At 43.2% G+C, this 49,696-nt stretch carries 52 protein-coding genes; 13 read left to right on the plus strand and 39 right to left on the minus strand.

Annotation, left to right across the window (positions count from 1 at the left end; translation table 11 throughout):
* Positions 1–266: 266 nt before the first annotated feature.
* From pyrF to ANME2D_RS15175, 28 genes are all read right to left on the minus strand, one after another.
* Entirely contained in the window at positions 267–917 is a 651-nt protein-coding gene (gene pyrF / locus ANME2D_RS15040) for an orotidine-5'-phosphate decarboxylase (protein ID WP_048093787.1), read from the minus strand.
* Positions 883–1,530 (minus strand): M48 family metalloprotease, encoded by a 648-nt coding sequence (locus tag ANME2D_RS15045; protein WP_048093322.1) that lies wholly within the window; start codon positions 1,528–1,530, stop codon positions 883–885. The genes pyrF and ANME2D_RS15045 overlap by 35 nt, the downstream gene beginning before the upstream one ends.
* Positions 1,531–1,532: 2 nt before the next feature.
* Positions 1,533–2,462 (minus strand): deoxyhypusine synthase, encoded by a 930-nt coding sequence (locus tag ANME2D_RS15050; protein ID WP_048093324.1) that lies wholly within the window; start codon positions 2,460–2,462, stop codon positions 1,533–1,535.
* 6 nt (positions 2,463–2,468) lie between these two features.
* Positions 2,469–3,863: a coenzyme F430 synthase gene (cfbE, locus tag ANME2D_RS15055; protein WP_048093326.1), complete on the minus strand. Its 1,395-nt coding sequence runs from the start codon at positions 3,861–3,863 to the stop codon at positions 2,469–2,471.
* Positions 3,863–4,267: a sirohydrochlorin nickelochelatase gene (cfbA, locus tag ANME2D_RS15060; protein ID WP_048093789.1), complete on the minus strand. Its 405-nt coding sequence runs from the start codon at positions 4,265–4,267 to the stop codon at positions 3,863–3,865. The genes cfbE and cfbA overlap by 1 nt, the downstream gene beginning before the upstream one ends.
* A 92-nt stretch (positions 4,268–4,359) precedes the next feature.
* On the minus strand, positions 4,360–4,833 hold the full coding sequence (locus ANME2D_RS15065; protein ID WP_048093328.1) for a chemotaxis protein CheD: 474 nt from the start codon (positions 4,831–4,833) through the stop codon (positions 4,360–4,362).
* A 12-nt stretch (positions 4,834–4,845) separates the two neighbouring features.
* The gene (locus tag ANME2D_RS15070; protein WP_048093330.1) at positions 4,846–5,463 is read right to left on the minus strand and encodes a chemotaxis protein CheC; all 618 of its coding nucleotides are present in this window, start codon (positions 5,461–5,463) and stop codon (positions 4,846–4,848) included.
* A gap of 4 nt (positions 5,464–5,467) precedes the next feature.
* Entirely contained in the window at positions 5,468–6,307 is an 840-nt protein-coding gene (locus ANME2D_RS15075) for a CheR family methyltransferase (RefSeq protein ID WP_048093332.1), read from the minus strand.
* Positions 6,304–8,235, minus strand: a complete 1,932-nt coding sequence (locus tag ANME2D_RS15080) for a chemotaxis protein CheA (RefSeq protein WP_048093334.1) — start codon at positions 8,233–8,235, stop codon at positions 6,304–6,306. The genes ANME2D_RS15075 and ANME2D_RS15080 overlap by 4 nt, the downstream gene beginning before the upstream one ends.
* A gap of 9 nt (positions 8,236–8,244) precedes the next feature.
* Positions 8,245–9,309, minus strand: a complete 1,065-nt coding sequence (locus tag ANME2D_RS15085) for a protein-glutamate methylesterase/protein-glutamine glutaminase (protein WP_048093336.1) — start codon at positions 9,307–9,309, stop codon at positions 8,245–8,247.
* 13 nt (positions 9,310–9,322) lie between these two features.
* Positions 9,323–9,679 (minus strand): response regulator, encoded by a 357-nt coding sequence (locus tag ANME2D_RS15090; protein WP_048093338.1) that lies wholly within the window; start codon positions 9,677–9,679, stop codon positions 9,323–9,325.
* Positions 9,680–9,782: 103 nt separating this feature from the next.
* The gene (gene flaJ, locus ANME2D_RS15095) at positions 9,783–11,441 is read right to left on the minus strand and encodes an archaellar assembly protein FlaJ (RefSeq protein ID WP_048093340.1); all 1,659 of its coding nucleotides are present in this window, start codon (positions 11,439–11,441) and stop codon (positions 9,783–9,785) included.
* Positions 11,441–13,072, minus strand: a complete 1,632-nt coding sequence (locus ANME2D_RS15100) for a type II/IV secretion system ATPase subunit (RefSeq protein ID WP_048093342.1) — start codon at positions 13,070–13,072, stop codon at positions 11,441–11,443. Before ANME2D_RS15100 ends, flaJ begins: the two co-directional genes overlap by 1 nt.
* An 11-nt stretch (positions 13,073–13,083) precedes the next feature.
* The gene (locus tag ANME2D_RS15105) at positions 13,084–13,776 is read right to left on the minus strand and encodes an ATPase domain-containing protein (RefSeq protein ID WP_048093343.1); all 693 of its coding nucleotides are present in this window, start codon (positions 13,774–13,776) and stop codon (positions 13,084–13,086) included.
* Positions 13,777–13,779: 3 nt separating this feature from the next.
* Positions 13,780–14,226 (minus strand): hypothetical protein, encoded by a 447-nt coding sequence (locus ANME2D_RS15110; protein ID WP_048093345.1) that lies wholly within the window; start codon positions 14,224–14,226, stop codon positions 13,780–13,782.
* 10 nt (positions 14,227–14,236) lie between these two features.
* Positions 14,237–14,641: a hypothetical protein gene (locus ANME2D_RS15115; RefSeq protein ID WP_048093353.1), complete on the minus strand. Its 405-nt coding sequence runs from the start codon at positions 14,639–14,641 to the stop codon at positions 14,237–14,239.
* Positions 14,642–14,655: 14 nt separating this feature from the next.
* Positions 14,656–15,285 (minus strand): hypothetical protein, encoded by a 630-nt coding sequence (locus ANME2D_RS15120; RefSeq protein ID WP_052368971.1) that lies wholly within the window; start codon positions 15,283–15,285, stop codon positions 14,656–14,658.
* Between the two features lie 42 nt (positions 15,286–15,327).
* Entirely contained in the window at positions 15,328–15,912 is a 585-nt protein-coding gene (locus tag ANME2D_RS17140) for an archaellin/type IV pilin N-terminal domain-containing protein (RefSeq protein ID WP_052368972.1), read from the minus strand.
* Positions 15,913–16,050: 138 nt separating this feature from the next.
* Positions 16,051–16,683 (minus strand): response regulator, encoded by a 633-nt coding sequence (locus ANME2D_RS15130; protein WP_048093355.1) that lies wholly within the window; start codon positions 16,681–16,683, stop codon positions 16,051–16,053.
* A gap of 155 nt (positions 16,684–16,838) precedes the next feature.
* A complete protein-coding gene (locus ANME2D_RS15135; RefSeq protein WP_048093357.1) occupies positions 16,839–17,507 on the minus strand; it encodes a hypothetical protein in 669 nt (222 codons plus the stop codon).
* A gap of 212 nt (positions 17,508–17,719) precedes the next feature.
* Positions 17,720–18,766: a hypothetical protein gene (locus ANME2D_RS15140; protein WP_048093359.1), complete on the minus strand. Its 1,047-nt coding sequence runs from the start codon at positions 18,764–18,766 to the stop codon at positions 17,720–17,722.
* A gap of 325 nt (positions 18,767–19,091) precedes the next feature.
* Entirely contained in the window at positions 19,092–19,664 is a 573-nt protein-coding gene (locus ANME2D_RS15145; protein ID WP_048093360.1) for a zinc ribbon domain-containing protein, read from the minus strand.
* Position 19,665: 1 nt separating this feature from the next.
* The gene (locus ANME2D_RS15150) at positions 19,666–19,986 is read right to left on the minus strand and encodes a hypothetical protein (RefSeq protein WP_048093363.1); all 321 of its coding nucleotides are present in this window, start codon (positions 19,984–19,986) and stop codon (positions 19,666–19,668) included.
* Positions 19,979–20,371 (minus strand): hypothetical protein, encoded by a 393-nt coding sequence (locus tag ANME2D_RS15155; protein WP_048093365.1) that lies wholly within the window; start codon positions 20,369–20,371, stop codon positions 19,979–19,981. Before ANME2D_RS15155 ends, ANME2D_RS15150 begins: the two co-directional genes overlap by 8 nt.
* Positions 20,372–20,393: 22 nt before the next feature.
* Entirely contained in the window at positions 20,394–21,743 is a 1,350-nt protein-coding gene (locus ANME2D_RS15160) for a methyl-accepting chemotaxis protein (RefSeq protein ID WP_052368973.1), read from the minus strand.
* Positions 21,744–21,841: 98 nt separating this feature from the next.
* Positions 21,842–22,360 (minus strand): chemotaxis protein CheW, encoded by a 519-nt coding sequence (locus ANME2D_RS15165; RefSeq protein ID WP_081810323.1) that lies wholly within the window; start codon positions 22,358–22,360, stop codon positions 21,842–21,844.
* Between the two features lie 24 nt (positions 22,361–22,384).
* Positions 22,385–22,819 carry a hypothetical protein gene (locus ANME2D_RS15170; protein ID WP_048093367.1) on the minus strand — a complete coding sequence of 145 codons (435 nt, stop codon included), beginning with the start codon at positions 22,817–22,819 and terminating at the stop codon, positions 22,385–22,387.
* Between the two features lie 12 nt (positions 22,820–22,831).
* Entirely contained in the window at positions 22,832–23,581 is a 750-nt protein-coding gene (locus tag ANME2D_RS15175; RefSeq protein ID WP_048093368.1) for an RAD55 family ATPase, read from the minus strand.
* A gap of 196 nt (positions 23,582–23,777) precedes the next feature.
* On the opposite strand from ANME2D_RS15175, the gene ANME2D_RS15180 reads away from it, so the two are divergent.
* Positions 23,778–24,842, plus strand: coding sequence for a FlaD/FlaE family flagellar protein (locus tag ANME2D_RS15180; protein ID WP_081810324.1), 1,065 nt, complete (start codon positions 23,778–23,780; stop codon positions 24,840–24,842).
* Positions 24,843–24,853: 11 nt separating this feature from the next.
* On the opposite strand, the gene ANME2D_RS17145 is transcribed toward ANME2D_RS15180, so the two are convergent.
* Positions 24,854–26,500, minus strand: coding sequence for a HEAT repeat domain-containing protein (locus ANME2D_RS17145; protein ID WP_052368974.1), 1,647 nt, complete (start codon positions 26,498–26,500; stop codon positions 24,854–24,856).
* A 122-nt stretch (positions 26,501–26,622) separates the two neighbouring features.
* Between ANME2D_RS17145 and ANME2D_RS15190 the strand changes: the two genes are divergently transcribed.
* Positions 26,623–28,260 carry a COG1470 family protein gene (locus ANME2D_RS15190; protein WP_048093373.1) on the plus strand — a complete coding sequence of 546 codons (1,638 nt, stop codon included), beginning with the start codon at positions 26,623–26,625 and terminating at the stop codon, positions 28,258–28,260.
* A 4-nt stretch (positions 28,261–28,264) separates the two neighbouring features.
* Complete coding sequence (locus ANME2D_RS15195; RefSeq protein WP_052368975.1) at positions 28,265–28,675, plus strand: hypothetical protein; 411 nt, start codon at positions 28,265–28,267, stop codon at positions 28,673–28,675.
* A gap of 2 nt (positions 28,676–28,677) precedes the next feature.
* Here ANME2D_RS15195 and radB read toward each other — a convergent pair whose 3' ends face one another.
* Genes radB through ANME2D_RS15210 form a run of 3 tightly spaced genes read right to left on the minus strand, consistent with a single transcriptional unit; the run spans position 28,678 to position 30,744 of the window.
* Positions 28,678–29,370: a DNA repair and recombination protein RadB gene (gene radB, locus ANME2D_RS15200; RefSeq protein ID WP_320408823.1), complete on the minus strand. Its 693-nt coding sequence runs from the start codon at positions 29,368–29,370 to the stop codon at positions 28,678–28,680.
* A complete protein-coding gene (locus tag ANME2D_RS15205; RefSeq protein ID WP_048093375.1) occupies positions 29,363–30,118 on the minus strand; it encodes an ATP-binding protein in 756 nt (251 codons plus the stop codon). Before ANME2D_RS15205 ends, radB begins: the two co-directional genes overlap by 8 nt.
* Positions 30,118–30,744: a metallophosphoesterase gene (locus ANME2D_RS15210; RefSeq protein WP_048093377.1), complete on the minus strand. Its 627-nt coding sequence runs from the start codon at positions 30,742–30,744 to the stop codon at positions 30,118–30,120. Before ANME2D_RS15210 ends, ANME2D_RS15205 begins: the two co-directional genes overlap by 1 nt.
* A gap of 214 nt (positions 30,745–30,958) precedes the next feature.
* On the opposite strand from ANME2D_RS15210, the gene ANME2D_RS17150 reads away from it, so the two are divergent.
* A complete protein-coding gene (locus ANME2D_RS17150; RefSeq protein WP_052368976.1) occupies positions 30,959–34,360 on the plus strand; it encodes a VanZ family protein in 3,402 nt (1,133 codons plus the stop codon).
* A 1-nt stretch (position 34,361) separates the two neighbouring features.
* Here the strand turns inward: ANME2D_RS17150 and artC are convergent, their stop codons facing one another.
* On the minus strand, positions 34,362–35,198 hold the full coding sequence (artC, locus tag ANME2D_RS15220; protein ID WP_048093379.1) for an archaeosortase C: 837 nt from the start codon (positions 35,196–35,198) through the stop codon (positions 34,362–34,364).
* 255 nt (positions 35,199–35,453) lie between these two features.
* Between artC and ANME2D_RS15225 the strand changes: the two genes are divergently transcribed.
* The 4 genes from ANME2D_RS15225 to ANME2D_RS15240 all read left to right on the plus strand — a co-directional run bounded on the left by ANME2D_RS15225 (position 35,454) and on the right by ANME2D_RS15240 (position 39,291).
* Positions 35,454–36,449, plus strand: coding sequence for a class I SAM-dependent methyltransferase (locus tag ANME2D_RS15225; RefSeq protein WP_052368977.1), 996 nt, complete (start codon positions 35,454–35,456; stop codon positions 36,447–36,449).
* Positions 36,450–36,590: 141 nt separating this feature from the next.
* Positions 36,591–37,493, plus strand: coding sequence for a presenilin family intramembrane aspartyl protease PSH (locus tag ANME2D_RS15230; protein ID WP_241763381.1), 903 nt, complete (start codon positions 36,591–36,593; stop codon positions 37,491–37,493).
* A gap of 10 nt (positions 37,494–37,503) precedes the next feature.
* Positions 37,504–38,730 (plus strand): nickel-dependent lactate racemase family protein, encoded by a 1,227-nt coding sequence (locus ANME2D_RS15235; RefSeq protein WP_048093381.1) that lies wholly within the window; start codon positions 37,504–37,506, stop codon positions 38,728–38,730.
* Between the two features lie 225 nt (positions 38,731–38,955).
* Positions 38,956–39,291, plus strand: a complete 336-nt coding sequence (locus ANME2D_RS15240) for a hypothetical protein (RefSeq protein ID WP_048093383.1) — start codon at positions 38,956–38,958, stop codon at positions 39,289–39,291.
* 158 nt (positions 39,292–39,449) lie between these two features.
* On the opposite strand, the gene ANME2D_RS15245 is transcribed toward ANME2D_RS15240, so the two are convergent.
* The 3 genes from ANME2D_RS15245 to ANME2D_RS15255 form a co-directional block, all read right to left on the minus strand.
* Positions 39,450–40,466: a DUF169 domain-containing protein gene (locus ANME2D_RS15245; protein WP_048093390.1), complete on the minus strand. Its 1,017-nt coding sequence runs from the start codon at positions 40,464–40,466 to the stop codon at positions 39,450–39,452.
* Positions 40,467–40,468: 2 nt separating this feature from the next.
* Entirely contained in the window at positions 40,469–41,659 is a 1,191-nt protein-coding gene (gene pscS, locus ANME2D_RS15250) for an O-phospho-L-seryl-tRNA:Cys-tRNA synthase (RefSeq protein WP_048093392.1), read from the minus strand.
* 117 nt (positions 41,660–41,776) lie between these two features.
* On the minus strand, positions 41,777–42,847 hold the full coding sequence (locus ANME2D_RS15255) for a TIGR04084 family radical SAM/SPASM domain-containing protein (RefSeq protein WP_048093394.1): 1,071 nt from the start codon (positions 42,845–42,847) through the stop codon (positions 41,777–41,779).
* A 183-nt stretch (positions 42,848–43,030) separates the two neighbouring features.
* On the opposite strand from ANME2D_RS15255, the gene ANME2D_RS15260 reads away from it, so the two are divergent.
* Positions 43,031–43,876 carry a sulfide/dihydroorotate dehydrogenase-like FAD/NAD-binding protein gene (locus ANME2D_RS15260; RefSeq protein ID WP_048093396.1) on the plus strand — a complete coding sequence of 282 codons (846 nt, stop codon included), beginning with the start codon at positions 43,031–43,033 and terminating at the stop codon, positions 43,874–43,876.
* Positions 43,864–45,237: an NADPH-dependent glutamate synthase gene (gltA, locus tag ANME2D_RS15265; RefSeq protein WP_048093398.1), complete on the plus strand. Its 1,374-nt coding sequence runs from the start codon at positions 43,864–43,866 to the stop codon at positions 45,235–45,237. Before ANME2D_RS15260 ends, gltA begins: the two co-directional genes overlap by 13 nt.
* Before the next feature lie 441 nt (positions 45,238–45,678).
* Here the strand turns inward: gltA and ANME2D_RS15270 are convergent, their stop codons facing one another.
* On the minus strand, positions 45,679–46,401 hold the full coding sequence (locus ANME2D_RS15270; RefSeq protein ID WP_048093400.1) for a class I SAM-dependent methyltransferase: 723 nt from the start codon (positions 46,399–46,401) through the stop codon (positions 45,679–45,681).
* A 218-nt stretch (positions 46,402–46,619) separates the two neighbouring features.
* On the opposite strand from ANME2D_RS15270, the gene ANME2D_RS15275 reads away from it, so the two are divergent.
* The 3 genes from ANME2D_RS15275 to ANME2D_RS15285 are packed head-to-tail and all read left to right on the plus strand — an operon-like array spanning position 46,620 to position 47,520.
* Positions 46,620–46,853 (plus strand): hypothetical protein, encoded by a 234-nt coding sequence (locus ANME2D_RS15275; RefSeq protein WP_048093403.1) that lies wholly within the window; start codon positions 46,620–46,622, stop codon positions 46,851–46,853.
* 41 nt (positions 46,854–46,894) lie between these two features.
* Positions 46,895–47,233: a hypothetical protein gene (locus ANME2D_RS15280; RefSeq protein WP_157834168.1), complete on the plus strand. Its 339-nt coding sequence runs from the start codon at positions 46,895–46,897 to the stop codon at positions 47,231–47,233.
* A gap of 38 nt (positions 47,234–47,271) precedes the next feature.
* Positions 47,272–47,520 carry a PepSY domain-containing protein gene (locus ANME2D_RS15285; protein WP_157834169.1) on the plus strand — a complete coding sequence of 83 codons (249 nt, stop codon included), beginning with the start codon at positions 47,272–47,274 and terminating at the stop codon, positions 47,518–47,520.
* A gap of 167 nt (positions 47,521–47,687) precedes the next feature.
* Here ANME2D_RS15285 and ANME2D_RS15290 read toward each other — a convergent pair whose 3' ends face one another.
* Positions 47,688–48,914, minus strand: a complete 1,227-nt coding sequence (locus ANME2D_RS15290) for a serine hydrolase domain-containing protein (protein ID WP_081810339.1) — start codon at positions 48,912–48,914, stop codon at positions 47,688–47,690.
* A 68-nt stretch (positions 48,915–48,982) separates the two neighbouring features.
* Positions 48,983–49,552, minus strand: a complete 570-nt coding sequence (locus ANME2D_RS15295) for an alpha/beta fold hydrolase (RefSeq protein ID WP_198527449.1) — start codon at positions 49,550–49,552, stop codon at positions 48,983–48,985.
* Between the last annotated feature and the right edge of the window lie 144 nt (positions 49,553–49,696).

Below are 49,696 nucleotides of genomic sequence, written 5' to 3' on the forward strand. Positions count from 1 at the left end.
GGCATTTGAGGAGGGTATCACGATGGTTCCAATTTACGAGTATTTGAGAACTTGACTATATCACCCATAGATACGAGCATGACTCTCTAAAGTGGCTCTAAATTAGGGTTTAGGTGCAAAGATTGTGGGACGAAAATATTTTGTATAGACTTCTGAAAAAATAGCATAGAGAAATATAGAAAAATCGACACACTTCGACTTATCTATATAGATTGAGGCCATCAGTACTCATAGGGTTCATCACATCTCAGCAATGCTTTCTCTCATCATCGGCACATCTCAATCTCTCTGACTATTTTTTCAGCTTCTATTCGTGGATTCCTTGCATTATAAATGCTCCGCCCCACTATAACATAATCCGCACCTGCCCTGATTGCCTCTGCTGCGCTTCCACCCTGTGCACCTACGCCAGGTGAGATAATCGTTAGATCACCCACAATCCTGCGTATCTCTCTCACCCTCTCAGGGCGTGTGGCTGGCGCAACAACGCCGCAGGCGCCGGATTCGACTGCAAGGCGGGCAAGCTTCAGGGCTTCTGGCGCCATAAAATCAAGGGCACCGGGATGGCTCATCTCTGTGACCACGAGTATATCCCCGCGGTATTCCCGCCCCACTCTTACACATTCAAGAAGGCTGTCATGCCCTGTAAAACCGTGGACGATAACTGCACCTGCGCCAGCCCTGAATGCCAGATCGCATATCAACTTAGCGGTATTCGGGATATCAGCGACTTTAAAATCCGCGATCACTGGCGCAAATTCTGATATGGTATTGATTATGCCCAATCCAGCGCCGAGCACAAGCGGGTAACCTATTTTAATGGCATCAACGTAATCTGCTACATCCTTTGATATTGCTACTGCCCGGGTTCTATCTGTAACATCAAGAGCCAGAATTAGATTTTTGTTCTTGCTTATTAATTCCATTTAGTCCTCTAAGTTTTTCAATTCTTTTTAAATTCGGTGGATGAAAGAAAAAATCTAACTTTTGCTGGATTATAAGTCCCATCCTGTCCTTTATGCTATAATCAATCGAACTATCTTGAATAGTAACTACAGAAATAGCTTCAGCAAGAGATTTAGATGGAGATGCTTCCCTGCCTTTTATCCTGCCGTACTCACGCAGAATCATGGCCCCAATAATATCGCTTCGATATTCATCTTCATGAAGCCATTTAGATATCAAAAATAAGGCTACAAAAAAAGGAAATATATACCAGACATATTTATTTTGTACAGCTAACACTATACTTGATATTAAAAATATTATTGTTACTAAACTTAATATTAAAACTGATATTATCGTTACTAATGATACCTGTGGCAAAATATAATGACCATATTCATGCCCTATAAATAACACCACAGCATCATCATTTACTTTATTAATATTGTCAGTATAATAAATTGTGTTTCCTGATAATTTATTTATAAAATCGTTTTTTTTGAGTTTAATATTCGAAGAGATTAAACCCGATTGAACTAACTCGTCATGTATTCGATGAACATTATCCCGGTCGTTCTCGCTCATTATTATCGCCACTTCGCACTTTTCGCCGCAGCCACGATTATCGGTAACGTGATCGTGGCATCCGAATACACTGTAACCGAGCGCGCCTTCTCACCTATCTTTCCCCATGATCTGGCCTCATCCAGTGTGGCACCTGATAATCCCCCGGTCTCAGGCCTGTCCATTGTGAGCTGGATCGCATAATCAAAGGACTTTGGCGTGATAAGCATGGATTGAAGGATAAAGTTCTTGGGTACTCCGCCGCCGACTATCAATACACCGGCCCGTTTTGCCTCATAGCATCGGTCTATTAGCCCATTCATATCAGCGAAGACATCCACATTTAACTGCTCTGTCTGTTTGTATAACCATGCCTGCAGACCGATTATCGAATCCTGGATCGCCGGGCAGTACACCGGGACGTGCATATCATATGCGCTTTTTAATATCGATCCATCGTCATCGAGTTTTGAGCCTATATATGAGAGCAACTCACTGATCGAGAGCCGATCCGGAAGGTTGCTGAACATGGGCCTAAGCTTCTCCTCAAGTTTTACAAAATGTTCCTCAGGAAGGAACACATCGTAGATGCGGTTAATGGCATGATGTTTTAGCTCTATATCATCGGTTGCATCAGTTCCCCTGTAGTGGTGAAGCCTCATTGATTCAATGATATCATGGACAAGATTCGCCCCTGTTGTAACAAGTATATCGATCTCTCTATCCCTTATAAGGTCGCTTACGATCTGCCTCATTCCCGCGGGCACCATTGCACCTGCAAGGCCGAAGAACCTGGTGCATTCCCTGTCGCTTTGCATCTCCCTGTATATATCTACAGCCTCATACAGTCGTCCTGCCCCGAATGCACAGCCAGAGAGAGAATCTACAAGCTGGCCTGCGGTCATGTCGTGTGTTATCTTTGCATGTCTTATGGGTCGCTCTAGTTTTTCCATTTTCTATTATCTGAAACATTTTACGCAGGATAAAATAATATCCTTTTCGTTTGTCAGTTGTATTGCGAGTTCAATCCCGCAGGATAGGTTATCAGCATAATAAATACTCTTAACATTATCCTGAACAAAAGGTAGCATTCTCTCACCCACCAGGACCAGAGCCCGGAGCTCGCTTTGATGCCTGTCAATAAAATCCGCAACTCCGCCAGGGTCAAGCCCTTCGCATACCTGCTGTGCTTCTTCTCCCAGTACCATGACGATCCGCCCGCCCTCTGGCTTTGAATATAACAGCGCCTTCTCTGCTGTATGGATATCCATGCCTGAGTTTGAGTTATCTATGAGCACTCTCCCCTGCAGGGATGTTTTTCTCATACGTCCCTCTGCGCCTCTAAATTCCCGTATTGAGCGATCGATGGCATCATCATCTATGTCCATTGCCAGGGCCACGGCAGTTGCACACACAAACGCTGTCTTATACGAATCTATATCATAACCAGGATTTTCAGGGATATGTATCCTGCCCTGTCTTTTCCCAAGATAGTATGCGATTACTCCACCTTTACTGCTTATGTCCTCATAGTAGACATTACACGAAGCATTAACAGTATCAGTAAATGAGATTATATTGATATCCCTTCTGCACGCCCCAAATAACCTCAGCGCATCATAATTTACCACCAGGGAGCTTCCTGTTTTTGCATTGAGTATCATCTGACGCTTTGCTTCGCTGGCCATCCGTGTGTTATTCGCAATGGGATAATCATTGGCAACCGTGGTTATGACACCGATATTGGCAAAACCAGTTCCTCCCAGTGATATCTCAAATATAACAACCTCTGGCTCGATACCTGCTTCCAGGACTGCATCAAGTGCCGACAACGTGCTGGCAGGGGTTATACTCAATCCCTTTTTGATTATCCTTCCAGTACTCCAGTCCTTCACACCCTGGCTTGTATGTGAGATTACTTTTTTCTCCCGTGATAACATCTCTGCTAACAGAATAGATGTACTTGTTTTCGCTTTCGTGCCCGTGATCTCAATTATGGTTTTATCTCTCAGGTCGTAATTCGACTGCGGAGCACTGCTGAAGGCAGATAGGATCTGCCCTGCTGCGGCGTGGTGCGATAGAACGGGTATATTCTTATTAACCGCATCTCTGAGCATCGGATAATCAGGATCAAGGTGCACGGGGGCAATCAATACATCAAAATCATCCACATTCAGGGGTGACTGTGCGGTCGTGATACCCTCATTTTCTAACTCATCCAGTACCTCAGTAATGGTATTATATACATCAATAGCTGTTACCGATCTTACTAACTTTTTTAACTTCCTGGATAGAACTATGCCACCATGGGTTAGATCAAGTACTGCTACTCTGGATGAACTGTTTATATACATCAATCTGCCAGAAGGGCTTCCTTTGCCCTTCTGAACGCCAGATCAGCAATCAATTCATCAGTTCCAAGCGGCTCAGAATAGATCAGCGTTACATCCCTGCCGTCGATTTTTATCGTGGTCCTTCTTGTCTCCCTGCTGATACCCAGGATCTGCGGTATATCCTCCATCGTGTGAACGCCGTGTGCCAGGAAAATGGGGACGGCTACTATTGTAGAGACTCCTGTACCCTGGAAGGCATCAAGACCTTCCTTCATTGTTGGACTGTTCATATTCATAAAGCCGGTTCTGACCACAACATTACTGTACTTCTTAGCAATTAACTCTGCAACTCCTGTGACCACATCTTTATTATGCGGATGTTTGCTTCCATGTCCAAGTGCAAGTATTCCGATTTTCTCGCTCATAATCATAAAAACCTCTTTTAACCATTACAATTGCTGGGCTTTCTATAGCCGATACCACTTATAACCCTTTTGATACTCTGGGCCCTGTATAATTATATCTCCTTCGTCCCCCGAAACGCACTTTTTACAACCATCACACCTGTCTCAACATGGAATTCAAGTGTTCTTCCGTAATTTCCCCCTGTGTCGCTGGCCAGGACAGGGATTTTCATCTCATTAAGTTTTCGCATAACAGCTTCCACGTTTTTCTCTCCGATATTCATGCCATCCCTGAAGCTGAACATGCTTGCTCCGCCCGCTATTTTAGATTTTATCCTGTTCCTTGAACACCCTTTTTGAAGCATGATCTTTACTGCCGTCTCTATGGCAGAGTCAGCAAATTTTAGCGGATTTTCCTTATATTTGGATCTCTCTATACTTGGAAGAACCACATGGGCGAGGGCACCAATTTTTGCCACCGGATCATGGAATGAGATACCCACACAGGAGCCCAGACCTATAGTTACAAGCACGGCCGGATTATGAACTACAGCGAGCTCTGCTACTCCTACAATTATCTGCCTCATTATACCACTGCTCTATCTTCCCAGTAGCCTGTTTATTGCATCCAGCATTATTGAAAGAGACATGGAGTCTGTGAATATAAGGACAGCTCCATCTATTTTCTCTGAACTTATTTTGAACTCTGTTTTCAGGAGCAGTACATAATTAACCTGATGCATCATCAGGCCAATTATCTGATTTACTATTGCATCCGACATATCATATACCTGGAAAGGAATCGAAAGCCCTATCGATATCCCCAGAAAATTTGAGAGAGCAGAAATGTATGTTCCGTTCATTATATTGCTCATCTCATTAAGGACAGACTCTTCCATTTCATCAAAAGCATCTGTTTCTCCTGCGCTACCAAGCATCAGTTTTATCATATGCTTTGCGCTCTCCTTTGATAGCAGGAGCAGAAGAAAACCGCGCTCATCACCATTTAGCTCCTGTATTATCCCCACTACAGGGTTTTGATTTTTTACCAGTTGAGGTAATTGAAGCAGCGGTACCAGTTTTAGATATGGCAGAGATATATTCACAGGCTGATTCATCATCTTAGAAAGAGACGTGGAAGCTTGCCCCATCCCTATGTTGCCAACCTCTTTCAGTGCATCGTATTGAAAATCTGTAAGCGTTTTTATTTCATCCATTGTATTACCTCTCTTTTTGATATATCCTTTCCCTTATATCAACGGCTTTGAATAATCGACATGCCTGACCTGTCAATGTCTCTGTTTTTCCCATCACGAAATAGCCTCCCTCATTTAGAGCATTATAGAAATCCAGATAAAGTTTCCCCTGCAGTTTCTGTTCGAAATATATTGTAACATTTCTGCAAAAGATTATATCGAACCCATACAATACCGGGCCAGATATCATATCATGGTACCTGAATCTTACCAGGCTTCTGATCTCATCGGTTACCTGGTAGCTGTCGTCATCTTTCTTAATAAAAAACCGTCCAAGCCTATCTTTACCGGTCTTCTCAAGCTGCTTTAACTGATATATTCCGTTCTCTCCCTTTTTAAGGGAATCCTCATCTATATCAGTGCCAAGGATAGAGATATTATATCTTCTTGCTGATGCGCCCAGGAATTCAAGAAGCATGATCGCTATTGAGTACGGTTCTTCCCCGTTTGAGCAGCCTGCACTCCATACCCTTATGGATCTGTTATCTACTTTTGCTTTGATCATCACAGGAAGCGCAATTCTGCTGAATGCTTCGTATGTTTCAGGGTTCCTGAATAATTCTGTGACATTAACAGTTAATGTTTCTTTTAATTTCTGTAATTCTGCATTATTATTTAAAAGGATCTCCGCGTACTCATTATAGGATTTTGATCCATTTGCCCTCAACCTGACTGCAAGCCTTCGTTTCAGATGAGCCTGCTTATATTCATCGCAGTTAAAACCTGTTTTTTTCTTTATAATAGCTTTTAAACCTGCGAACTCTTTTTCATCTTCATGCAGTGGGAAAGTGTCTGGAAGATTCATAGCAGTGTCCCTACATCAAGTATCAACGCCACGTTTCCATCACCAAGTATGGTCGCACCAGCAAATCCCTTGATACCCTTAAGAATTCGGTTGTCAAGTTTCTTTATTATGACCTCCTGCTGGCCTATAACCTGGTCTACTACGATCCCCACATTGCTGCCCCCGCGCTCAACTACCACCACGATCATATCATCTGAACCATTGCTATTGATACCGAACAGGGTATGAAGTCTGATGATCGGCAAAACCTCGCCCATTGTTAATACAACTTCCTCGCCTTTTATCGTTCTTATCATGTCTTTCTTAATAGCAAGGTCCCTTACAACATTGGTAATAGGTATCGCATAGGTCTCTTTGCCAACCTTGATCATCAGGGAGCGGATGATCGCCACTGTTAGAGGCAGCTTAAGGACGATTTTAGTACCTTCACCCATTCTGGATTCAAGCTTTATCGAGCCACCAAGGGCTTCCATTTTTGTTCTCACCACATCCATTCCAACTCCGCGTCCTGATATATCGGTTACTCTCTCTGCGGTACTGAATCCTGGCATGAAAGAGAGGTTTAGTGCATCTGAATCTGTAAGTCTGGACGCCTCTTCCTGGGTCATCAGTCCTTTAGTTACTGCTGCTCTCCTGAGCCTCCCAGGATCCATCCCCCTGCCATCGTCATCTGCCTCTATAATAACATAATTTTTTTCACGTCTTGCGGTTAATTTGATCCTGCCCCTGAGATTTTTACCAGATTTTTCTCTCTCCAGAGGGGATTCTATCCCGTGATCCACGCAGTTTCTGAGCAGATGGACAAGGGGATCGCCTACCTCATCAAGTACAGTACGATCAAGCTCAATATCACCACCCCCCATAATTAGTTCAACCTCTTTCCCCTCCTTTTTAGCAAGGTCCCTTACCATCCTTGGGAATCGGTTGAATATCTGTTCAATAGGCACCATCCTGGTTGCTATGATCTCTTCCTGCAGGTCGTTTGTCAGGCGGTTCAGGCTTGCAAGTGTATCTTCAAGGTAATCTAATTTATGATCGGCTGCAAGCTGCATCAGGCGTATTTTGTTTATAACCAGCTCACCGACAAGGTTCATCAACGAATCAAGGCGCTCAATCCCGACCCTCACGCTCTGTACATTTTTTATTGCACTTCTTGCGGTATCATTGCTATAGTTTCTATCATCTTCTATTTTTTTGGTCTGTATCTCATCAGTACCCATGGGTTTTATGTCTACTTTTGAGATCTCCAGTGTAGCTTTTACAATATCCTCCAGTTTTTTTGAATCTTCTTTTGTTGAAACTGTTGCACTGAATACCCTATCGAATTTTCCATCATCAATATCTTTAAGCGTCGGGCTTGTCTCAATAATTTCCCCGAGCTCGGAAAGGTTCCTCAGGATAACTGCAGATCGCGCGGATTTGAGTATGCATGATTCATGAAGTGTGATGGTTATGTTGAAGACATTGCATTCTTTCTCTGACATTCCCGCAGTTCTATCAGCATCATGATGCTCTAGAGCGACGTACTGTTCTTCATCAGGTAATTCTACCCCGGCTTTTAAAAACTGTGTAATCCTCTCAAGCAGTGAAGAAATATCATATCGAGAAGAATCCTCAGGCATTTCCACCATTTTTTCCAGGGTATCGACTATCTCAAACAGGACATCGATTGCGGGTGGGCCAAGTGTCATTTCATTCTTACGTACCCTGTCCATGAGGTTTTCCATATTATGGGTCAATTCTGCAATACTGGAGTAACCCATTGTCGCCGACATGCCCTTCAGGGTATGGGCTGCCCTGAACATCACATTGATTGTCTCACTGTTGTCAGGATCTTTTTCAAGGCTTAGAAGTGCATCATTCATTGATTGGAGATGTTCTGCTGCTTCGACAGCATACATCTCTTTATACTCGGAAATATCGTTCATGAATATCCTCTAAGCAGTTTGCATAATACCTTCTGCTATTTTGTTGATGGGCAGGATGTAATCCGCCAGTTCCTGTTCTATTACTGCCTTGGGCATGCCGTAGATCACACAGGTAGACTCATCCTCAGCGATTACCTTGCCGCCTGCCGATTTGAGGTTCCTGATACCAATATATCCATCAGAGCCCATACCTGTAAGTATCACGCCAAGCGCTCTCTGTCCGTATATAGGGATAACAGAGTTGAGAAGAACATCCACAGAGGGCCTTACACCCTGGACACGCTCCCCCTTTGTCAGTGCGATTACTTCTCTTGTCTCTCGGTTAATTTTCTGCTGTTTTATGATCATGTGGTAATCTCCAGGTGCTATAAGCACAGTACCAGGCTCCACGATATCCCCGTCTACAGCTTCCCTTACTTTGATCCTGGACTGGGAATTCAAACGATCTGCCAGGGATCTGGTGAATCCCGAAGGCATATGCTGTACAACAAGGACTGGCGCATCAAATGTGGGCGGAAGCAGGGGTATGACCTGTTGAAGTGCCCTTGGCCCGCCTGTAGAAGAACCTATTATGACGATTTTCTTTGGTTTTGCTCTTTTGAGATGTACTGATTTTTCTTTTTTATTACCTTTGATCTTTCTTCTATCCTGCTCTTCTATGAAACCAAGCTTCTGGATCGAAACGCTGGCAGCAGCTTTTACTTTTTTAATCAGTTCATCTTTTACATTATCTATATCACGGCTTATCTCTCCTGATGGCTTGAGTATAAAATCCACCGCACCATAATTGAATGCCGTAATAGTAACATCCGCAGAACCGGCAGCGCTGAGAACAATAACCGGCGTTGGACATTCACTCATTATATAACCAAGCGCCTGCAGCCCATCAAGAACTGGCATCTCTATATCCATGGTAACAACATCAGGTTTCAGTCTGGTTACCTTTTCGATAGCATCATGTCCGTTTTTTGCTCTTGCGATTACCTCTATATCAGGACATGATGCCAGAATATCACCTATGACCTTGCGCATAAACGCTGAATCATCCACTACAAGTACTCTAATCACGGGCATCTAGCAGACCTGATTACAGATTCTTTGAAACAACTTCCAGCACTTTTGCAGCATCGAACGGTTTAATAATAAAATCCCGAGCCCCGATTTTAATTGCGTCATTCACGACCGTCTGCTGGCCTATTGAACTGCACATCACCACCCTGGCATTTTTATCAAACGTGATTATTTGTTTCAGGCACTCAATTCCATCCACATTAGGCATTACTATATCCAGTAGCACAAGATTCGGTTTATGTTCTTTGTACTTGGATACGCCGTCAGATCCGTCAACTGCTTCTACTAACTCATTACCTGTAGATGCAAGGATTTTCTTCAGCATCATTCTCATGAATGCCGCATCATCTATGATTAATATCTTACCAGGCATTTTTCCTCCATTCTATTAAAATAATTCAATAGTGTATACCATTCTCTGCAGGCTATTTTATACCACATATGTATAAACAGAGGTGTGATACTTGTGTGAATCCCTAGATAATCCCTAAAAGTGGGCCCATTGCACGCATCGTGAACTCGGCAGATAAAGCAGAGACCCATACAAACCCCACAAAATGAGTATAGGTATTAAAATGATGGCCCCCATCAACCACTCTGATCAGCATTGCTGACATTAACGAATGACCGGCCATCATAATCATTAATATATTGGTCAGCAGATCAATATCCATATTGACGACAGTAGCGATGGAGATACCAATATCGAGACTGGGAACGACAATATTTGAAAAAAGATTCGACAGCATAGAAATTATGGAAAGTGCAAGAAACATCGTAGCAGCTATACCTGCAGTTAACCCGTAGAGTACACCAATAAGGCTTGCTGCGCTGCTATATCTTAATTTCCGCACTGAAAGGATACGCATAAAATTTTTGCTGATAATATCACCGATAACATCAGGCTTTCCACCTACTGTTGTCCCTTCCACAAACATTGTTGCAAACCGCTCAATCAGATTACTTCCTGTACCTGCAGCAAAATGTTCCCAGGCTCGAGTTGTATTGAGCCTGATTTTTAGCCGTTTGTATAGATTTGCTATATTTTTTGAAAGTGGCCCGAAATCATGTGGAACAAGCTCTTTTAATGATTCAATTATAAGGCCGCTCCTGGCGCCTGATGAACCTCCCAGTGAACGGATGAAAGCACCGAAATTATCATCAAATCGTTTGATTTTGTTCTCTTCATTCCGTGCTATTATCCCTGTGAGCAGCAGTGGTGTTAAAGAAACTGCAAACATGATCGTTGTTGGAAGGATTGGATAAGCGATCAGGATGCCTGTTAGAATGATACAGAGCATTAAAGAGATAGGCATCGACCATTTAATCCTTCTATCAGCCGTGGTCTCAATTTCAAGTGTATGCCAGATCCTGTCAGTAGGTACTTTTGTTTTTGCATACATTAATATAATAAGTTCAGTACCCAGGAAGATCGCTACAGCACCGGCAACCAGCAATTTAGCATCCATGCCTGTAATTATAGGCATTATAATAGCGAATGCTACTATAAAGATAAGGGACATGCTCATGGAAATGAACATCTCTTTTATCATGTCAATGGAATTTAGTGAGTCCTTATACATGGTCATGAAATCATTCATGACAACTGTCTGTTCTGATATCACAAAATCTTCAAAATCTTCACCTGCCTGCGTAGCATGAGCCATCCTGTCCAGAAAATCTGAGAACAATACCGAAGGTGTTCGCTTTGCAATAAAGCGGCAGGCTACAGGGAAACTTATATGCCAGTAGCGGATAAGCGCATATATTCTCCCCGTTTCCCTGGCCAGATAACCATATGCCTCGGTCTTTGATAGCAGGTGCAGGATATCCACTCTTGTCATCTGAGAGGTAGCAAGAACCCCCATGTGTGTAATATAATAGTGAATATTATTATCAATTTCTTTCTTTTTCCCTTCCAGGCTTGATATCGGGTACAGGACAACAATGGTTAACAGCGCAAAAGGGACCAGCAGCATTGCAATTAACATATACCCGTATAGGATCGACGGAACCAGAATTAGCATTAATAAAGGGAAGAGAATTGATATTGCAAATACCGGGATCACGTACTTTTTAATGTAATTCTTCTTTGATATCCCGAGGCAGTGAAATAAGACTTTTGAGTCCGGCATTATACCTCAAACGGTATACCTTCAAGGCCTTTAGCCTGGTAACCCCAGATAATGTCCCGGACCTTATAGTAATCCAGGATATTTTCCTCTACCATCCGGCTGAGGATCTTTGCACGCAGTGATAATTCATCATATATCATGCGCTTATCACTATGCCCGAGCCTGATAGCTACCCTATCCAGAATAAAGCTGTTATTCATACCCCTGAAGCGATGCCTGTCAGTTGTAAAATCCCATTCGAAGACTGCACGGGTTATTACTCCCCCGGCCTCTTCCAGGTAGCCTTCTATCTCTTCAACAGAAGTGCACCGCCGTAAAAATTTCCCTTTCCTGTATATCGCCTGAAGAATCAGAGCAGCATTCAGGTTATCCACAAACGTGGCAGGGATGTTAATCGGCTCACCTGTCAGGCGCTGGATAAGTTTTTTAACAGAAGAGGCATGAAACGTGGCCAGTACAGCATGCCCTGTCTGCATGGCCTGGAATGCAACAGCACCTTCTTCACCCCGGATCTCACCTACTATAATATAATTAGGTCTTGACCGCAGCGCCACCTTAAGCAGGGTAAATGTATCAACCTGAGATTCTTTCGGGCCGTCCTCGCGTGTGATCAACTGCTGCCATGCGGCCTGTGGGGGGGCCACTTCTGCTGTGTTTTCCACAGAGTACATCTTTGCTTTGCGGCTTATGAAAGGTAATGCTGCATTAAGCATTGTTGTCTTACCGCTTGCCGTCTCACCGCTGAAGAAAATGCTCATCTGGTTCTCAAGTAAAAGCCAGATATAAGAAGCCATATTCGCATCGATACTGCCCCATTTGATAAGCTGCGGGATACTCGCAGGTATCTCCATGAACTTTCTTAATGTGAAACTTGATCCTTTTCGGCTCACATCAGTACTGTAAATAGCATTGATTCTTGTACCATCGGGCAGGGTACCATCGATGATCGGACGGGCATCGCTTACAGGCCTACCAATACGCTCGCCCATGGAGTGAAGCCAGTGGCTTAAATTCTCCTGGGTACCGAAGGTTAAACTGGTAGTAAGCATCCCGAGGATCTTATGTACAATATATATGCCGTTTACTCCTATACTGTGAATATCCTCAAGGTATGGATCCCTTATCACAGCCTCAATCGGTCCCTGCCCGATAATATCCCTGTCCAGATAATAGGATATCTTATCATATTCCTCATGTGATAGAGGAACAGGTCTCTCACCCAGCAGTTTATCCATGAATCCTGTGTGTGCAGTTTTTCCTTCGATCTGCACAGAATCATTTAAAAGTGCTACCATAAGTTTTCTCAACTGTTCCTCGTTCTCAGGAACGATCTCATCCGCTGCTTTTTCAAGGATAGAGTCCATGATCTGGTTATATTTTTTCTGTTCTTCTGTCGATAATACCGGTTCAACCGCAATATAACGGATTTCCCTGGTTGACTTATCCCCTTTTATATGGATAAATACAGGATCACCTACAGGATAAATAATAGACGGCACAGGAATATCGACAATGTCTCGTGATAGTTTCGTGACGAAATCAGGTGTGATCCCGCTCTCTTTCTTATAGTTCTCAATATACTCCCTCAGATGCGGATTTCTCGAAACTGCCTCTTCAAATTTGTCATCCATGACTCATCCCTTCACGAGACTCCGGATATATCGATCATCACACCGGCCCTGGCCTCGACCTTGAAACCAAACATGCTCCCGACCTGGTACTCAGGACGAGCGTATTTATTTATTACTGCCGTTCTGCGAATATCAGTCCCTATCTGTCGGATCTTCAGTGTGATGAGTACCTCTGCAGCATCTTTGAACTCGGTACTTATGCCTGGGGGCAGCTCGGTACTGTCCATGGTAAGGACGATAGTCTTTTGCATACCTGTCAATTTTTTGAAAAACGAGATAAGCTGCAGGCTTTTTTCAGCTTCAGTGCTGTAGCGTATAAGTGCTGAGAGTGTATCTACTATAATCAGATCTTTCTCAAAGAGTCCTGCTGCGCCCATAAGCCGCTTGATGAAATCGATCCTTGGTTTGGATTCCTTAAGAAGGGGATAGGCAGGGATATAAAGAAGTTCTCCTTTTAGCAGCTTAAGTCCTATTGGATAATCCATTGAATTCATCTGGCGGATAAAATTTTTTGTGGTCAGTTGTGTTGAGATATATGTAACTGTGTTCTTGTTATCCAGGAGACCAAAGGTAAACCTCTGGCCTAAGGCGCTCTTCCCGCTACCGCTCGGGCCATCGATCACCACCAGTGAGCCTTTAGGAAAGCCTCCGCCAAGCATCTGGTTTATTTCATCCCTGTCAAGTGCGAATGAATATACTGACATAGTTCACTTTCTGAAATTAAAACTATCTTCGATGCCATTCCCTGTTATCACTCTTATGTTATGGCTGCCGGATGCAAGTGTGACCGTAGCATTTATCATCAGAACATCACCTGTCCGCCACATAACACCACCGCCTATTATTGTTTTATCGAGATTGGCATCGGATACAACGACACCGTTGATAAGGATAGTAATATAATCTGTCAAGAGGTCCTCTTTTCCCGTGTTTTTAACATAAAAGGTATAATAGTTGCCAGAATAGGGGATATTCTCAGGGTCATTTATAATGGTGATATCTGTCTTCAACTGCTCTGATAATGTTTTACTGCCTGCATTTGCTGCTGACGTGAGGGACTGGATGTTCAAGAAGATCGCGCCTGTTACGCTCAGGGCGATAACCACAGACGTTATAAAAAATATAATGTGAGTTGCAGATGTATCAGCGCCCATTTAACATCACCTATGTAACAGCGTAATCTGCCGCTCCATTCTCGGTTACTATTTTTACCCTGCCGCCGGTTACTCCATTGATCGTCACATTGATGAAGTTCCTGGGAGACCAGACACCCTGTCTTGATACTGTAAAGGATGTTATGAATGTTCCGTTATGAATAACATTCAGCCTGCTTGAATTAAGGGTTACTGACCCGTTATTATAGACTGTGACACTCAGGTCACTGCCTGTATTTTCTGTATCTGTGATCACTATTTTCGTGTTCAGTTTCTCATACCGCAGCTCATTTGAGTCTTTCTCAGCCTCCAGTGCCATTCTGTATGATCGTTCAACGAGAGGGTAATATATTGTCGCCATGTACAGCAGAGATGCAGCAAAAATGACCACAGCAGCAGAGGTTGAGAAGCCCATGGTTCCCTCCGATGCTATGGGTATAGCTGAACGTACTTGTAAACACCGTAAGAATTGGGTGTGGTTATCTCAAGGTTTATTGCCTGTCCGAGTTCCTGGTTCAGGGATAACCAGAAGGTTTTTCTGGTAGGCAGAGTGATCGGCGATAATGCAGATGAGTTTACCGTTAGTTCTATCAGGTCACCGCTGTTGAGTACAGGTGCCTCGGGTTTGAATGATTCATCTTCATCCCTCACTGCTGTTGCAGAATATACACTAGTTGATCCGTTGCCTACTGTATCGTATTTCAGGTCATATCTGTAGTCTTTGTCCATCACAGTCAATATTACCTGTCTCAGATCAATCGATGTGGTGCCTACATCTGGCTTGATCCTGATTATCAGACTCTGGATTTCATTTGTAGGATCATCCGAACCACCAGGATCCGTTCTGTTCCCCAGCACCTTCTCAACGATAATATTGGATGATATCTGCTGTGTTGCCTCTTTGCTCGTCTTCGTTGCTTTCTGCTGAAGTGCCCCGGTCGTATAGATCAGCACCGTTGCTGCGACAGCAGCCACAAGCACCATTGAGATGAATATGATAAGTGTGCCTACACCGACATCACCGCTGCTGTTATTGAGGAACTTCCTGTTTGCTTTCATACTCTTATCCTTCTTAAAAAGAAAGAGAAAAATTCCCCTTTCTCAGGGGAACAACTGTATCATGGTCTTTGTTCCAAAGGTTGCAGGGGCTACTATATCCTTGAGTACTGGCGTACCGGTCTCAGGTATGATCGTGATCGTACCCTTCTTGCGCACTTCCAACGCCTGTCCGGTTGCATTCAGGTCTATTGTAATAACTCCAAGGTCTCCTGGCTGCAGGACTTTATCATTAATGCCTGATACATATCTCTCTTCCGAGTAGGAAAAGGCTGTCGTGCTGGCGGTACCGCTGTGATTCAATGTTCTTGAGGTTGTTTCATTTACGTACCTTACAATGATCTTATCCATGTCGATATCGGTTCCACCTGCTGACAGCGATACTGTCACATTCAAAATTTCAATATTCCCTGTAGAGTTCAAATTACCGACAACTGAATCGATCTTTATATTCGAAGATACTTCCGCCGTCGCTTCTTTACCTGTTGTCTGTGCTTTCTGCTGCAGGACACCCGATGTCTGGATCAATACTGCTGCCGCCACCGCTGCGACAAGTACCATCGCAATGAAGATAATCAGCGTTCCAATGCCGACATCTGCTTTATTATTCCTTATTATATTGGCTTTCATAACGCCTCCTTTTTATTTCTACCAATTTATGAAATTACGGTGGCGTTATACGCCAGTCCGTACTTCTGATCATAATGAGAATAATACCTGGATATAAATAGAGTTGTGAAAAACGTGTGAATATTCAGGACAAAGAGATCAGGCTATTAAACAACCTCTTCTGAATTCCTCCAGTTCGTTATGAGCCCTGTCGATCTTCAGCCTGAGGTCATCAAGCAGCAGCCTGCTATGAGAGTCGTTCTTGAGCTTTCTATCAGGGTAGAGCTGCCGCATCAGGATGAATAGTTTCCTGTCGCTAATGCCCTGTCTAAGTAACAGGATATTTTTCTCTAAAACAGATAGATCCTCATCTTTAGAAATATTCATCGTCTCCAGGCATTTATCAAGAAGAGGCGGGATCTCAAGGGCATCCCTCACCGCCATATGCAGGCAATCTATAGTAACAGGTTTCACCAGATAGTCAGAGACCATGGATAACCGTGAAAAATCATCCATGCAGGGAGGCTTTGCAGTAATTATAACTACAGGCATACCGGGCTTAAGCTCTTTTATTTTTTTAATTAATTCCCATCCATCCATATCCGATAGCTCTATATCCAGCAGTATCATATCCGGCATATCCCGCTTCATTGTTATCAGGCAGTCTCTCCCTGTATGTGCTATATTGAACCTGTACTTTTCTATGTCTATCAACAGCATCTCTGCAAACAGATCTGCTATCTCAGGTTCACTATTGACTATCAGCACATAGTTCGATTTTTTTGGGATCATATGCTTTATACATAAATATCACACAAATATAAAGATGAGTGGGATTAGTTATCACAAATATCCATCGTTTAGTGAGATAACTATCCCGTGTCAGGAAAATGTAAAAATTATCTTCCGGGGCCATGTGATAAAGAAGACCCCACACGCGGATGAATCTATGTTCTCACAAGGATTATATCATTTTGACTATGTAATTTATCCTCTTTGTTATCACAAAAATGCGTATATATTGATTGCATAGCCTCTTCATGGCTGGATGCAGATGAAAGCTGTATACAGACCGATGAGGGATATATCATCAACCTGTTTATTTTTTGCGGATTTTTATTATTTGCCATGTACATTGCTATTAGAGCTGCATTGAAGTTGTTGATTTCCGGATCCATACCTGTTATTTGAATTGAGATCTGTCCATTACTGCTGTTAATTGATACCATGACAGGCCAGTTAAGTATCGATAGCCCTTCATTGATCATTTTGCTCAAACTGCTGATATCGTAGATATTAACATCATTGTGTTGCGCAAAGATCTGAATCGCTTCACTTGATGGCGGAAGACTGCATCTACTGTTACTTAACATCCACTTAAACATTGTCAGAGGAATCGTAACTCCAAATATGCGGTTTCGTATCTGTTCACTGATCTGGTTTTTCTCTTTCAAAAGATCTTTAGCTGTTTCCAGGCTCCCCATGTGCTCGGTCACAAAGCCTGTGAAATCTATTATATCCCTCATCGCTGCAGAGAGATTGCCTTGATGTTTTTTAAGCAACGGCTCAAGCAGTTTTAGATGTGCATCACTTATAGATACATTCTTTCTTAGCATTTTTACACCTTTCTATACTGACTATGAGGCAGTCTAATAACAATCATTTAACTTGATTATCCTATGATAATCACTATTATAGTGATATAACTAATGCTATTTAATATTTTCTAATTAAGGATATATATTATGAAAGCAGAAAAAAAGCTTAGAAGACAAAAATAACAGCTGTAATTATTAAGAACTGACAGGCGTAACCTGCAATACCATAATTAAAAATCGTTTACAACCGGGCTGATCAACTGCTCATCATTATTATATATTATAGGGCTTATTATTATCAAATTCTCAGAGTACCGGGATTTATATTTAGTACCATTGGAATTAAGTACATTCAATAAGATCTTTCCAATGGCATCTATAGCGCGTGCATCTGTATAACCATGATATATCTTCAGGGTATTCTCATCTATATCGATCCTCTCCACAATACCCATATACTCGTATACGGACTTCATAGTCGAGATAAGGATTCCCGATGGGATATCTCTGATAGGAACCTTATGTATGGCCTCGATTGAGGCTGTTAGGTAACCTGGAGCTTCTTTTCCCATTAACAATTCATTATAGTAATTTTTTGGAATTGTTACCATATTATAATTTGTTTGCTTATACAGATTAACGATACACTTCCAAAATTCCTGCTTTTTTGAAATCTCAGAGGCAACATCCTCCATCTCTCCAAAATAGTCAACAAGCGATTGTCTTGCTAGATTAGTATTCCCCTGTTTTTTGAAATTGATCGTAATTGTATTGGATATCCTTTTTAATGAAACAATCTCTAGCTTTTTCTGAGCAACCAGGAAAGAAGAGGTCATCCCGCCAAGAAATTCCGTTTTATAGACATTATTACCTGTAAGGGTTACCTTTACATATGACGGATTCACTTCATTATCATAATCGTATATTCTTATCTTCGTCTGCCAGCTCGTCCCGCCTGTCATTTCATTTAAATATTTTTCAAGATCAGGAAGCAGTACTATCTTTACAGGATCCAGAATACTATTGAGAATCTCCTGATCTATAAGCCTGCCATGGGTCTGTCTGATGAACCAGTATAAAACGGCTTCAATGAGGTTATTATCTGATTTTAATCCATCTATAAATCCGGTTGCTGCATCCGGGTCTTTAACTATAGCGTCTACAAGGTCTATTATCTCACGTATAGCAGCGCTAAAATTCCCATTATGCTTTAAGACAAGCGGCTCCAATTTTTTCAGATGCTCTGTTTCCAGAGATATATTTTTTCTAACAGACATATACTCGTCCTCTCTAATAGACCATTCTCTTAGAGCTAAAATATCGTATGGTTTACCTGAATATAAACAGAGTTGTGAGAAGTGTGTGAAGGATGAAGCAAGGTTTTATTATATAGGAACAAACTATATTACTGGATGGTATCCAGAAGTATAACTATCCTGAGTTTTTTGCTGCCCATAGCCGTGGTATTAGGTACCAGTCTTTCAATATTGTTCTATAAATATTTCTCATTGACGTTATTATTTCTTTTTGCAGGTGGTGGACTGATTTTCTGTGTATATATTATAATACTTAGATCAGACAGACATAGATATGCAGGGTAGGTTATAAGCCTGCTACAAGCTTGAGCCTGGAGCCGCAGTAAGGACACAACATCCATCCAGGCTCTATCTTTTTTTTACAGAATGAACAGGCCTTAGGAACATCCACCTTTTTAATCAGCACATTACCACAGTGTGAACAATTATTCCATTTTGGGTCAATATAATTCTGGCATTTTTCACACAGCTTGTAGGTTGCAACCCACTTCTGTCCTTTCAAGTCAACACCACATTTAGTACAGAACCTGTACGATACCACCAGCCGCTCACCGCAGGAGGTGCATACAGGTACATCGTGCATTAATGTGGGATTGAGCTTCTTCTTAAGGTTCTCAAGGCATACACCCGCCTCGCGCTTAACCATCTCCTCAGGGTCTTTCTCTACCAGGAACTCTATTATCCTTACAAGGCTCTTGGTGAATTCTGGGATCTCTATATCCATTTTTGCAAAATCCACCTTATCAGTATTTATCGATGACGATATATATTTCAGGGTCATGAAACGGGTCGCAACTATCTTGCTCTCCAGCTTCTCAAGCATGTGCCTCCGTTCCTCTTCTGATAGCATCTTGCCCATATTATTCCGTTATCTCCTCTATCGATATGGATAAAAGCATTGCGAATACAGAGTATAAGATGAGGATTATAGATAACAGGGCCTCAAAAATGGGCTGTAAGCCTTCAAAAAAAACATTTCCCATAGTACCGACTGCCCTTATTATGCCCAGCATTATGAACAGGCCCGTCATGCTGATGAAGTATTGCCACATCATGTCCATTGTCTTTAAACCTTTTAACTCCCTTGATATACCTACAAGCAAATTAAAGGATAGAACACTGCATATTATTACTACCATTGACGCTATGGTATTCAGGATTATAGAGAATAGATCACTCATCCGATCTCTCCTCGCTGAATACGGTCCACGGCCTGTCTCTCATCGCTTTTATGATCTTTTCCAGTCCAAAGAGCAGTATTAAGAATGCAACGACTACTATTACCGGGTCAAGCACCTTTATGATAACATGGATGTTATCGATAATCTCTATTGAATCCAGGTTACCCCTGGTCTGTAGCGTAGTAACCATAATGCCAAAAGCCATAATAGCATTCCATAATGCCAGCATTATCATTGAAACAGAGATGTACCTCCAGCTCTCTGAGCCTCCCTGTCCTCTTCGCCACAGGACTGCTGCCAGATACGTAGACCCGCACATAGCAAGCAGGAAAGATATCAATTGTACTACTGTACCGCTTGTATCTATTCCGCCTAAGTATTGCATACTATTGTCCGATTGTAGCTTTCTATTTATGCATAGCCTGTTGTTTTATTTCTGATGCTACTACTCCAGTATTGAATTTCGCAACTTCTACCTGGAGATCATCTGCCAGTTGTGCCATTTCCTGTGCTGCCCTCACAAGCTGCTCCATTGATGCTGCCTGTTGTTCTGTTGCTGCCGATGCCTCCTGTGTACCTGCGGCTGATTCTTCACTTATGGCAGATATGTCCTCAATCGAGGCTGTGACCTCCTCCGCAGATGCAGACTGCTCCTGAGCTGATGCTGCGATCTCCTGTACCATGGTAGCAACATCACCAGCAGCCTTTACAATGCGGTTAATAGCAGAAACTGCATCTCCAATGGTCTTAGCGCCTTCATCGACTGTTTTAGTTCCCTGCTCCATACTCTCAACAGCCTTTCTTGTTCCCTGCTGGACTTCTTTTATAAGCTCAGTAATCTGGTTTGATGCATTTCTTGATTCCTCAGCAAGCTTACGGACCTCATCTGCAACCACTGCAAAGCCTCTGCCGTGTTCGCCTGCACGGGCTGCCTCTATGGCTGCGTTAAGGGCAAGTAGGTTTGTCTGGTCAGCGATATTAGTTATCACACTGATAATCTCGCCTATTTTCTGGGATTTGCTATCAAGATTCTTTATCACCGTTGCTGAGTTATCAACAGTTCCCTGGATCTGGGTCATCTTCTGTGCAACCTCACCTGACATTTTACCCACATCCTGGGCTGTCTTATTTGCCTCATCAGCACCCTCTGCAGCTTTCTGGGAATTGGCTGCAACCTGCTGCACGCTCTCTGACATCTCCCTCATAGCACGGCTTATTTCTGTTATCTTCGAAGTCTGCTGGTTTACGCCTCGGGCGATGTCCTGGGCAGTACTGGCTATCTGCTCTATCGAAGCTTTCATCTCCTCGCTTGATGCAGAGAGTTCCTGGGCTGTTGAGTTAACTTTTAGAGCAGAGTGCTGCACCTGTCCAATGATATCTCTCAAGTTCGATGTCATTTTTCTAAAATACCCTGCAAGCAGTCCAAGCTCATCATCGGATGAAATAACTACATCTGTGGTCAAATCCCTATTAGATATCCGATTAGCTGCTGCTTGAAACTCATTGAGTGGTTTTAAAATAGAACGGGTCAGGCCTATGCACATCAGGATTGAAGAAACTATAGCAAAGACTATAGAGAGGATGAGTATCTGTTCTGGATCGATGATCGTATTTACGCTCTCACCATACAGTCCAAGGTAACCAACGATTAATATCAACACATCGATGACAATAAAACTATATGCTATCTTCATCCCTATTTTGAGCTTATTGATGGTCAATTGATTTGCCCTATCTATAATATCCATGAAATTCATATTTAACCTCTAAGAGTTTTTTAAATAATAAAACAGAATATCATCCATTTATACAGATTTGTGAAAAAAATGTGAACCTGGCAGAAAATAAGAACAGTTCATATAGCTGCTATCTCTGTAGCCTCTGTTGATATACTCATGATGCTATGCAGTTCATCAGTGCTGAGTATCTTACCCAGATTTAGAAGTATCAGCAATCTGTTATCCAGCTTTCCCACACCCAGGATATACTCCATGCCTATCCTGCTGGCAATTATAGCAGGAGCAGGCTCAACATTCTTTTCTGATAGGCGGATGACCTCGCTCACTGAGTCAACCACGAATCCCATCACTGTGTCTCCTATGCTCGCCACTATGATTCTGGTATTCTCATCCTGTTCCCTGCTTTTCATGTCCATTATCACGTTAAGATTAATCACCACTATAATCCTGCCGCGAAGATTGATTATTCCCCTGATGTAATCAGGAGCCTGAGGGATCTTCGTGATATTGATCATGCGGATGATCTCCTGCACATTCATTATTTCCACGCCAAATTCTTCTCTGCCTATATTAAAAACTACAAGCTGAAGCTCGTCGCCCGACATTGTTTTTGTACCTTGAGGCGGATTTACCATATTTCCTCCTATAAATTGTGTGAACTATTTTCTTTGTAGAAGCTTGGTTTTACAAAGGAATTTAGGAACATCTACCATGCTGACTCTTTCGACCAGAGGAGGAGAATCACTAAGTGAAGGCTTTCTCAGAAAGTTAGGCTCATCAGGTTCAGCCGTAATGCTCTCTGCGTCAATTTTCATATCAGGCACATGATCTGTGCTCACCTTGAGTGCTCCTTTTTCAGAGGATTCTTCTATACCTCTATCCCTGCTCGCTTTGCCCTTTATCTTCCCGTTGTTGTAGTAGTTCTCAGGTAATTGGATCCCGATGTTCAGGGCTTCTTCCATAAGCCTTGTGTACTCTCTAAGTACCCAGCCTATCTCTGAGTGGTTCCTGTATCCCACCTCAAACCCCAGATTATATATTTTATCTATTAGAAGCCGAACCTTATCTTCCGCCTGGTCGTTGATAACCTTCAAACCTCCTTAACTTTACCTTTTAATCGGTTTTAAAACTTTCAGGCCCTTATCAGTGAATTCAATTCCCCGCATCTCACAATCGTGCTTTGTTCCGCGCATTTTAATAATCTGCAGTGCTCTGACCATATTGCCTTGCCTGTCCATGAAATTATGGAGAAATACGACCCCGTGTGAAGCGAATTGTTCTATTGTATAGGCATCGGGTCTTGTGAGTTCGGATAATAGCAGTGTGGTGCAGCCAAGACTTTTCAGATTACGGATGAACCTGCCAATGGATCGCTCCTCCAGTGCAGGATGGTGTGATGTGAACCTGATTGATGACAGCGAGTCGATCACCAGTCTCCTAATACCATACTGCTTAACCATCATCTCTACGTTCTCAAATACCGAATACGGAGATGGAGGGGCAATCTCAGGTGATTCAGTGACCTGCTGCTCATAATTAGGTGTTATTACCATTGAGACTCTATCATTATCTCCGTAACTGGCAGGGCCTATATCCAAAAAAAACAACTTCTTTCTCTTGATGAACTCCTGTATGAACAGATTGTAACGAGACATATCCTCGATAATAGTTCCGACACTCTCGGATAATGCCACATATGCGCCTGCTTCCCCGACCAGTGCTCCTGTTGCAAGAAATTGTGCCCCAAAAGTGGTTTTTCCACTTCCTGGTGACCCGCTGATCAGATACTGCCTGCCCTGAAGAAGGCCTCCTTCAATTAACCCATCAAATCCTTCAATTCCAGTTTTTACTCTCATATCAAACCTTGATACAAAATGTTGATGTACTATATATAAATAGAATTGTGATAGAAGTGTGAATTGTTATTTGATATAAACTGCATATATTTATATAATCAAATTCCTGATTTAGTGAGCAAAAGCACAAAAGATATTTAAAATAATAATTACTTTAAATAACAGATTCATAGAAAATAATGTGAAGTGAAAATACATGTTAGAGGACTTTTCAGCTAAATTTAAAAAATTAATGATACCTGAGGAGTCCCTTATTAAAAGAATAGAAAAGATAAAAAAGACCTCCGAGGCCAGAATACCTGAAGCTACATCAATAATAGACATTGATATCTCTGAACAGCTTAAGAAGAACCAGGAGGAAATGGCCCAAAAAATTGAAGAGATAATCAATTCAAAATCTGGCCAGATCGATGCTAATACAGAGGCTGTAAAGGACTTTGAGATCAAACTAAATAAAATGGAAAGTACGGTCACTGCTTCCAAGCAACATATTAATGAATTTAAGGATAGACTGGATAAGATAGATGAAAGCCTGCTTGAGCTATTATCATTATATGAAGTTGTCTCCAGTACCGTAAACCCATTTGTCGGTGAGAAGGATAATGCATCATCCGAGAAAATTGAGCAGATTGAGAAAAAAATCGAATTCCTGAGCCAAAAGGCCCCGGAGATTCCCTTTGATCTAAAAGAAGAGTTTGATACTAAACTCAAATTTCTTGAGAGTAGATTGGAGGAATTGACACAGATAGTTGAATCAAATGTATTAAATCAGGATACTCTCGTAGAACAGGTTTTAGAGCATCTCAGGCCCATGCTGGAACAAAAGATACAGAATAATTCTTCACATGCAAAACAGGATCGATCAATACAGGCTGCAGATTCAGAATCGCAGTATGCCCAGAGCAGTAATGGCGTCAAGTTGCCCTATCTGGATAACAGGGCTGAAACCTCTATTATCGTCCTTAACTGGATAGAATTCTTACTGGAAAAAGTTGGAAGAAATAACCTGGTTGAGATCCTTGAGTATTATATTGAGATAGGATGGATAAGTGAGGAAGTCTACTCGAAGATGATGACCTACGCCAACGGGATAGATTATTATGTGGAGCGACCTACATGGAAACTGCTCCCTGAGGACCATGCCAAATCACTGATGTTTATTGAGCAGTTAACAGGAAAGAAATTAGATAAAAATATGCTCTCAAGGCTTGAGAGGGATGCAGAGAAGGTAATACGGGGCAATGAAGTATACACTTCCTGATTATTCCGTAGTTAAAATAGTTTAGCTACTATAATCTCAAAGGATCTCGGATCAAGAAGCATAATCAACCGGCCTGTTTTATTACTCCCTAAGGCAAGATCAGTTGCAAGCGCAAACTCGACTTTCCCTGTTACATCCTTCATCACTGATTCAGCAATCTGTACAGATGTACCAGTCTTGAATATGGGAGCCTCAAGGAATATGGGAACCTCGATGTATTCAGATACAGCGCTTATATACTGGCCTCCAAAAATATTGGCAGTCTCTTTCAATGTTGAGATTATATCCTCTGTGAATTCCTTGATCGCTGCATCAGCCTGATTGCAGAGTAGTTCGTTTGCGATCGCAAGGGCGACATCTTTTGAGAAGTAAAGATGCAACATTCCGTTCACTTCTCCTGCCTGTCCCTTGCCATGAAGTTTAATCTCAATAGATACAATATAGTCCCCGAGGCCAGCTATCTCATCGCGCATCTGGTCAATCGGAAGTGTCCGAAGTTGAGATTGAAGCGATTCTGATTCCTGCCCTGCCAGTTGTGTCACTGTAGATGCTGCATTTGTCATTCCTGCCATTCCAATATCAGATAAAAGTCTGACAGCCGAATCTACATCCACAATATCTTTTTGAGCATCGACAACCTGTGTCTTTAAGTCTATATCTGGAGTCTGATTGAGCGTCTGGGTTTTGATCCTCTTAACCTTAGTTTCTGCTCCGTCAGGGGATTCCTCAACAGGTCTTGGGATCTGTTTCCTTGAATATTTTATTTTTGTATCTCTAACACCCTGTTGAGGTGCTCTCCTCTCCATCTCATCTATCTGTTCCTCTGGGTCCAATTCCAGATCAAAGTCCCGGCCTCTGGCTGTGTCACTGCCGGATGTCGCATAGCTCTCTTCTGCATTTGCCACCTGCAGCCACACTGAGCTTGTATGCCCATCTCCTCTGTTATCTCTGTACCTGAATAAGACATCGATTGAGATCACTCCACAAAAATCATCCTTCAGGCCCAGGATAATTCTGCGTGTGTTATCCTTACCAGTGTTGACTGTATCTTTTATGGCCACATCTTTTGATAATCTCGCCCTGTCTCTGTTTGGTTCTCCCTCTGCCCTGGATACGTAATCGCATTTCAATATGTTCAGGGGCACATCAATGGCTACCAGAGGGATATCTATGTCAGAGGAAAGAGCCTCATCTGCTGCGCCATACTCTTCAGGATCATAATCCCTGTTCCGCATACTGCGTTTATTCGATTCTATCCTGGCTATCGCTTCCCTGGCATGTTTTCTTAATTCCTGTGATCCGTTCTTTGAAGCAGCATTTAAAGCTGTAATTGCGCGTTTATCCCCTATCCTTCCAAGTGCCCATGCAGCATATACCTGCACGTTCTCACTCGGGTCATTTAAAAGTCCTATCAGAGGCAGAACTGCCCTGGCGTTCCCTATCTCACCCAGCGCCCATGCTGAGTTCGAACGGATCTGGATATCATCTGTCTCAAGTAATCCGATCAGCGGCCTTGTGGCTTTGCTGTATCTTAATTCCCCAAGAATGCGCACAGCTTCCCTTATCTCCTTCACGTCACCTGTATCAAGAACACGGAGCAGACCCTCAGCATCTCCGCTCTTTTTCATCTCTCTTAAGCCAGTGTGGTCTGAAGGCAATATAACTACCTCTTTGGGTCGATTATGTTTGCTTGCATTCACACTAATATAAATAAGGGTGTGAAGATGACAATATCTCATCAGCCAAAAGTTTAAATTAATAGAATCCAATTTAAAGTATAATGAACATAAAAACCCTAATATATTTCCTGTTGATCTGTTCTCTTCCTGTTGCATCTGCCAGCACACTCGATAATATCTGGGCAGCCAGCTCCTCCGGGTTCATTGGATCAAACGATACGCTAATATTTGAAGATTATATTATAAAAGCAAAGCCTATAGGCGATAAAAAAGCCTCAATCACGGTCTATAAGAATCAAAATAAAATTGAGCAAAGGGATTTTAATATAACCGATTTCAGGGAATATGATAACATAAGGGTAACATTGCTTGGAATAAAAGGAGAGTACTCCTGGATTGCGATCAGCATATCTGATACAAAAGCTACATGGAGACCGCTTAGTAGTAAGTTATTGAAATGGGGAGAAAGATATACAATCGAGAACTATACCGTCCATGCAGAGATATTCGGCCCGGCATCGGTGAACCTGACGATATCAAACAAAAGCATGGAAGAAACAAGGGTTTTTTCAAAGAACAGCTTTAGTGACCATGATAATCTCAGGATAGTTGTTAAGAATATAGACCTGAATGGTTTTGTATATCTTGAATTCTTAACAAATACCATGCCAGTGATCAAAGCCGATATTTCTACAGATAAAGATAGATATACCCCTGATGAGGCAATCCTGGTAACTGTGAATATCTCAAGCGACATTGCCTGGAATATAGCAGGTATAGATCTGGAGAGCAGCACGGATGCAGAGATCAAGCCTGATGTATTCTCATCAACCGATGTTACAGGCATAAGATCTTTCCAGTCCAGGATTACACAGCTTCCTGCAGATTCAACAATAATTATCAACGCAACAATAAAAGCATTTGATTACTATAACAATGAATACACTACTAAAATAAGCAGAACTATCCATACAACCCCTGTTATATCAATAACAAAACAGGTCCCTGCGAATGTAGATCAGAAAAACGTGACCGTGGAGTTGTATATCTACAATGCAGGACAGACAGAGGAATCTATCAGTATCTATGATACGATACCTGAAGAGCTTGCATCAGAAGCAGAAATGCTCAACTGGAGTATAGAGCTTAAGCCCGGAGATTCAACAAATATCTCCTACTATATATCACCGCAGAGACTCGGGCAATATGTCCTCCCATTCGCAGTAGCAAAATGGAAAGACCAGTCCTCAGCATCGGAAGAGGCAGTAATGACAGTCCACGGCCCTTTGATCACCATGACCAAATCCGCTTCAAAAAGGAACAACCTCATCTATGTGGACCTGGTTACAACCAACTCAGGAGACAGGCCTGCAATGGTTGATGTGTCTGATAAAATACCTGATGGATATCCAGTTATGAGCGGAAACACAACATGGTCTGGTCTGCTTGATGGGGGGGAAAGCGCAGGAATCATATATTCTATACCTGGCGATGCTGATGTTCTGCCTGCAGCAAGTGCAGCTTACCGCGATATCTACGGCGTCATCAAAGAGACGAAATCGAACATTGTTGAACTGACAGGCCTTGAGAATGCTATTTATGGGGATGATTCATCACCTTTAAATGCAAAGCCGGATGTAATGCTATCATTTATGGTCTCATCGTTCCTTGTGATCGCAGGAATTATCACAGGTGTGGCAGTGGTTGCCTGTCTATCAATCCGATTAAAGAGGAGCTGATAATATGGAAGTTCTCTCATTTCTAATTTTTTTTATCTATGCACTGGTTCTTCTGGTAACGCTCATATACATCTCACCAGTACTGTCTGCACTTTTAATGATACTTGTTCCTTTAGCTTTTGTTTATCTCATGCCTGATCAGGCAATGGAATTCCTCTCAAGGATGCAGTTCTCATTTGTGGTGCCTGTATACAATATCCATATCCTGCTTTTAATCTGGTCTGCGTTTATCGGGGTTATCGCATATGCTGAGGTCTTATCCTGGTACCTTTTAAGAGAGACAGGTCCGAAAAAACAGAGAAAACAAGCCGCTGTATCTGCATCTGCAGAACCAGGGGTATTAACTGAGTCAGCAAGGAACAGGAACAAAGGCGTTTTGCCAAGATTCGTTGAGATTATGAGCGGCAAAAAGTAATACTATTGCATACCCCTGTCTGTCAGTATAAAATCACAATAGGTACCCTCACTTTTTGACCTGTGCTTCCTCAGTGTCGCCCTGCGTTTAGATATTCCTGTCCTTTCAAGTAGTATGATGGTCTTTGAGAGATGCTCCAATGCAGTCCCTCCGATAGGGCATGTCTCCCCTGTGGAAACATCCTTGTAGACCTGGTTTGTGATTACCACAACCACTCCGTATCTTCTGGCTATCCCGTGAAGTATTCCTATCTGGTTCACAAGTTCGCGCCGAAGTGCTATGTTCTCTTCACTCCTGTCATCCTGGGCAAGCCCAAGCCTGTAAAAAAGAGCTGCTGAGTCCAGGATTATCAATCCGATTCTCTCACTCATTATCTTCTCAAGATCAACGATAGCGGAGTACTGCTGCTCGAGGCTCTCTGGCTCATATATAATTATATCGCCTGCTATTTTTTTTGCATCCTCACCAGCTATCTGTTTGAACCGCTCTCCTGAGAACCCTTCAGTGTCTATGAGAATGACCTTCTTCCCGCTCCTGACACATTCAACTGAAAGCTGAATGCAGATATTCGTCTTTCCTGTACCTGACTCCCCGTATACCTGGGTAATTATCCCGCTTTCAAATCCTCCGCCAAGAAGATCATCAATGCACCCACACCTGCAGGGCATTCTATCTGTTTTCTTTATGTTACTCACTCCTTTTGAGTATTTTCTCCCATATATCCCTCATTGCCTCAATCGCTGCCCCGCCCTTATCAATGGGAGCAATGTTATCCATATCTGCCTGGATAAGGGCGGTATCGTATGGTATCACACCTGTTACCGCAATACCATATCCATTGAGCTTACCTTCGATCTCTTTTACGTCTCCCACTGCTTTATTGATTATAGCACCGAATCTTCTGATATCGATATGGCGTGCAAGTTCTGCAATCCTCCCTGCTGTCTCTATCGACCTTGCACCCGGCTCCACCACAATTAGCATAATATCTATCCCTTTTGTGGTGCCCCGCCCGAGATGCTCCACTCCTGCCTCCATATCCAGGATTACCACACTGTTAGTTTTTAAAATCACATGGCGAAGAAGTGCTTTTAAAAATGAGCTTGCAGGACACATGCAGCCGCTTCCCCCTCTCTCAATCGTGCCTAAAACAAGCAGTTTTACATTATCAGGCCCTGTGACCCCGAACCTCTCAACAATATCATCTACCTTCGGGTTTAACTTGAATATACCGCCTGCACCAGCTCTTTCATCAATGAGTTCCTTAAGTTCGGTTAAAGGTTCAGGGAGCTTTTTTACGCCCAGCGCTGAGGCGAGGTTCATACTCGGGTCAGCATCGATAGCAAGCACATCATAGCCCTCTCTTGCAAGTATCCGCGCCAGTGTCCCTGATATTGTTGTCTTCCCGACGCCTCCTTTACCTGATATTGCGATTTTAACCATTATTCATCAATGAATTCTACTTTTATCTCGTCGTTTATCGTGATCATGGCAGCCTGTCCTTTTGATGCCATACCCGGGTTCACCACAAGCGTGCCGTTAACACGAACAGAACCCCGTGCCTCATGAATGTGCCCGCAGACGATGAGATCAAATCTTCTCAGGAACCGGGCCAGTGCCTCACTGCCCACGTTTCCCCCAGGCACCCTATCGGTTGTATTTCGCGGTGGAGCGTGTGATAATAATATAACCCTGCCACTTAAGTTGGCCAATAATGTGCCGATATATTCACCAATTCTCTTCTCCGAGAGCTCAAACGGCGTATTAAAAGGTGTTGGGTTTGATCCCCCAAGACCCACAAAAGTCAATCCTGCCATGGTATAACGTGAATTATGAAGATTTATGGCATTTTCATCCAGCAATTTCAGTATCGATGGGTTATCACAGTTCCCCGGTACAGCAAGTACAGGCTCTTTGAACATCTTCAGTAATTCAAGCGCGCGCTCATCCGGGCCAAAATCCGTTATGTCTCCTGCGATCAATACAGCATCAAAATCCCCTGCCTTTTTGCAAAGTGCCTGGACATGGGAGTAATCGCCATGAAGATCTGATAGTGCAAGCAATTTCATAGATTATAATACAACCTACTTTAATAGTATTAAATTTTGCCTGTGCCGTGAGCTCATCCAATATATAATAAATAATGAATTTAACAATGACCATGAATATATATTAAATACGGAATACGATAAATATATATCTTAAGAGGTTGTTGCGTTATTAACTATTCAAGGGCGTTAGTGGCTTTTGAGATTAAAAAATGTTAATGGGGTGATAATATTTATGAATAACCGATCCAGAGTATTAATACTGCTTACGATCTTCTATGCTCTGCTGATTTTCTACCCATCGTCTGGATCAAGCCCGGATAGTCTAATTGCGATACTGGATTTTCTTGAGAATCTTGAGAACACACTGGAACTGGAGTCCATTGAGTACCCTTATTTAGGATTTCTTCTGTATCCCCTATCTCTCCTCACCGGGAATTTTGATAAGGTGCAGCATATAGTAATTTACGCAGGATTTGGGTTTTTGCTCTATTTCACCCTGAGGAATTCTTCAAATCCTGCTTTAAGGGATCATGCCTTTATATTCGCGGTTATTATCGGCACTGTGTATGGCGCAATCGATGAGTTTTACCAGGTTTTCGTACCCGGGAGAACGGCAAGTATCTGGGATCTTCTAGCAGACAGTATCGGACTATCGATAGCCCAGGTCGTTATCTTTATAGGAAACAAACTGTTAATCTCATCTAAAAGGATCAGGGCATCCACTGATCTCGGGCTCACTGCAGTTCTGATTATCCTATCAATACTTTTTATATCATTCCCTCCTTTTAACCAGACCCCCCTGCGAGTGATTCTTGCACCGCTTTTTCTTCTCTTTTTACCAGGGTATCTCTTAATCTCGGTGATGTTCCCAAAGCATGGAGAACTCAGTCCAATAGAGAGATTCACATTTAGTATAGGGCTTAGCATAGCAATTTTTGTTTTTGATGGCTTTGCCCTCAACTACACACCATGGGGTTTCAGACCAAAATCCATAGTGATCAGCCTCTCTACAATCATGGGTCTTCTCCTGGTAGCAGCATATCTTCAAAGATTGAGATTCAAAGAAGAAGGATATGGTCTCTCTTTCAAAGACATAACCTCTTTTTATCACACAATCAGGAGCAAAGAGACAAAAATAATACCTGAATACGATCCTGCCCTTGAGAAAACACTGATAAAAGCCATGATCATTGCAATACTGCTGGTCAGTGCCATGCTGATATATGCAAAAGTTACAACAAGAGAGCCTGAGAAATTCACAGCCCTCTATATCCTCGGAGCAGATGGAAAAGCAGAGAACTATACAGCAGAGATCCGCATTGGAGATACAGTTACAATACCGGTAGGAGTGGAGAACTATGAGTATGCACCTGTGAACTACACGCTCCGTGTGCAGCTTGGAGGAAGGACTTTGAAAGAATACTATATTGCCCTTGGGCATGAGGATAAATGGCTTAATAATGTAACATTCGTACCTCAACTGGTTCCTTCAATCGCATTTGCAGGTGGTAATCGATCAAAACTTGAATTCCTGCTATTAAAAGATAATCAACCCTACAGATCGGTTCACCTCCTTGTAAACACCAGACTGGATTCAGTAAGATTTGCAGAATTGCCTGATATCATTAACGGGAATATGGCATCGGATGATGGCTGGGTATTCCTTGGAAGCCCGGATATCACGGGAAACTATAATGCAATAAATTCATCACTCAGAGCCTATGAAATAAATTTTGCCGCAAAAGATGCAGAATCCTATGGAATAATATATCAGAATCTAACAACCTCAGGAAATGCCAGGGCAATACTTTCCTTTGATGTAAGGGATTCTGGATACTCAAATAGCCCGGACTATATCTTCAAGCAGGCTCTCATAAACAATCGGGTGATATGGGAATCCAGAATCGGGGATAAAAATAGCAGTTGGGAGCAGGTAGAAATACCGGTGCTATTATCGGGAAACAATACAGTGGTATTCAGGGTTTATAATAGATACAACACTGACTATAACGTTACTGTCTGGTGGAGCAATGTACAGTTAAAACCCTATGCTGATGGAAATAAAGTCGAATCTATAGCTCGTAGAGTACATGAATTCAAATTCGATGTACGGGGAGCACCGCTTAAACTTGAAAAATCCATAATAATAGACGGTTTTAATTTCCCTGGATTCTACTACGATATCAACAGGAATAGATCCTATGAAATACTCCGTCTTGAAGTCTCAGATAATAATCTAGTAGATACCGGCAATGCGACATATACCGCGAGAGTGAGAGGTAGTGAGCTATACATTATGGGTTCACGCTACAGGATGATTGATGACGATCCTGCAAACCTATCAGAGATACTGGAAACATATCCTGATAAGACCCTAACATCCGGTAAAGCATGGAATTTTGGGAACACCTATTCTCTGGCAGTCAGGATGATAAGTCCGGGAGGTGATTCAGCTATGCTTGAACTGAGAAAAGACGGCAGTATTCTTGATTCAAAACTCGTAGGTAAAAAGGAGATCTATGAGTACAGGATGAAGATAGAAGAATCCTATGTGACGATTTTTACAGCAAAAGTCAATAACATAAGAGACGATAACGTGTATTTAACCAGCATAGTGATATACTCTGATATTATTACTACCCTCCGTCCAGGCACAGTGATTGGAGATTTTGAAGTAGCCAATATAAGCTCTGATAGAATTACCTTAAAGAATAGCTATCCAATTAAATTAAAAGACGGAGCAGTAATTCTCAACGGCATCATGGGATTAAGTATCCAGGGCGATACGCTGTATCCCTATGCAGCAGATGTCAGGCTAAGGGGTACGCCCCAGTACATCAACCACGGCGGATGGATGAACATTACAGGTTTTAATTACCCTGGCTTCCATCTTGAGAATGGTACCTCATACGAGGAACTATCCATGTATTTCTCAGATAACGGCCTGGTTGAGGCAGGGCAGGCAGTATACAGGTCAATAAGGCACTCAGGCTTACTCTCATTTCTGGGAGGTACCTATGAACTGGTAAATCAAAATAAACCCGGGCATATCAGCTCTGTAACTACCAGTAGAAAAATAATTTTGCACGATGATAAGGTCCAGGAACTCGGTGATGGCTTTATGATCACATTCAATAGGGCAAATGACAGCAATGGTGATATTATACTCTATATCAGAAAAGCAATGACAAAAGAACAGAAAAGATTAATAGAAAGCGCAAGCGAATCACCGTTACCTGATTCCTATTCATCATCTATGCGTGATCTTTATTATGAGATGTATACTGGCAGGAAAAACAACCTCAGGAAATCAAATATTCTGAATATTGGCGACTCATTCGAATACTGGATAGAATACAGGGAAGATGAAAAATACAGAGCAATCACAGGGGAGCTTCAGGCCATAAATAGCAGCAGCATTGAACTGGATATAAGGGAATACAGTGCTCCTTTTGAGATTACTCCAGGCAGAAGCTTTGGTGAATTTGAGGTCGAGAGCGTAACCAGTGATGCAATAACCCTGAGAAACATAAAAGATCTGAGATTTATTCAAGGGGATGAAATAGCAATTCTAGATGGAACTTTAAAGATAAAAACATCCTCTAATGAGTATCTAGCCTATCCAGTTAATTAATCTATTTAGTCTTATACAGAACCATCATGATACCTAAGAATATTATCATAAAGATTATCCACCCCAGATAAACATGAACAAACATCATCCTCTCTATACCGTAATAGTAGCCAATATAATATAATACAGAAACCCTTATCAGATTGGCAATATATGCCACAAGTACTGTAATAACGATCAACAGAGATATCCTGCGCTTATCAGTCAGACGCTCCATTTTCGTATAGCCCACGATAAGGCCTGTAAGCAGAATCATGGAATAGATGCCTGAGCAGGGGCCACCTATAACAACAGTACTATCCTCAAAGCCTTTGAAGTGAACAGTCTCTGTAGCTACCACATGCAGGCTCATATCTGAGACTGCGTTTACAATGGCAAGAGAAGGAAGCAACACAAGGTAATGGTCAAAATAGTTAATGAAATTATTGTTCAGCGAGGGTAATAGTGAGTAGAAAAACAGATATAATATGATGAATGTGCCCGATGTATAGATCCCGAATTCACCCATGCGCCTGTACTGGCTTATGCCGTATGCTATGAGAGATCCACCCATAAAGAAGGTCATGGAATCCAGCGTACCGAGATTATTCATTGCTTTAAGGTTATAAACAAGATCTGCAAGCACTATGAATGTGCCCAGTACAATAAAAAACTTTGAGCTTTTAGTGATATATATGCTGCTCAGTCTTATTTTTGTTGTAAGTGCGAGAGCTATAAGAAACAGCACAACTCCAATAAGCACTGAGCCTTCACTTAACTGAATAGTGGCACCTGTGAAAAAAGCCATAACAAGCAAAAAAATAAGAACGTTGTGCCTTTGATCATCAATTGTAGCCATTTTCTAACCTTTATCGAATGGAAATTGCTGTGCCTTACTGTGTCCGGATGAGGATACACAGATCTCAAGCTATGAATCTGCTTAAGTAAGTATGAGATCTAACCTTGACATACACTTAGAAGGGCAAACTATATATATTTTATCTATTTATTTTTTAAAAACACGCGGGTATTCAATATTTCAGAAAAATTTCTGTGAATCTTTCGCAAAAAGAATACAGGTAAAAATATAGGTAATACATGTGATACAGGTAATATGATAAAAATGTGGTCATTAGATGAAGAATTTGATTTTGAAACTGCAAGGGATTATGCAAGTAAACTTGTTCTGCTGGGTTCTGCACAAAGAGCAGGGATATTTGATGCCCTCTCGGATAAAAAAGATATAGCAACACTGAAACATATGCTCAATGCTGACGAAAGGGCTTTGTTCATCGTGCTTGAAGCACTTTGTGCTATGGGATACGTGCATAAAAGACAGGATAGGTATATCATCGCTGAAAAGGCAAGGGCTCTCTTCCTTGAGCGTGGCGAGAATTATATAGGAGGATCTCTTCCTCATTTTCTCGATATAATGGATGCATGGCTTGAGCTTCCTGAGATAATCAAAGGAGCAAAGCCAGAGAGAGAAGAGAAGCATGATGTGGCAGCTTTTATGAATGCTATGGCATCAAGGCCTGATAAGGTTGTAGAGGAGACTGTGGATCACTGTCTTAAAAGAATGAAGAATGCAAGGAACGTGCTTGATCTCGGGGGCGGGCCGGGTAAGTATTCCAGAGCCTTTATCAATAGAGGATTGAGTGCGGTTCTTTATGACCTACCTGAGGCCATTGATTATGTCAGTATTAAATTTGGATTAAAGGATATTAAAGCTCTCACTCTGAAAAAGGGGGATTTCACAAAAGAAACAAAAGAGTTTGTAAACGAATTCGATGGCGAGACATTCGACATTGTTTTCATGGGTAATATCTGCCATATCTACTCAGAGGAAGAGAACAGGAGGCTCATAAGACGTGTTAGCAGTGTTTTGAAGGACGGCGGAATGATAGCCATAGAGGATTTCGTTCGAGGAAGAAGTCCTGTGGCAGAGATGTTCGCGGTCAATATGCTCGCAAACACAGAGGGCGGCAGTACGTATACCGAGGAGCAGTACAGGGAATGGCTCAAGGATGCCGGGTTTGGCAATATTGAAGTGATAGATCTTGCTGAGAAGGATAGCCAGCTTATCACGGCTTTTTGGGGCCTACTGTGAAACCTTGGATAATTTTCGATCTTGATAAGTTTTATATACACCAAATATTAACAAACCATCAGCATTGCCAGTAAGCCATTCACTATCTTTCTTTTAGCAAACTTTTAAAAACCTTCTACCATATTATGAGTGGAGATTAAATTGAGATTAACAAAGTATACCCCACTTATAGGCATGGCATTCATGCTGCTGCTTGTCCAGTTGATTGCAATAGCATTGACAAAACCTTTAGATAAAGAAGAATTCAGGGCATTTCAAGATCCAGGGGATGTGACTAATGTATTTTACTGGATAGCTATCATCCTGGTTTTCACTGCATTTATACTGGTTGTTATCAGGATGAACAAAAAGTGGATAATACAGGCGTTTATATTCATTACTGTGGCGTGGACGTTGTATATTGTATTTACAGGCATTTTTACAATATTTTTATCATTGGAAACAACTTTTATTCTCTCGATTGTACTTTCAGTAACTTTAACTGGTACCCTATATAAATTCCCTGAATGGTATGTTATTGACATAATTGGATTGTTGATTGGCGCTGGAGCAGCTACGATTTTTGGAAACTCTCTTGAAATTATTCCAGTGCTTGTATTGCTTATTTTGCTGGCAGTATACGATTATATTGCAGTGTACAGAACAAAACACATGGTAACTCTTGCTGAAGGTATAATGGACCTGAGACTTCCAATATTACTGGTAGTTCCCAAGAAATGGAATTACTCTTTTCTTAGTGAGAAATTTGATAAAGAAGAACGTGAGGCATTCTTTATGGGCCTGGGGGATGCAGTAATACCAACTGTCCTTGTTGTGTCTGCGATCTCACACCCCATCGTTGAAACAGGTTTTTATGCATTTCCGCTTATAGGCGCAATCAATATTCCTGCCATTGGTGCCATTATCGGTACGTTCGTGGGGTTCTTTGTGCTCATGGGATTTGTGATGAAGGGTAAACCCCAGGCAGGGCTTCCTTTTCTCAACGGAGGGGTGATCCTGGGATATATAGTCGGAAGCCTGATTGCAGGTTCACCGCTGCTTTAGTGGGGCACTTGTGCTGTACCATTTGCCCTACGGGAGTACAGAGATCTCAATCGATATACCCACAAAGTATCAGGTCAGGGTACTGGAACCCAATAATGCAGTGGCAGTCCCTGATGAAACAAAAGAGATAGAACGAGCACTTAGAGCTCCAATAAATAGTAAGCGTTTATCCAGTATCGCAGGCCCCGGGAAGAGAGCGGTCATAATAGTCAGCGATACAACGCGCCCTACACCAACAGCCAGGCTGCTGCCTCCCCTGATCTCTGAATTAAAGGCAGGCGGGATTGAGGATATCACTGTTGTATTTGGCCTGGGAATCCACAGAAAACAGACAGAGGAGGAAAAAAGAGCCATATTAAAGGAAATGTACGGCAGGGTAAAAAGTATAGAGCATGATATCAATGATTGCATCTATCTTGGCGAGACAGCAAGAGGCACGCCTGTAGAGATATTTAAGCCTGTTGTGGACGCAGATATCGTGGTATGCACAGGAACCATCGAGTTCCATTATTATGCAGGCTACTCAGGCGGAGCAAAATCGATACTCCCTGCAGTTTCATCAAAGAGGAGCATTTATGCAAACCATGCCTTTATGCTTGATCCGGGGTCGTCTGCGGGAAGGGCTGACAGTCCTGTTAGAGAGGATATTGAAGAGGCCGCTGAAATTCTGGGCATTGATTTTATCCTTAATGTGGTATTGAACGATAGAAAAGAAATAGTCTTTGCAGCAGCCGGGGATTACATAGATGCACACAGGGAAGGTGTAGCTTTTCTTGACAGGGTATCCCGTACCGAGGTTGAGCCCGCTGATATTCTAATAGTCTCACCCGGCGGCTGGCCGAAGGATATCAATATATTCCAGTCTCATAAAGCACTTGAACATGCCAGGAACGCGGTCAGGGAAGGGGGTTCGGTCATCCTTGTTGCAGAATGCAGGGAAGGTTACGGGAACCCTGTGTTTGAGGAATGGCTTAATTTTAATAGAGATGAGGCAATCAGGCGATTTAGATCTGGATTTGTTATGGGCGGCCACAAAGCAGCCCTTATTGCAGCCTTGGCAAAGAGAGTTGATCTGTACCTGGTCTCTTCTCTGCCGGATGATATGGTCAGAAGAGCATATTTTATTCCTGCAACTTTAGAAGATGCCCTGGAGACGGCGCTTCGAAAGCACAGTGATAATGCAAGAATTATTGTGATGCCGTATGGCGGCTCCATGCTGGCTACAGGGCGCCTGTAGCGTTCAGCAGTGATCTGATCAGAAAATTATATCTATGATAGATTCTTATTGATTTAAGGTGATATTAATGGGCGGCGTAATCGGTCCAGTAGAAATGGAAAAAATCAAGAAAAAACGCGAGAGTAAGAAGAAAAGCAAGTAGATCCATTTAATTTACTTGCATTTTCATTTTTTATATCAATTTCTACAAAATATCAAAGACAGATCAGAGACAGGGTGATATACTTGGAAGAACCCAAAAAAAAGAAGACAGAGTTCAAACTTACCGCTGTGGATAGATATAACAAAGTCATTGAAGTCATCGTTCATGAGTGCCTGGATTGTAGAGAACTGGTTCCCAAAGTGGGTGACTGCCCGCAGTGCGGCACAGCCTATAAACACACAAGGACAGTGGAGGATTTCAAGACAGGCTTCCTGCATTATATTTTTGAATGCAACGGCTGCCCTGCAGAAGAGCGAAAAGCTCAAAAGATCATCAAATTCACAGAAGTGGTTGATGAGAGCAGGCTGAATATAAGGAAAAATCTTGCAGATGATTTCTTAAAATCCGGGGGATACTGAACCACGTTCAATGCACAGGAAAATAGTATAGTGGGCAGTATGGATAGGATAGGAGGTGGTGAAAATGGTTAAAAAAGATTTTTTCCTGCCCACTATTTGTTCGTATATATGCGAATAAAGTATTTAAAGCTAACTGATGTATATTTTTCTATATGCTGCTAGCCTGCTGCCTTCCTCTTCACCTTCTCAACTTCCCTGAGTATCGTCTCAATCCCGCCTTTAACAAGCGCCTCGAACTTCTCACCCCGCATACTTGCCCTGTTCAGGGTCTCACCAAGCTCTAAGGGAAGTGCGATATCAACCCAGTTATCGCGCACCCTGTGAAGTACAGGCATTTGAAGGATTTCCTGCGCTTTCTCATTCACAAGGGATGCTGTCTCACCGTCTTTGAACCTGACAGGTACATGCAGGGTAAGCGATGTGATTTTACCTTCTTTATCCTTCGGGGTGTATAATCTTACGATCTCAGATCCAAAGCGGCCAAAGAACTGGTCAGTACCTTTTCCGAACCCGATTCTCTCTATGGCTGCTACTGCATTCTTGGGAATATCGTCCATTATACAGCCGCACAGCGCGCTTGTGATCTCCTTCTCCTCCGTACTCTCTGATATGCGGATGAAATCATCAAGTGGAAAGCCCATTACTATCTCCTCATCCCGGTACCCGGAGAACATCCTGGCGCCGTTGCAGAGTAAAGACAAATTCACTTTTTTCTCCAGATATGGTATTGCAGTACACTCACCGCACACAGCGAATTCGCCTTTGAATTTTACCTCAACTGGCTGTTTCTCATGTAACTGGGCCAGTACAGTCGAGATACGCATTATCTTGCGCGGATTTCCCACGATTATTACAACATCGGGTTTTTTCTCTGTTCTCTCAAGAGGTGAGACGCTCACAAGCTTTGTGTTCGCAGGTCTTATCCTGGGATATACCTCTCCGTATGAGGGTTCAGTGAACCCGAGCGCAAGTTCCCCGCTTGTGCATGTAAGTTCCTCAACACTGAACACAAAGCTCTCCCCGTATACCGCGCTTCGCCTTACCATTTCGCAGAACCGCATTGGCTGTGTACTGGTCTTTTGCTCGGAGTGTTCGCTTATGATCCTGACCGCCACAGGCGATGAGGGCAGCTCAAAAAATTTCCTGAATTTAATAGATACTTCTGCATACTTCATGGTCAATCCTCAATCTTTATCCCGTTCTCTCTAGCAATATCCCTGAAGGCATCTGCTACGTATTTAACCTGTTCCCATTTCAAACCGTACGTATTAATCTTAAAATTTTTGCTCATGCCAGGATGAAGACCGACTATCTTTCTCTTCTTAAGCTCATGGTATAAGAAATACCCCCTTCGCTTATCCTTCTCTGCTATCTCATGCAGGGGCAGGCTCTCAATGTTCATAAGGGTGTGCTGCTTTGGTTTTGCACCCATCTGATGAAAGCCCTCGATCTTCTCTATCTCTTTTACGAAATACTGCGCTTTCCTGATCTCTTCATCCCAGTGCCTCACCCGCTCAACGACAGCAGGGAATGATGCCATGAGCGTTGCTACAGGCGCACCGAACACTGGAGAGCATCCGAACAGTGCAACCTCTTTTTTAGTAAATCCCCTGCCGCTCCAGTCTCCCCGTACTGTTGACTTATTAAATAACCTGCTCGTCCATTCGTATGTTGTGGCAAGTACACCTATCGGGGCTGAGGCAGCCCAGCTCTTGTGCCCTGAGCCGCACAGGAAATCCACATGCAGCTTTTTACCGTCTACAGGCATTATGCCTGATGAATATGCGGTATTCAGCAGGAAAGGAACGCCGTATTCCCTGCATATCCTTCCCACTTTTTCTGCATCAGCCAGGTTCCCGTACCTGTAATCCACATGCGTAAGTATGGCCATAGCCGGGAGTTTTCCTGTCTTTTGCTCCACTTCCTCGAACTTCCTTGCATAGCCATCGGTATCGATCTCAAAGTTGGGATAGCCGTTATGCGGTACTTCGACTATATTTAACTGGTTCGCCTCTGCTGCAAGATATGATGTGTAATGCGCCAGGGAATCGAGTACCACAGTATCGCCGGGCTCGCATACCATATGCATGGCAGCCCATTTCGCATGACGGCAGCCTGCTGTGAACCTGACATCATCCATATTCAGGAACTCTGCCACATCCTGTGTAAAATCATGAACAGGCGGGTTATCTACAAGATCCACTCTTGCCTCAAAGCAGTAATCGCATACTGAATAGCCGTCGCCGAACTCAAGAAGTGCCTTGCGGGCTTCTGCTGTCAGGATGCCGCCGCGCTGGATAGGATGTACGTTGATGTATGTATCTGAGATACCTCTTGTGATATTTTTATATTTTTTAAGGTCACCCATGCTAGTTCTCACTTAATTTGATGATGCTCAAAGAGTTTCTTAATTAACTTATAATTAATGGAAAAGGCAAGAAATTAGACCTAATGCCTATCAGAAAAATAGAAGAAACCAGATTGATCAGGGGATTATCTCACACCCGTTATTGAACTCTGGATAGTATAATGCATCTTTCTCTATAACCCTGCTATCGATCAGTTCTCTGATAAGCGGTGCAGCAGCCTCTAATTCCTGCGCAAGATGCCTGACAGTAGAACAGATCAGAGCATATCCATTTTTCCTGAGCATATCCTGCGCATGGTTCACAAAAAGACACCGTCCTCCGCAGATATGGAAGATATCGCATGATATGCACGGCTCACCCACGAGTACCCTGTTGCAGAGGGACACGGGAGTATCAGAGATCGATCCCACGACCGAGAAATCAAAATCAATAGAGACCGGGCATGCAGAGATCCTGCCGTCAGGCATTACAGCAAAAAAATCAATACCTGAGCCGCATCGAAGGCGCGATTGCGTTCCATTCAGCAGTGAATTCATAACACCAGTAAATGGGACAATCCCGGGAACATGATGAGTGCGCTCCATCTCTTCTATCCACCACCCAACAAGCAAGGATATATCTGTGTTGTATGATTGAATCCACTCCTCTAATCCGGGTTCTGCGCCCTCCCAGAACATCTCAAACCCGAGCTGCCAGTGGATATGATCAAAAGCCCCACATTCTGCAAGATGTAATACGTTCTCATAGATATCCGTACCCTGTGGAACGGTCATCCTGGCTACCAGATCGCCCGAAAAGCCATTTTGCCTTATCAGCTTAATATTTCGCATTACCCTGTCATATACGCCTTCACCTCTGTTTCGGTCTGTCACATCCTTTTTACCGTCGATCGAGACCAGGATGGAATGGAATTTTTTTAAATACTGCGGCTCTATTCTGTCCAGAAATAAGCCGTTCGTCTGGATAACGTAGCGCCCGGGTACTGCATCCATTATTTTTTTCATGGTTTCGATCCGCAGAAGAGGCTCCCCTCCATAGAACTCAATAGCAGGCGCTTCGTCCCTGGACAGGAACGATTTCAGATCCGAGATAGAGTACTGAATCTCCTTTGGAGGAGAATCGCTCCCGCCTCCGCAGTAGCTACAGTTCAGGTTACATTCTTTTGTAAGGATTATATGGTAATGCATGAACCGATCATCCCGGGCAGGAATAGAAGATCAACATATTTAAATATATGAGTGGATTTTTCTCCTGCAAAGGATCTTGGAGAAAAAACGCAAACGGGTTAATGAATACTAACAACAATATAAATACTGTAAAACCAATACCTTTTTATATCAAACCTCATTTAAGAGCATCGAGATGAGTTTATGCCATTTGAGATTTTAGAAAAACAAGAACTTGTTCCTACAATCTACCTGATGAAGATCAGCGCACCGCGCGTTGCTAAAAAAGCACAGCCAGGACAGTTTGTCATACTCAGGATCAATGAGAAAGGGGAGAGGATACCTCTCACGATTGCGGATTTTGACAGGGAGGAAGGTACGATCACCATGATCTTCCAGACAGTAGGCAAAACTACAGCACATCTTGCATCCTTGAGGGCCGGGGATGAGCTTCTGAATTTTATCGGGCCGCTGGGAAACCCGGCACACATACAGAAAGAAGGAACCGTGGTACTGGTAGGGGGAGGCGTGGGAGTAGCGCCGATCTTTCCTCAGACTCGGGCTTTTTATGAAGCCGGGAACAGGGTAATCTCCATTATAGGAGCAAGGAGTGCAAATCTTCTCTTATGGGAGGATAGAATGCGGGCAGTCAGTCACGAGTTATATATCACAACTGATGACGGAACAAAAGGCCATCACGGCTTTGTAACAGACATAGTCAAGAGACTTCTTGAAGATGGGGTAAATATAGATAGAGTAGTTGCCATCGGCCCGCCTGTAATGATGCGGGCTGTTGCAGGCGTGACAAGACCTTTTAATGTCAAGACAATCGTCAGCCTGAACTCCATCATGGTGGACGGTACAGGGATGTGCGGGGCATGCAGGGTGCTTGTAGGCAACGAGACAAAGTTCGCATGCGTTGATGGGTCTGAATTCGATGCCCATCTTGTGGATTTCACACTGCTCATGAACAGGCTTGCTGTGTATCAGCCTGAGGAGAAGATCGCACTTGAGAGGTATAAATGCGAGAGGGAGGGATGCCTGTGCTAGAGCGCCAGAAGATGCCGGCCCAGGATGCAGGGGAACGCATTACCAATTTTAATGAGGTAGCCCTTGGTCTTACTGAGAAGCAGGTTATCGAGGAGGCAAAGCGCTGTCTCCAGTGCAAGAAACCGCAGTGCATGAAAGGATGCCCTGTTGAGGTAAAGATACCTGCTTTCTTAAAGTACGTGGCAGAGGGTGATTTTGATAATGCGATAAAGGAGATAAAGGTGGATAATGCACTTCCTGCGATCTGCGGACGTGTATGCCCACAGGAGACGCAGTGTGAGCAGGCCTGCATATTAAGTAAAAAGGGGGCATCGGTTGCCATAGGATACCTTGAGCGTTTTGTGGCAGATCATGAGCGAAATAAAGGAGTGGAAGCCCCTCATCTGCCAGAACCTACAGGAAAGAAGGTCGCTGTAGTGGGCTCTGGACCTGCAGGACTAACAGCCGCAGCAGATCTTGCGAGAATGGGTCATTCTGTTACGATCTTTGAAGCGCTCCATGAGGCAGGGGGCGTTCTTATATACGGCATCCCTGAGTTCAGGCTTCCCAAGGAGATCGTACGTGCTGAGGTTGAATACGTAAAGCGGCTTGGAGTTACAATACTTCTTGATTCGGTCATAGGAAAAATAGAGACAGTGGATGATCTTCTATCCGGGTTTGATGCCGTGTTCCTTGGAACAGGCGCAGGCCTGCCATCTTTCCTTAAGATCGATGGTGAGAACCTGAGCGGCGTGTATTCTGCCAACGAGTTCCTGACCCGCGTGAACCTGATGAAATCATACAGATTCCCTGATTATGATACACCAATCAGGAAGGGAAAGCATGTGGTTGTTGTAGGCGGAGGCAATGTTGCCATGGACTCGGCAAGATGCGCCCTGCGGCTCGGGGCTGATGAGGTAACTGTTGTTTACAGGCGCAGTGAAGAGGAGATGCCTGCCAGGGCAGAGGAGATCGAACATGCAAAAGAAGAAGGCATTAAGTTTCGGCTACTCACAAACCCTGTCAGGATCATCGGTGACGGGAAGAACTGGGTCACCCATGTGGAGTGCATAAACATGGTATTATGTGAGCCTGATTCATCAGGCAGGTGCAGGCCCATGCCGTTAGCAGGGACAGAACATATGATAGAGTCAGATGTGGTTATAATTGCCATAGGAACATCACCCAATCCCCTCGTTCCGCGCACAACACAGGGACTTGAGATCACAAAGCACGGAACGATAATAGCAAAAGAGGACGGCGCAACCACCAAAAAAGGTGTCTATGCTGGCGGAGATGCGGTCACAGGCTCGGCCACAGTGATAAGCGCTATGGGAGCAGGCAAAAAAGCAGCACGGGCTATAGATGAGCATTTGAAATAATAAACCGCAGATACTTTATAGTCTTCTGCATAACATCTGCTAATGGTATATAAACCACAGAGTACGCAGAGAGCACAGAGTTGTAATAGTTCTCTGTGTCCTCTGTGCTCTGGTATTAAAAAGTCTGTTACAGATGCTCTTTCATGTTCATTTATGAATTACAGTTCATAGTCGACTCTGTGGTTGATTCTCCTTGTTTGCGCTCATTTTAATTATGCAAAATACTATTGTGAACTGGAACCATAAGTTGAAAGCAAGAACTCATAAGTTGAAAGTAAGAACTCATAAGCTGAAAGTGTGAATCCATAAGTTGAAAGTCAACGACCTCGGACTGAAGTCCGAAAGGCATCAAGAAGATGCTCATTGCCCTCGCATTTCTGTCGGTTTATTTGTTCTATGTTTCTTTTCAGGCGCAGGGTTCAATTTAAAGTATTGATAGCGTTATTTTGTCCCTATTATTGTAACTAATCCATTTTCAATGCCCATAAATTCTATTTTAAATCCGGTATCTTCAAAATATTCTTTTATTTCTGTCTGTGAGATTATTAATTTTTTATAGGAGCTTATTTTTTGAATCCACCTTCCCTTTTCCCTTTCATAAACTATATCAAAAACTTTTACATAAGTTGGGTGATATTCTAAAAAGCAGGTAAAAATCCTATTGTTATCACTGTTAACAGGAATAAATCTGTCTTCTTCTTTAAGTTCAAAGGTCAAATCTCTAAATGTTAAAACCTGTTTCCCATTTTTAAAAAGTATTTCGTAGTTATTTTCAATTAATTTCTGTACAGATTCCAGGCTATCAAGGTGAGTAATAGTATCTCCCATGCAAACTATTAATTCAGGTTTACAATCAGAGTAGGCATCAAAATTTAAAATATCATTTTCTATTGCTTCAATACCTAAACCGTTACTTTTATTTTTTAATTCATCCAATAATCTTTTGCTAAAATCAATCGCTTTAACTTCGAATCCGATTTTTGCCAGTGGAATTGATTGAAAACCGCAACCTGCCCCCAAATCAATAGCAATTTTTGATGAAACTGGTTTGATATTATGGGACTGAAAAAATCGCTGGTTTTCGTTTAGTTTAGCATTAAAATCACCAAACATCCAGGAGTAATAATTTGCCAGATGATTTTCATAGTGTTCCTTTATATTCATGGCCACCTCCTATCTTTACCCGCCATGCTCCGCTATGAGTATCCATGAATATACCAAGCCTGTTTTCTGAAGACAGTTCAGTAAATAGCTCGTAGACTTTCATCGTGTTTCCTTGTTACATTTGTGTAATCATTGTTATATGTTTGTTGTCTAACTCCACATTCATGCCAGATTTTATTTAAGCATTTCCAAATCCATTTTTCTCCTGGTGATAAGAAATGGTCGTACACGAATTTGCATTCTATGTGACCTTGAAACGAAACATGATAAAAGACCTCAAAATCAGATGCGACTACAGGCAGGAATTTGAGTTCGGAGGCACCCTTGAAGTCGATGAGATCAAGATGGTCGAAGGCGAAATCCTCAGGGTTGCGGGCAAATTCGGTGTAATAGACCTGGGCATACCAATGTCTGAGTTGAAGACCATTATAAAAAGAGGTGAAAATAAATGAACAAGCTACACGTAAACATTCGGGAGAAGAAGGTGAAATATATGAACACAAAAACAATTGTGGCAGTAGCAATAATCCTTTCTGTACTGGGAGCAGGCTATGCCCTTGCAAGACCGGGGAGCGGCGATTCCTGGGACAGCATGATGGGCGGCAACCGGGACGGTAACGGGATGATGGAAAGCTACGGCAGCGGAATAACAGGCGGCTTGAGCGGTATGATGGGCCAATATACAGGTATGATGAACGACTTCGGAAATGGCATCTGGAACGGCATGATGGGCGTTCACAGTGACATGATGGGCCATGGCAACGGAAATGATCATTGCGGCGCAAGTGACGGTTATGCCGGCAGCGGCTATGGGGCAAATGCCACCCCATAACCAGTCCGAATATAATGTGGAATACAAAGTACGGACATATGAACTGGAATACGCAGGTGCAGACAACAATAACCAGAGAAGAGGCGCGGAAGTATGCCCAGGCATATCTTGATAAAGCAATACCCGGAACTAAAGCGGATGAAGCGGATGCTTTCTACGGCTATTACACTGTACACGTGCAAAAAGACGGCAAGATATACGGGATGCTCAGCGTAAATAGCTACACAGGCGCTGTGTGGTACCATAACTGGCATGGGGCTTTTGTAAAAATACTGGAAGTTGAGTAAGCTTCCAGTATTTTTATCAAAAACGAGGGGTGAGGTAATATCAATCAATGACTTTAGCTTTTGAATCCTATCGGTTATTTGGCTTCTATGTTTTAATTCAGGTGCTGGTATAGCTCCAGTCGTTTGCCATTTCGATTCTCCTCGATTGCTAGCGCAATGCTGTCGCCTTACTTTGCAATCTGCACCTGTGCTCCTTCATGGTACGGATCTGTCTCGCCAATCGAGCGGTACATTGCCTTGCGCAGAGCCATGTCTCGTGGGTCCTCCAAGTATCTATTCATCCGATTGGGGACGTACCCGTATCCTATCCTGGCCTCTGGGTCGGCAAACCCAAATGACCCTCCCGACCCCGGCATTCCAAAGGAGCTCGGATGACCGAAGGGGTCTTTCGGACCGGGCTTCGCGAAACCGAGTGAGAACCAGATATCCACTTTCATGACCTCGTCGTGAAATCCATGCGTCGGCGCGACAGGAGGTGCCATGAGCTGCCGGAGTGTTTCTTCTCGCAACCCAAGCTCTTTTCCACCCGTCGCAAAGACGCTGTAGGCATGGGCAATGGCGCGAGCCGTTCCCACTCCCCCGCCTGCCGGAACTTCGAAATTCCGGGCATAGATGCGTTCTTTATCTAGAGGTAAAAGCGATCCCCACAGTGCACGCCTGATTTTCGAGCGCGGGTTCATCGCCGCGAGGATTAAGGGGATAGGCAGGCGAGCGCGGAACATTGCCAAAGAAAGGCCAGCTTGCTCGATGGTAGCCAGTCTCGAATTGGGAATTTCTTCGGGCAGGCGAATATAGAAATCCAGTCCAAGCGGAGCGGCAATTTCCTCCTGAAAGTACTGCCCTAAGCTTCGGTGTTTGGGATCGACTCTGCGCAAAAGCTCGCTTTCATAGTACCCAAGGGTTAAGCCATGATATGCCTGCCGCGTTCCTGGCTCCCACGCCGGTTTCTGCCGCGCCAGGACGACCGCCAGCCGGTCGAGATCTGCGATAATGCTCTTGTCCCCTGTCTCATCGAAGGCAAACAACCCGGCCTGGTGCGCCAGCAGTTGCCGGACGGTGATCTTATCCTTACCTTGTTGGGCAAACTCCGGCCAGTACTTCGAGATACGCTCATCGTAATCAAACAAGCCCCGCGAATGGGCAAGCGCCATAGCTAGACCGGACAATCCCTTTGTTGCCGAGAACACAATCACCATCGTATTTTCTTCCCAGGGTTCGGAAGTTCGCTTGTTCCGAACGCCGCCCCACAGGTCAACGACTTTTTCACCACGGTAGTAGATGCAACAGGCGGCCCCGAGCTCATTGCGGCGAGTAAAGTTCTCGATGAACGCTTCCCGCACCGCCTCAAACCCTGGCTTCACATGACCCGATATTGTGACGTTTGTTTGCTTCATCTTCATGCCCTCAATTATTACCGATATGTAAGTTCTGGGAATCCCGACTTGTTAGGTGGTGATTGACTTTAGCGGTTCATTACCCAGCGACCGCATGTTGCTTTAATGAACGGCAAAGGCACCGGGCTTGGGCTTTCAACAGGTTTTTCGGGGGCATAAGTTCCGGGCACTATCAACACCAGCGAAGAAGTCCTTTCAGGATAGCGCAAGGCAAATTGCATAGATGAAGGTGCTCCAGCCGAGACGCCCACGACAGCTACCTTACTTATATTAAGTGCATCAAGGAGGCATGCATGTGCATCTGCCTGGGCAGCGGGAGAGGCATCTTGAGGAAGCGGTGTGCGCAGGTAGCCAAAGCGCGAAGGGGCGATAATGCGGAACCCCTCGCCCACATTATCTCGTGCTACCCACAGCCCCTGGTCATACCCACCGCCAGCCCCGTGCACCACAAGCACAGGAGGACCTTCTCCCATGGTAGCATATTCGATTGGGACGCATTTGGTCTCGATGACCTGGCTTCCTGACATAACCCGCCCTCGTGCTGCACGGATGTCGCTTCGATAGCTCGGGTAGGTCACAATCAAGATTACTGCTATGATACCGACCAGAATTGTAATTATCAGTGAAAGCCGAGACACAAATTTGACCTCCAATAGTTCCCCAAATAAAGTTTATTGAATCAATTATTAAAATGTATCGTAGAACACTTTTAAGTTCTTCGTATCTACTCAGGTTTTTTTAGAGCTGTTTAGCTCCTAATATTTTGCCTCATTACTAAGTTT

This window comes from Candidatus Methanoperedens nitratireducens (assembly GCF_000685155.1).
GTDB classification, from domain to species: Archaea; Halobacteriota; Methanosarcinia; order Methanosarcinales; family Methanoperedenaceae; genus Methanoperedens; species Methanoperedens nitratireducens.

Coding starts and splice junctions, on each gene's coding strand:
- ANME2D_RS15045 (WP_048093322.1), bottom strand. CDS start 1,530: ATGAGCGAGAACGACCGGGATAATGTTCATCGAATACATGACGAGTTA.
- ANME2D_RS15050 (WP_048093324.1), bottom strand. CDS start 2,462: ATGGAAAAACTAGAGCGACCCATAAGACATGCAAAGATAACACACGAC.
- cfbE (WP_048093326.1), bottom strand. CDS start 3,863: ATGTATATAAACAGTTCATCCAGAGTAGCAGTACTTGATCTAACCCAT.
- cfbA (WP_048093789.1), bottom strand. CDS start 4,267: ATGAGCGAGAAAATCGGAATACTTGCACTTGGACATGGAAGCAAACAT.
- ANME2D_RS15065 (WP_048093328.1), bottom strand. CDS start 4,833: ATGAGGCAGATAATTGTAGGAGTAGCAGAGCTCGCTGTAGTTCATAAT.
- ANME2D_RS15070 (WP_048093330.1), bottom strand. CDS start 5,463: ATGGATGAAATAAAAACGCTTACAGATTTTCAATACGATGCACTGAAA.
- ANME2D_RS15075 (WP_048093332.1), bottom strand. CDS start 6,307: ATGAATCTTCCAGACACTTTCCCACTGCATGAAGATGAAAAAGAGTTC.
- ANME2D_RS15080 (WP_048093334.1), bottom strand. CDS start 8,235: ATGAACGATATTTCCGAGTATAAAGAGATGTATGCTGTCGAAGCAGCA.
- ANME2D_RS15085 (WP_048093336.1), bottom strand. CDS start 9,309: ATGCCCGTGATTAGAGTACTTGTAGTGGATGATTCAGCGTTTATGCGC.
- ANME2D_RS15090 (WP_048093338.1), bottom strand. CDS start 9,679: ATGCCTGGTAAGATATTAATCATAGATGATGCGGCATTCATGAGAATG.
- flaJ (WP_048093340.1), bottom strand. CDS start 11,441: ATGCCGGACTCAAAAGTCTTATTTCACTGCCTCGGGATATCAAAGAAG.
- ANME2D_RS15100 (WP_048093342.1), bottom strand. CDS start 13,072: ATGGATGACAAATTTGAAGAGGCAGTTTCGAGAAATCCGCATCTGAGG.
- ANME2D_RS15105 (WP_048093343.1), bottom strand. CDS start 13,776: ATGTCAGTATATTCATTCGCACTTGACAGGGATGAAATAAACCAGATG.
- ANME2D_RS15110 (WP_048093345.1), bottom strand. CDS start 14,226: ATGGGCGCTGATACATCTGCAACTCACATTATATTTTTTATAACGTCT.
- ANME2D_RS15115 (WP_048093353.1), bottom strand. CDS start 14,641: ATGGGCTTCTCAACCTCTGCTGCTGTGGTCATTTTTGCTGCATCTCTG.
- ANME2D_RS15120 (WP_052368971.1), bottom strand. CDS start 15,285: ATGAAAGCAAACAGGAAGTTCCTCAATAACAGCAGCGGTGATGTCGGT.
- ANME2D_RS17140 (WP_052368972.1), bottom strand. CDS start 15,912: ATGAAAGCCAATATAATAAGGAATAATAAAGCAGATGTCGGCATTGGA.
- ANME2D_RS15130 (WP_048093355.1), bottom strand. CDS start 16,683: ATGATCCCAAAAAAATCGAACTATGTGCTGATAGTCAATAGTGAACCT.
- ANME2D_RS15135 (WP_048093357.1), bottom strand. CDS start 17,507: ATGCTAAGAAAGAATGTATCTATAAGTGATGCACATCTAAAACTGCTT.
- ANME2D_RS15140 (WP_048093359.1), bottom strand. CDS start 18,766: ATGTCTGTTAGAAAAAATATATCTCTGGAAACAGAGCATCTGAAAAAA.
- ANME2D_RS15145 (WP_048093360.1), bottom strand. CDS start 19,664: ATGGGCAAGATGCTATCAGAAGAGGAACGGAGGCACATGCTTGAGAAG.
- ANME2D_RS15150 (WP_048093363.1), bottom strand. CDS start 19,986: ATGAGTGATCTATTCTCTATAATCCTGAATACCATAGCGTCAATGGTA.
- ANME2D_RS15155 (WP_048093365.1), bottom strand. CDS start 20,371: ATGCAATACTTAGGCGGAATAGATACAAGCGGTACAGTAGTACAATTG.
- ANME2D_RS15160 (WP_052368973.1), bottom strand. CDS start 21,743: ATGAATTTCATGGATATTATAGATAGGGCAAATCAATTGACCATCAAT.
- ANME2D_RS15165 (WP_081810323.1), bottom strand. CDS start 22,360: ATGGTAAATCCGCCTCAAGGTACAAAAACAATGTCGGGCGACGAGCTT.
- ANME2D_RS15175 (WP_048093368.1), bottom strand. CDS start 23,581: ATGAGAGTAAAAACTGGAATTGAAGGATTTGATGGGTTAATTGAAGGA.
- ANME2D_RS15180 (WP_081810324.1), top strand. CDS start 23,778: ATGTTAGAGGACTTTTCAGCTAAATTTAAAAAATTAATGATACCTGAG.
- ANME2D_RS15190 (WP_048093373.1), top strand. CDS start 26,623: ATGAACATAAAAACCCTAATATATTTCCTGTTGATCTGTTCTCTTCCT.
- ANME2D_RS15195 (WP_052368975.1), top strand. CDS start 28,265: ATGGAAGTTCTCTCATTTCTAATTTTTTTTATCTATGCACTGGTTCTT.
- ANME2D_RS15205 (WP_048093375.1), bottom strand. CDS start 30,118: ATGGTTAAAATCGCAATATCAGGTAAAGGAGGCGTCGGGAAGACAACA.
- ANME2D_RS15210 (WP_048093377.1), bottom strand. CDS start 30,744: ATGAAATTGCTTGCACTATCAGATCTTCATGGCGATTACTCCCATGTC.
- ANME2D_RS17150 (WP_052368976.1), top strand. CDS start 30,959: ATGAATAACCGATCCAGAGTATTAATACTGCTTACGATCTTCTATGCT.
- artC (WP_048093379.1), bottom strand. CDS start 35,198: ATGGCTACAATTGATGATCAAAGGCACAACGTTCTTATTTTTTTGCTT.
- ANME2D_RS15225 (WP_052368977.1), top strand. CDS start 35,454: ATGATAAAAATGTGGTCATTAGATGAAGAATTTGATTTTGAAACTGCA.
- ANME2D_RS15245 (WP_048093390.1), bottom strand. CDS start 40,466: ATGAAGTATGCAGAAGTATCTATTAAATTCAGGAAATTTTTTGAGCTG.
- pscS (WP_048093392.1), bottom strand. CDS start 41,659: ATGGGTGACCTTAAAAAATATAAAAATATCACAAGAGGTATCTCAGAT.
- ANME2D_RS15255 (WP_048093394.1), bottom strand. CDS start 42,847: ATGCATTACCATATAATCCTTACAAAAGAATGTAACCTGAACTGTAGC.
- ANME2D_RS15260 (WP_048093396.1), top strand. CDS start 43,031: ATGCCATTTGAGATTTTAGAAAAACAAGAACTTGTTCCTACAATCTAC.
- gltA (WP_048093398.1), top strand. CDS start 43,864: ATGCCTGTGCTAGAGCGCCAGAAGATGCCGGCCCAGGATGCAGGGGAA.
- ANME2D_RS15270 (WP_048093400.1), bottom strand. CDS start 46,401: ATGAATATAAAGGAACACTATGAAAATCATCTGGCAAATTATTACTCC.
- ANME2D_RS15275 (WP_048093403.1), top strand. CDS start 46,620: ATGGTCGTACACGAATTTGCATTCTATGTGACCTTGAAACGAAACATG.
- ANME2D_RS15280 (WP_157834168.1), top strand. CDS start 46,895: ATGAACACAAAAACAATTGTGGCAGTAGCAATAATCCTTTCTGTACTG.
- ANME2D_RS15285 (WP_157834169.1), top strand. CDS start 47,272: ATGAACTGGAATACGCAGGTGCAGACAACAATAACCAGAGAAGAGGCG.
- ANME2D_RS15290 (WP_081810339.1), bottom strand. CDS start 48,914: ATGAAGCAAACAAACGTCACAATATCGGGTCATGTGAAGCCAGGGTTT.